We start from the raw sequence: 57,671 nt of genomic DNA, 5'->3' as shown, positions 1-57,671 counted from the left end.
GGTGATGATCGTGCGCGGCTTTTCGACGTGGAAATTGGTCTTGAGCGCTTCGAGACTCTCTAGCGACCCCCAGCCATCATCCGTTTCTTCGCGCGTCTCCTTCTCGAAACGGCCGCTGCGCTTCGATAACGCGCCCCGCCCGCGTCTGCGCTCGGCCTCGACGATCGCCCCCGCGTCGAGCCGCGCGCCTTTCATTTCCGTTACTGATTGAGCCGCATGTCCCATATCCGCAACCTCTGCCACAGCCGCGAGCGTCGCCGTCTCGACCGCCAGAACCTGTATGAGAACATATAGAGAACACTACTCCCGGGCAAGTGGATTGCCCGAAAAAAAGCGCGCCGACTTTCGACGGCGCGCTTTTTTATGTGACCTGAGGCGGCGCTCAGCGCACCAGAATATTCCTGAACTGCCAGGGATCGCTCTCGTCGATGTCTTCCGGGAACAGCCCCGGACGCCGTTCGAGCGGCGTCCAATCCGTATAAACCCCGACGACCGGCCCGAGATAAGGCAGCTGCACGTCGAGGCAGCGCTTGTAATCCACCTCGTCGGCCTCGACGATGCCGGCTTGCGGATTCTCCAGCGCCCAGACCATGCCCGCGAGCGCCGCCGAACTGACCTGAAGTCCGGTCGCGTTCTGATAAGGCGCAAGATCGCGCGTCTCCTCGATCGAGAGTTGCGAACCATACCAATAGGCGTTTTTCGCGTGCCCATAGAGCAGCACGCCGAGTTCGTCGATTCCGTCGACAATTTCATGCTCGTCGAGAATCTGCCAGCTCTCCTGCATCTTGCCCGCCGCGCCGAACATCTCGTGCAGTGAGAGCACGGCGTCATCGGCGGGATGATAGGCATAGTGACATGTCGGACGATAGATCGCCCGACCGGTCTCGTCGCGCAGCGTCAGAAAATCGGCGATCGAGATCGACTCATTATGGGTGACGAGAAAACCATATTGCGCGCCAGGCGTCGGACACCATGAGCGCACGCGCGTATTGGCGCCGGGCGACAGCAGATAGATCGCCGCGCCGCAGCCGGTGACGTGCGCGCGGCCGATGTCAGGTAAAGATTTTTCATGCGTGCCCCAGCCGAGTTCGGCGGGCTGCATGCCCTCGGAGACGAAGCCTTCAACCGACCAGGTATTGACGAAGACGCCCCGCGGCTTCGGATCGCGCGCGCGTTGCGTGTCGCGTTCGGCGATGTGGATGCCCTTGATGCCGAGCTTTTGCGCCAGCGCGCCCCATTCGGCGCGCGACGCGGGTTCCTTATCGAGCGCGCCAGTGTCGCGCGCGATATTGACGAGCGCCTGCTTGACGAACCAGGACACCATGCCCGGATTGGCGCCGACGCAGGAGACAGCCGTCGATCCGCCAGGATTCTTGCGACGCTCTTCGAGCACCGTTTCGCGCAGCGCGTAATTGGTGCGCGCTTCATTGCCCTTGCTCTTGTCGAAGTAGAAGCCCGGCCAAGGTTCGACGACAGTGTCGACGTAGAGCGCCTTCAATTCACGCGCGAGTTTCATGATTGCGAGAGAAGACACGTCGACGGAGAGATTGACGACAAATCCCTGGCCGCCGCCCTTGGTCAGCAGCGGCGTCAAGACCTCACGATAGTTGTCGGGCGTGAGATTCGTTTTCAAAAAGGCGATGCCGCGCTCATCGAGCAGCCGGCGATGCGTGTCGACGGGATCGATGACGGTGAAGCGCGATTTGTCGAAATCGAAATGGCGCTCGATCAGCGGCAAAATGCCCCGGCCAATAGAGCCGAAGCCGATCAGCACGATCGGACCGGTGATTTTGCCATAATGAGGCCAAGTCGACATGAGGCGTAGCTCCCGAGAAGAATATTGCGCCGCGATAAAGCAAGCGCGGATGTATTAATCAAGGGCTTGAGGGAAAGGTTCTGGCGCGCTTAATGTGGCGCCGCCCGCGCCGAACCCTATGTTTGCGTTAATTCTGCAGTAGAGCGTCTGTATGGAGCTATCAGAGCCCCCGAGTTCGCCTGTGCGCGACGACGTGCAGCCGGCGTCCAGCGCCGCCGACGCGTCGGCGGCGATCAAGGCGAAGCCGATCGAGCTCTCGCAAGACGACACGCTTGAGGACGCTGCAGCGGCCATCTTCTTCGCCTCGCTCGAACATTTTCTGGCCAATGTTCCGCTTCTTCCAACCTCGAGCGCGCCGGAAAGCGTGCATCAGATGCGCGTCGCCTTGCGTCGCCTGCGCGCGGCGATCGGCCTGTTCCGACCTACTCTCGGCGGGCCGGCGCTCGAAACGGCGCGCGATCGCGCCAAGACTCTCGCTTCCGTTCTCGGCGCCGCGCGCGATTGGGACGTCTTCGGCGTCGCGTTGAAGTCCGGCGTGCAGGACGCGATTGGCGACGACGCGAGCTTTCATGCGCTAACCGACACTCTCGAATCGTGCCGCGAAAAGGCTTATCGCGCGGCGCATGAAGCGGTGTCGTCTGATGACACGTCGCGGTTCGTCGGCGACTTGCAATTGGCGATCGAGCGGCATGACTGGGAAGTCGAGCCCGAGATGCGCACGCCAGGATCGGCATGCAGGTTTGCCGCTCATGCGTTGACGCGGCTTCACAAGCGGCTCTTGAAGAAGAGCAAGGGCCTTGCGACGCTTTCGGCCGAAGAACGACATCTTGTCCGCATTGCGCTCAAAAAGGCGCGCTACGGCGCGGAATTTTTCGAGAGCCTGTTTGCGGACGGCAAAGCCGTGCATGCTTATTTACGCACGCTTAGCGACATGCAAGATCAATTAGGCGTCTTCAATGACATGGAGGTCGCCAACGGGCTTCTCGACCGTATCGATGCGGAGAATCCAGAAGCGCTGCGAGCTTCGGGCTTCATACGCGGTTGGTTCGCCCATGCGGCGCAGCAAGGCGTCGCACACGCAAAAAAGAGCGAGAAGCGGCTGAAGAAGCTCGCGCCGTTTTGGACGTAAAAACGAGCGCCTTCACCTAACTCTTCGCATTACGAACATCGGCCCCTCGCCCTTCGAGACGGCCTCTTCGAGGCCTCCTCAGGATGAGGGGCCTTAGGTTCCGCAAAACGACATATCTGAAAAGCGCTACACGGTCCTCATCCTGAGGAGCGCGCGCAGCGCGCGTCTCGAAGGACGAGGACCGCAACGCCAACGGTGATTCTCTCATAGACGTTCAAACGAGATGCCCATTCAAACCGAGATCGCGGCGTTTCCATCTATGCGTCCGTGCAGACCGTTGGGCAGCCGCGGATTAGGTAGAATATAACGCCCACGCTCGCGCACCAACTTCGTCACTGCGGCGAAATCGACTTTGCCTGAACCAAGAAGCGGCACATGCTCAACGATCACGATCTCCGCCGGGATCATCAGATCGGATGCGCCTTTCGACTTGGCGTAGGTCTGGAAATTTGCGCGCGTGGCGTCCTTCTGCTGCGTCACGAGAACGATTCTCTCGCCCTTGCGCGGATCGATCTCCGTCGCCGCCGACGATAGCGCATCCGGCCAAAGTTCCGCCGCCAGTTGTTCGATGGCCGCCAGCGAAATCATCTCGCCGCCGATCTTGGCGAAACGCTTGGCGCGACCTTTGATCGTCACATAGCCTTGCGCATCGATCGTGACGATGTCGCCCGTATCGTGCCAGCCATTCTCCGGAGGCTGCACCACGCCGGGCTTATCGACTTTGAGATAACCCATCATGACGTTGGGTCCGCGCACCAACAGACGTCCGCCGTTCTCCACGCCAGGGACGGGTTCGAGCCTATGCTCAACGCCTGGCATCATCCGTCCGACTGTGCCGAACTTATTGAACATCGGCGTGTTGAGCGCGAGCACTGGAGCGGCTTCCGTCACGCCATAACCCTCGAGAATGCGCACGCCGAACTTCTCCAACCACGTATCGCGCGTCACTTGCTTCACGGGCTCTGCGCCGGCGACGACATAGCGAATAGATCGGAAATCATAAGAGTGCGCCGCGCGGGCGTAGCCCGCGAGAAACGTGTCAGTCCCGAAAAGAATCGTCGCGTTTGCGCCGTAAACGAGTTCGGGCACGATGCGATAGTGCAACGGCGACGGATAAAGATAGATCGGAACGCCCGAGATCAGCGGCAGCGTAAAGCCGACCGTCAGACCGAAGGAGTGGAACATCGGCAGGACATTGAAGACCTTGTCGGCCCGTCCGAAGTCGATGCGCGCCGCCGCCTGCGCCGCATTGGCGAGCATGTTTTTATGCGACAGCGCTACGCCCTTTGGCGCGCCCTCCGAACCTGAGGTGAAAAGAATAACCGCCACGTCGTCGGCCTTACGCGCGACAATGGGCTGTCGGAATCGTCGGAAGGCGTCGAGCTTATCGCCAAGCGAGACGCGCGCCCTTATGTCCTCAAGATAGACGATCGCCACTTTCTCTTCGAGAGCGGCGACGAGTTTTTCGAGGTTGGCTTTCTCAATAAAGCCGCGCGACGTTAGAAGCGTCCCCGCCTGCGCCGCCTCGCAGCCCGCGAGAATATTTGCGGCGCCGGCGGTGAAATTGATCATCGCCGGGATGCGACCGGCGGAAATGATCGCCAGGAAAGTCACTCCCGCGCCATTGGCGTTCGGCAACATCAGTCCGATTGCGTCGCCCGGCTTGCCGATATTCGCAATTTTGTTGGCGAGCGCGCGCGTTCCGATCAAAAGCCTGCGATAGCTCAACTTGCCGGCGACCGGATCTTCAAGCGCGACTAGCGAGAGCCCATGCGCGCGCGCCGCTTCGACAACGGCTTCAAAAAGAGTGCGATCGATATTCGTCGTGCGGAAGACGAGATCCGACATAACGTGATAGAGCGCCGCGCCTGCCGCAATCCGACGCGCCTTTCCCTTCAGCCCGTCGTCAACGGTCAGTCGGACGGGTTCGATTACGGTAAGCGTGACTTTTGGAAACCAGCGGCGGCGCGCCTGTTCACGCGTCAGCCGGGAGAACATCGTCGCCTCGGCGCCGTCAATGCGAACAGGCACGATCATCGCGCCGGATTTTTCCGCAACCAGTCCGGCTCCATCATAGACTTTCATCAGACTGCCTGTGACCGTAAGCCTGCCTTCTGGGAAGATGACGAGCGGATTTCCGTCCTTGACCGCATTGACAAGAGCGCGCACGCCGAACGGATTTGATGGATCAAGCGGGATGGCGCGCGCGAATTTGAGAAACAGCTTCGCCCACCATTTTTTCGCGATCGTGTGGTCGACGGCGAAAACCGGCTCCTTTGGCATGACGGCGAGAATCGCCGCCGCGTCGAGGAAACTCACATGATTGAGCGCGACGATGGGATTGGGCCCGGCCCGGTCGAAATTTTCCAGCCCCTTCACGTCGAGACGGTAGAAGGCGCGAAAGAAGATCGAGAGCAGATCCTGCAACGGCGAAGCGACGACCACATTAACCATCCAAATTGAAGCGGCGAGCGCAACGGCCGCCACGCCAAGTAGGATCGCCGCGAACGAGACGCCGAGGCTCTGCAGTCCCGCCACGCCGACGCCGCCGAGCGCCATGAAAGCGGCGTTCTGCACGCTGACCGCGGCGATGGTGCGGGCGCGTTCCTGCGGCGCGCTCCGCGCCTGAATGGCGGCGAAGGACGGCACGATCATCAGGCCGCCGGCGATCGCGAGCAATGAAAAATCGATCGCGGCGCGCCAGGCGAGCGGCTGAGCAAAATAGGCTTCCGGCAATAGCCCCGTCGCTGCGGCGGGCGCAGGCGAGAGTAGAAGCGCAACGCCGAGGTCCGCTGACCCCAAGGCGACGAGGGCCGCGCCGACGGCCGAGGGAAGCAGCACGATCTTGCCCTTGAGCAGAAAGGCGGCGAGGCCCGATCCTGCAGCGATGCCGACGGCAAACAGCGCGAGATGCACGCTCACGACGATCTCGGCGCCATGCAGCGTCTGGGTAATGAGCGAGGGCGCCAACGACATGGCGATGGAGCCGAACAGCCAAAAGAGGCTTGTGACGATTGCAAGCCGCCGCAACTCTGGCTGGGCGCGCAAGTGCCGCAAAAGTTTGAAGGTCGAGCGGAAGACATTCGCGTCGACGGCAAGATCGGGATCCGCGCGCCCCGTTGGCGGAATGAGCCACGCTGCGCCAAGAGCGAGAACCGCGACGCCCATGACCGCCCCGGCGAGGATCACCCCATCTCCCACATGGAGGGCGACGCCGCCGGCGATGGTGCCGGTCAATATCGCGAAGAAGGTCGCGCTCTCGACGAGCGCATTGCCGGCCGGAAGCTCCTCCTGGGTCAGATGGTCCGGCAGAATGCCGTATTTAATCGGGCCAAAGAGCGCGCCGATGACGCCAAAGAGAATGAGCGCGCCAAAGAGCGCCGGTATATTGGCGAAAAGAAAGCCCGCCGCCGACAGGACGGCGACGCCGAGTTCGGCGACGCTCAGCCAACGCACGACGCGCGCCTTGTCATATTTGTCGGCGAATTCGCCGCCGATCGCCGATAGGAAAAAGAACGGCGCGATGAAGGCTGCGCCGGCGAGAGTTACGAGAGTAGGCCCACTCTCGGCCGTATGGGCCAAGATCAAAAGCACCAAGGCGTTCTTCAGAAAATTATCGTTAAAGGCCGCGAGGAACTGACGCCAGAACAACGGCGCGAAGCGCCGCGAAGCGAGAAGCGAATGCGTCATGTCCAAAACATCCGGGAGGGGCGCGGAGACTTTCGTCGATTACCCTTAAGGATCGGTCAAGTCTGGCGCGTTACAATGGGCCTTAAGGCCAGCCTTTCGCCATGAACTGCGTTCATAATTGAGACTAAGCGCTTTCGCGCCGCCGTCAATAATAAATGAACTATGTTCAAGCTCGGGAGGAGGTCCCCGTTGAATCAGAAAACGATCGAGGCTGGAGCCGACCGCCGTTCTCAGTTGCGCGAGCGATTGATCGAAGTCGCCCGGGAAACAGTCGCCACACAAGGCCTCGCCGGTCTAAAGGCGCGAGATCTTGCCGCTGCGGCTGGCTGTGCGCTCGGCGCTATCTATACCGCTTTCGATGACCTCGACGAATTGATCCTGTGCGTCAACGAGCGAACGCTGGCGCGCCTCGAATCCGCGATCGATTTGGCGCTGGGAGACGCTGAGGCCACGCAAGCGCTCCAAGCAATGGCGCGGACCTATTTGCATTTTGCAAGAGCGGAACAGCCGAGTTGGCGCGCGCTTTTCGAACATCGCCTGCCGCCGGGCGTCGCGCCCCCGCAATGGTATGTCGACGCGCGCAATCGCCTGTTCAATCGGCTCGACGCGCCCCTATCCCAGCTGCTGCCGGGAACAAACCATTTGGCGCGCGCGGCTTTCGCCCGAACGCTATTCTCGGCCGTGCATGGCGTCGTATCGCTCGGACTTGAGGAGAAGATCGCCGACACGCCGCCCAAGCTCCTCGACGACCAGCTCGAGAAGCTCGTTCGCGTCGTGGCCGACGGGCTGATGATGGAGTCCGCCCGCTTGATTTGAATGGCGTGACCTGACATAGGCGCGCATGGCTTTCATTCTGCTGTTTGCCGTGGCGACTTGGGCGGGCGCGCAGAATGCGCTTGCCGGCGGCGGCTCGTTCCTCACGCTTCCCATGCTGATGTTTACGGGCATGGACGCGCTCGCCGCCAATGTCACGTCATGCGTGGCGCTGTTTCCGGCACAGGTCGCGACAGGTTGGACAGGCCGCAAACTCGCAACGGGCGCCAACGGGCTTTCGCTGCGCACGCTGTTCGTCATCAGCATCGTCGGCGGCGCCGTCGGCGCGGCGGTGCTGCTGGCGACGCCACGCGGTCTTTTCGCGCGTCTCGTGCCATGGCTGGTGCTCTTCGCGACTGGGGTCTTCGCTTGGGGCAGTTTCTTTCGCAAACCCAGCGAGACGCATACGCATCTCAGCGCGCCGGGCGCGGGGCTCGCGCAATTTCTGATTTCAATTTACGGCGGCTATTTCGGCGGCGGCATCGGCTTTCTGATGGTCGCCGCGCTCACCATGGCCGGACAGGGCGTGCGCATCGCCAGCGCCACCAAGAATGTTCTCGCGGGCGTCATGAACGCTTCCGCCGTCGTCATCTTCCTGTTTTCGCCGGATCTGCATTGGCCGCAGGCTCTGGTGACGAGCGCGGGGGCAACGATCGGCGGGATCGTGGGCGCGCGCCTGATTCACCACATCGATGAAAGGCTCCTGCGCATCTTCATCATCGTAATCGGCGCGGCGCTTACAGTGGGCCTCTTCCTCAGAGCGCCTTAACTCACACGCTCAGCGCGTCGCGGCGCCGCTGCCCGCCATCGCCTTCTCAATCTCGGGAATGAGCGTCGTCGCGACGGCGGAAGGCGTCAGCGGCCCGACGAATTTATAGGCGATGGTTCCGTCGCCCGTAATGACGAAGGTCTCCGGCACGCCATAGACGCCGAAGTCGATCGCCGTGCGGCCTAGGGGGTCGACGCCGACGCGCGCGAAAGGATTGCCGCCCTCCTCAAGAAAGCCCAACGCCTTCGCCCTCTCGTCCTTGTAGGAAAGCCCGTAGAGCGCGACGCCTTTCGCCTTGAGCGCTTCATCGCCGGCGATCGCCATAAGAACAGGATGCTCCTGTCGGCATGGCCCGCACCAACTCGCGAAAACATTGACGAGGCTGACGTGACCCTTGCGCAAATCCTCTGTCGAGAGACCCGGAACGCCGGCTAATCCTTCAAGCGCCGGCAGATCGAAGGCAGGCGCGGGCTTGCCAATGAGCGCCGAGGGAATGCGCGACGCGTCGCCGGAGAAGAGCCGCACAAGAAAGACGAGCGCCAGCAGCGCGAAGAGCGCCAGGGGTAGAAAACGCAGCGCTGAACGCGGCGCGACGGCGTCGCTCACGCGTCCTCTCCTTGATCGCGCGCGCCAGCCGCGCCGAAGCGCGCCAGCTCTGCGCGCAGACGCCGATAATCGAGGATGATGCGTAAGGTGACGACGCCGAGCGTCACGACCGTCACCCCATAGGCGGCGGCGATGTAAAGCCAGTGATCGCTCACTTCGCCGGCTCCATGCTTTCGTCGCCGGCAGGTTCACCGGCGCGGACCGCTTGCATGGAAAGCCGCGCCAAGCGGCGCCGCAGGATTTCATTGCGAATCGCCATCACATGCAACGTCAAAAATAGCAGCGTCCCAGCGAGCGTCATGATAATGAGCGGCCACAGCATCGATCCCGATATCGAAGGTCCGCCAATGCGAAACACCGAAGCCGGTTGATGCAGCGTATTCCACCAGTCGACCGAATATTTGATGATCGGAATGTCGATTGCGCCGACGAGCGTCATGATCGCCGCGATGCGCGCGCCGCGCGGCGTGTCGTCCATTGTCTGCCTTACGGCGATGAGGCCGAGATAAAGGAGAAAGAGAACCAGCATCGAGGTGAGGCGCGCGTCCCACACCCAGAATGTGCCCCACATCGGCTTGCCCCAAAGCGAGCCGGTGACGAGACAGATGAACGTGAAGGCGGCGCCGAGATTCGCCGCGGTTTTCTGCGCCGCGTCCGCCAGCGGATGACGCCACACGAGAACGCCGAGCGACGCCGAGGTCATCACGACATAAGCGAAGATCGCGATCCAGGCGGACGGAACATGGATGTACATGATCCGGACCGTTTCGCCCTGCTGATAATCGGGCGGCGCCGTGAAGGCGCCGTAGAGCCCGATTGCCAGCAGCAGCAGAGTGGCGCCTGAAAGCCACGGCAACGCGCCTTCTGCAAACCGCAGAAAGCGCGTTGGATTAGCGTAAGTGGAAAGAAAACTCATCGACGGCCGGAACTCCCGCCGACTGCCTAAGCCCCGCAGACTGCCCCGTCAATTCGCGGCTTTGGCCGGCGGTTTGGTGACGTCCTTGGCGACGTCCTTTGTCTGCTCGGCGAGGATTTGCGCCCTCGGCTTGCCGTGCAAAAGTTCGACCGCAGCGATGAGCTGCTTGTCCTTCGTCTCGTCCGGCGGGACATAGGCCTGCGAGCCGGTCTTCTCGTCCTCGCCATTCTTGAGATGGCCCTTGAGCGAGGCCTCGCCCTTGGTGTCGTCCTTGCCTTTAAGCTCGTCCGGCACCTCCTGCAGGATGACCATGTCCGGATCGATGCCTTTGGCTTGGATGGAGCGGCCCGATGGCGTGTAATAGCGCGCCGTCGTCAGCCGCAGCGCGCCGGCGCTGCCGCCGAGCGGAATAATGGTCTGCACGGAGCCCTTGCCGAAGGAGCGCGTTCCGATCAGCGTCGCGCGCTTGTGGTCTTGCAGCGCGCCGGCGACAATTTCGGACGCCGAAGCCGAACCGCCATTGATCAGCACGACAACCGGCTTGCCCTTCGACAAATCGCCCGAGCCACGAGCGTTATAGCGCTGGGTTTCATCGGCGTTGCGGCCGCGCGTAGAAACGATCTCGCCTTTGTCGATGAAGGTGTTGACGACCTGGATCGACTGATCGAGCAATCCGCCCGGATTGTTGCGCAGGTCGATGATGTAGCCCTTGAACTTGTCCGCAGGAATTTCCTGCACCGCCTTGGCCATGGCGTTGCGCAGGCCTTCCGCCGTCTCCTCATTGAACTGCGAGATGCGAATATAAGCGATGTCATCGCCCTGTTTGCGCGAACGCACGGATTTGATGTGAATCTCGGCCCGGACGAGTTTAACGTCGATCTTGTCTTTGTTCTTGCCGCGGAAAATCGTCAGCTTGACCGGCGTGTTGATCGCGCCGCGCATCTTGTCGACAGCCTGATTGAGCGTCATGCCCTGGACGGTCTCGTCGTCGATGGCGCCGATGAGGTCGCCCGAAAGGATCCCGGCCTTCGAGGCCGGCGTGTCGTCGATCGGCGCCACGACCTTAACGAGTCCGTCTTCCTGCGTGACCTCGATGCCCAGACCGCCGAACTTGCCTTCGGTCTGAGTCCGCATGTCCTTGAACGCTTTGGCGTCGAGGTAGCTGGAATGCGGATCGAGCGAGGTCAGCATGCCGTTGATGGCGTTTTCGACAAGCTTCTGCTCGTCGGGCTTTTCGACATAGTCGGCCCGCACCTTGTCGAACACGTCGCCGAAAAGGCTCAAGTTCTTATAGGTGTCGGCAGAAGCCGCCTGAGCCGGAGCGCCGATGACGGCGCGCGCCTGCTGACCCAGCGTGGCGCATCCCGCTCCAATAGCGATTCCCGTAGCGATAAGGACTGTTTTGCGAATCATCCGCCGACCTTCCGACTGTCTGACTTTGCCCACCATGGGCCCGAGTCGATTGACGCTCCGTCCTTGCGGAACTCAACATAAAGTATGGGTTGTTTCGCGCCGATTGCGATGGTCGCCGCGGTTTGCGCGGTCCCGTCACCCATGCTGGCTACCGGCTCACCCGCGAGAACAAACTGTCCCACGTTGACATTGGTGCGACTCATGCCGGCCAGGACCACATAATAGCCGCCGCCGACGTTGATGATCAAGAGTTGTCCATAACTTCGATAAGGCCCTGAAAAGGCTATCCATCCATCGCAAGGGGCGATAACGACGCCATTTTCCCGCGCCGCGATCGACAGCCCCCTCTCCTTGCCCCCAAAACCGTCCGGCGCCCCAAAACGGCGCACAATCGATCCTGAAGCGGGAGCCGGCAGCCGGCCTTTGAGATCGACGAAGGCGACCGCCGGCGCAAGCCGAGCCGGGTCTTTAAACGGCGCAGACAGCGCCTTGAGCCGTTCCTGCTCGGAAAGCTTGGCCTGAGCCGCCGCGCGCTCTTCGTCGGCCTTGCGCGCCGCCTCCGCCGCGCGCTGCGCCGCCACGCTTTCCGCCTCCATCCGCGCAATGAGGTCCTTAAGGCTCGTTGCGCGTTGCGCCAGCGACCGTGCGCGCTCTTGCTCCGCCTTCAATGCGCTTTGCGCGGTCGAGAGCGCCTCCTGGCGCTCGGCGATCATCGGCGCAAGCCTTTCGCGCTGCGCCTTGAGGCTTGCGCGCTGTTCGCCAAGAAGATTCTGTTCGCGCCGGACGCCGTCGCGCACCTGCTCCAATTCGGTCAGGTCGCGCTGAAGCTGCCGCGCCTCGGCGCGCATTTGCGGCAGCACCGCGCCGAGCGCAAGCGACGCGCGCACGGCTTCGAGAATCTCCTGCGGTCGCGCCATCAGCGCCGGCGGCGGCCGACGGCCCATGCGCTGCAGGACGGTGAGAATTTCCATAATCAACGCGCGCCGACTGTCGAGTGAGGACACAATCTTCCGCTCGTTCTCGGTGAGCGTCGAAAGCCGCTCCTCGATCTCGGCTGCGCGCGTTTCCGTCTCCTGCAGCCGCAGCGTCGCATCAATAAGCGCGCCGTTCAGTCTTTCGCGCGCCGCAGCGTGATCTATGAGCTGCTCTTCAAGCTTACGCGCCCGCTCCTGAGCGGCGCCCATGGTGTCTTCAAGGCCGCGCAATTCCTGCTGCTTTGACGAGACATCCGCGCTCTGTTGCTCGGCATGCGCCGGGAAGGCGAAAGGAATCGCAACGAGCGCCGCAGACATCAGCCTGCGCTTCGTGGCCTCGTTACGCGCCCTGCCCGAAACGCTCATGTCCATCCGCGGCATCAATTTCGCCAGACGCCGGATATGCCCCTGAAATAGCGTCCACATTGCGGCAAAGCCCGGCGAGGATCGCGCATGCGCGCGGCGAATCAAAAAGTTCATTGAGCAATCGGGGCAACCTTCGCCGCCAATTCGAGCGTTCCCGATCCGTGCCGGGCAGATTGATGGCGCTCGTCTCGCCCGCGAGATCGTCGAGCTGCGCCATTGCGAGCAAAGACGGCGTACGCGCGACGAACGCATGGAGCGCCTGCGCCAAGGCGTCGTCAAAGGGGCTCGAAGATTGATGAGCGTCGCCGATCAGCGCCTGAGCGCGAAGCGCTTCGAGGAGCGCGTGTTTTTCTGCGCGCCGCGCAGCACGGGAAGCTTCAGCCGCCTCCGGAGCAATGAGCCCCAACGTTTCCTTCTCGGCTATGTCGGCCGCCGCCCACCACCCTGCGATGGTCGGCAGATCATGCGTCGACACGCAGGCCATGGCGCTCTTCGGATAAAGTTTCGGCTGCATGAAGCTCTCGCCCGAGCGCTCGAACCATAGAACGCGATAGCTCAGCACGTCGGCCGGCGCGACGCGCTCCCGGAACCCTCGCGGCACAGTGCCGAGGTCTTCGCCGACGACGAGGCATTGCGCGCGCTGGCTTTCGAGCGCAAGTTGGCCAAGCAAGGCGTCAAACGGATAACTGACATAGGCGCCGGCCGCGGGCCTTTCGCCGTCCGGAACGAGGAAAAGCCGCGCGAGGCCCATGACGTGATCGATGCGCAGCGCGCCGGCATGGCGCATGTTGGCGCGCAACAGCTCCGCGAAATCGGCGCCGCCATCTTTTTCCATTTCGATTGGATTGGGCGGCGGGAGGCCCCAGCTCTGGCCCTCCGGATTGAATGGGTCAGGCGGCGCGCCAATCGAAAAGCCGTCAATGAAACATCCCGCGCGGCTCCAATGCTCCGCGCCGTCTGGCGCCGCGCCGATGGCGAGGTCGCGGCAGAAGCCGAGCGACAGACCGGCGGCGCGCGCATCCTGCGCCGCTTGCGCAAACTGCGCCTCGGAGAGCCATTGCAGAAACTGGTGAAAGCGAATGCGCGACTCATGTTCGCTCGCGAAAGCAAATAACGCCGCAGCGCTCGCCTCGCGAAGCTCGGGCGGCCACATCCGCCAGCCCTGGCCACCGCGCGTCTCGCTGATCGCCTCGAACAGGCAGAAGCGCGCGAGCGTCGCCCCGCCTTGGGCGATGAAGCGCGAGAACGACGCAGCGGGCGTCGCATCAGGCTGGCGGCGCATGAGATCGAGGAAACCTTCGAAAGCGCGCTCGAGCGCCGCCATCTTCAACGTATGAACGCCAGGATAGTCGACCTCTGGAACGGCGCGGAGCGCGACCGCAGAACTCTCATCGAAATCGATTGCAGCGCCAAGCGTGCGCGCCAAGTTAGCGACGTCGATATAAAGGGGATCAAGGAAGCGCCGGTCGGAAGGATAATACGGGCTGGCGTGTGAGCGATCTTGCGCAAACAGAGCGTGCAACGGATTGATCGCAATGAGCGCAGCGCCGGCATTCGCGCCAACGCACGCAAGTTCCACGAGCGTCGAAAAGTCGCCGATTCCCTGATCGCCGTCGCGACGCACGGAATAAAGCTGCGCGGAAATGCCGAACTCGCGTCGCGCATCCTCCGGCAAATGGCAGCGCATCGTCGCGACAGTGAGCGCACAAATCTCGCCGCTCTCGAGCGACAAGCGATGACGACCCGCCGGAAGTGGTGGAAGCCGCGCCTCGACCCCTTCACAGCGTCTTCCGTCAAGTCCCTGCCATGTGGTCGGCGTGGCGTTTTCTGCGCGTAGCGCAATGCGCGACTTGCTTCCGTCTTCGTGCGTGGCGATGATCCAGCCCGGGATGCGGCCGTCGCGCGCGGCGAGCCGAAGGGTGAAAGACTCGCCCTCCTTCGCCGAGCAACTCTCCGGCAGGGCGCGCCTATCGCGAAAATCGGAAAGCCGCGCGAGACTGTCGCGGACGTCGTTGAGCGTGCCCGCCGGAAAGCCGAGTTGCGCCAGCAACGCTGAGACCGTTTCGCGGGGAACGTCATGCAGGGCCCCTTCTACGCTCCGCCACTGTCTTTGAACGCCTGCGGCCTCGGCAAGACGCGACAGCATTTCTTCCGGAACAGGCCCTGAGGATCGGCGCAACACGCGCCTCTCTTCGACGAGAAACGTCACCGAGCTCGGTGCGACGAAGAGGCTTCCTTCAACATCTTCGTCCGCGCCGTCCATTGCTGAACTGAACGCCAATTTCCAGCCGTGATTTTCTCGGGCAGGCGAGGGTCGCATGACGATCTTCTGCGAACCGCGATGCAGAACGACGATGACGCGGTCGTCTTCGGCATAAAGCGCCGCCACAAGCGTTTGTGCGTCGCCGTCGCGCCAATCATCTTCGCGCATCGGCGCGCCGTCAGGGCGCAGCCATTCGACGTCGGGGATGAGCGCAGCGTCATGCGATTCGCCATCAAGAAAGCGATCATCGCGCAATGCTGTATGCCGCTTGCGAAGCGCGATGAGCTTCGCCGTTGTTTCGATCAGCTGCTCGTCGGCTTGCGCCCAATCGATCCATGAGAGGGCGTTATCCTGCGCATAGGCATTATTGTTGCCGGACTGCGCCTTGCCAAGTTCCGAGCCCATGAGGAGCATCGGCGTCCCGCGCGAGAAAAGCAGCGTCGCGAGCAGATTGCGCGCGTCTCGCGCGCGCGCCGCATTGATCGCTGCGTCTTCGCTCTCGCCTTCGACGCCACTGTTCCAGGAGAGATTGTGGTCAGCGCCGTCGCGGTTCTCTTCGCCGTTCGCTTCATTATGCTTATGCGCATAGGAGACGAGATCGCGCAGCGTAAAGCCGTCATGCGCCACGATGAAATTGACGCTGCGCGAAGGACGTCTGCGCAAAAAGACATCCTGCGAGCCGGCGAAGCGCGTCGCGAGCTCGGCGACGCCGCAGGAATCGCCGCGCCAGAATCGCCGCGCGCTATCCTTGTAGCGATCGTTCCATTCGGCGAAAGGCTCGGGAAACTTGCCGAGCTGATAGCCGCCGGGGCCGAGGTCCCAGGGCTCGGCGATAAGCTTCAAATCCCGCAATATGGGATCTTGCAGCAGCGCTGAAAGAAACGGCGCGTCGCGATTAAACCACGAAGAACCACGCGCGAGCGTCGGCGCCAGATCGAAACGGAAGCCATCGACGCCGCCATACAGCGCCCATGCGCGCAGCGCATCCATGATGAGGCGAACGACAGGCGCGCGCGCGCAGTCGAGAACATTGCCGCAGGCCGAGTCATTAGCATAACGCGCGCGATCTTCTGCGAGCCGGTAGTAGCTGGCGTTGTCGAGTCCGCGGAAAGAGACCGTCGGACCGAATTCGTCGCTCTCGCCCGTATGGTTGAACACGACGTCGAGGATGACTTCGAATCCGGAGTCATGGAGCCTCGCGACGGCTCCCCGAACTTCGCGCCAGCCGCCCGGCGCCAGACGCGGATCGGGCGCCATCATCGCGATCGGGTTGTAGCCCCAGTAATCAGAGAGGCCGAGCGGCGGCAGATGACGTTCGTCGATCCATGCGGCGCAAGGCAGTAGCTCCAGCGTCGTCACGCCGAGGCGCTTTAAATGCGCGATCGCCGCGTCATGCGCGAGACCGGCGAAGGTCCCGCGCAGATGCGGCGGAATGTCAGGATGAAGCGCGGTGAAGCCTTTGACGTGAAGCTCGTAGATGATCGTATCGGCCCACGGATGTCTGAGCCGCGCCGAATCCGCGTAGACCGGCTTCGTGATGATCGCCTTCGGCAGATGCACGGCGCTATCGGCGCCCGCCGCCTCGCCATAAGCGAACAACGAAGGATGCAGCGTGAAGGCGCGGTCGAGCGCGAGCGCGTAAGGATCGACGAGAAGTTTCGCTGGATTGAAGCGATGGCCGTCGTGGGGCGCATCGGGTCCATAAGCGCGAAAGCCGTAGCGCTGGCCTTCTCTCAAACCTTCGATATATCCATGAAAAACGTCGCCGCTGCGCGCCGGCAATTTTATGCGCGCAATTTCTTCGTCAGCTTCATTAAAAAGACAAAGCTCGATCGATTTAGCGTGCGCAGAAAAGATAGCGACATTCGCGCCGCTCTCATCTGGCGTGACGCCAAGCGGCTCCGGCGCGCCATCTGTGAGGAGGCCAATCATTTGGATCTCCCCGATTCGTCATGCCCATGCTTGTCGCGGGCATCCCCACAGCCTAATTGGGCGAGTATGAATAGAGGCATTCCGCATACTTGCATCGTTGCGCCGAATTAAAGCGTGGATGGCCGGCACAAGGCCGGCCATGACAGTGGATTTGCGAGGCGTCACCCAACTTTCGCGATGACCGCGTCGCGAAACAGCGTGGCGTAGCGGCGCGCCGGATTGCGCCAGGACACGTCTGTCCTCATGCCGCTGACCTGAATCTTGCGCCATGTCTCGGCGTCGCCGAACAGCCGTTCGGCTTCGCGCAGCGCCATGGCGAGCGCTTCCGCAGTCGTCGGCGAAAATTGCAGCCCTGTCGCGACTTCAGCTTGCAACGCCATTTCATTGGCGTCGATGATCGTGTCTTTCAATCCGCCAACGCGCGAGACGATCGGCACGGCGCCGTAACGCAGCGCATAAAGCTGCGTCAGCCCGCAAGGCTCGAAGCGCGAGGGGACAAGAAAGGCGTCGGCGCCGGCCTGAATCATATGCGCAAGCTCTTCACTGTAGCCGATATGAACGCCGACACGGCCCTTATGCGCCGACTCTGCGGCCGCGAATTCTTCTTCAAGCGCCTCGTCGCCGGCGCCGAGCAGCGCGAGTTGCGCACGCCCGCTCATGAGCTGCGGCAAAACTTCGAGCAGCAGGTCGAGCCCCTTTTGCCAGGTCAGGCGGCTGACGACGCCGACGAGAAAAGCATCGGGCTCGACGCGCAGCCCCAGGCGCTTCTGCAAAGCGGCTTTGTTCTTGGCGCGTGACGCCAGACTCCAATGATCATAGAGCGTTTCAATATGCGTATCGGTCGCCGGGTTCCACGCCTCCTCGTCGACGCCGTTCAAAATGCCGCTTACGTGGCCCGCCCGCGCCCGCAAGAGTCCCTCGAGGCCCATGCCGAATTCTGGCGTTTCAATCTCGCGCGCATAGCTTGGCGACACCGTGGTAATGCGGTCTGCGAGTTGCAGGCCGGCCTTCAAGAAGCCGATCCCGCCGTAATATTCGACGCCATCGATCGAAAAAGCGCGCTGCGGCAGGCGCAGCGGTTCGAGCAGCGCCTTTGGGAATTTACCCTGAAAGGCGATGTTGTGAATGCTGACGATCGTGGCCGGCCGCGGATGATCAGCATAATGCATATAGGCTGGCGCAAGCGCCGCTTGCCAGTCATGCGCATGCACCACGTCAGGCGCAAATCCATCCGCGCCAAGCCCGATCTGCGCGCCCGCCCAAGCCAGCGCGGCGAAGCGAAAGGCGTTGTCGGGATAATCGACGCCATCGCACCCTGTATAAAGTCCGCCTTCGCGCGCATAAAGATGTGGCGCAATGAGCGTGTAGATCACGACGCCATGATGGCGGGCGGCATGAACCCATGCGGGACCGCCAAAGAGATCATCGAACTCAAGAACCGTGTCGCCTGCTCGTAGCGTCGCGAGAACGTCGGGATAGCCCGGAATAAGCGTGCGCAATTCGATGTTTTCGTCGGCGAGCGCATGCGGTAGCGCGCCGACGACATCCGCCAGTCCGCCAGTCTTGACGAAGGGCGCCATTTCCGAAGCGATGGCGAGCGCGCGTAGCGAACTCATGCGCTCAGCCTGTCGATCATCGGCTGCGTAATGAGGCAAACGCCGCCTTCGGTGCGTCGGAAGCGCGCGGCGTCGAACTGCGGATCCTCCCCAACAACGAGGCCCTGCGGAATCTGCACGCCACGATCGACGACAACATTGGCGAGCCGCGCCGAACGGCCGACGTCGACATAAGGCAGGACGACGGCGTTCTCGACTGTGGCGTAGGAATTCACGCGCACGCCGGTAAAGAGCAGCGTTCGGCGCAGCGTCGCGCCGGACACGATGCAGCCTCCTGCGACGAGCGAGGACAGCGCCTGTCCGCGCCGCCCGACCTGATCGTGCACGAATTTCGCCGGCGGCGTGATTTCGGCATATGTCCAGATCGGCCAGTTGCGATCATAAAGATCGAGTTGCGGCGTGAAATCGGTGAGATCGATGTTCGCCGCCCAATAGGCGTCGACAGTTCCGACGTCGCGCCAATAGGCGTTCTGTTCGCTCGCCGAGCGCACGCAGGAGCGCTCGAAATGATGCGCGACTGCTTTGCCATGCGAAACGATATAGGGAATCACGTCCTTGCCGAAGTCATGTGTCGAGAGCGCATCGGCGGCGTCGCGGCGCAATTCTTCATAGAGAAACTTCGCCTCGAACACATAGATGCCCATGCTGACGAGCGCGCGGTCGGGGTGTCCAGGCATCGCCGGCGGATCTCTCGGTTTTTCGATAAAGGAAAGGATTCGGTCGTTTTCGTCGACATGCATGACGCCGAATCCGGAAGCCTCGACGCGCGGCGCCTCCAGACAACCGATCGTCACATCGGCGCCCGAGTCCACATGCTGTTGCAGCATGGGCTCGTAATCCATCTTGTAAACGTGATCGCCCGCGAGCAGCACGATATATTTGGGATCATAGCTCTCGACGATGTCGAGGTTCTGATAGACGGCGTCCGCCGTGCCGAGATACCAATGGTCTTCGGAGACGCGCTGGCTCGCCGGAAGAATGTCGAAGCTCTCGTTGCGTTCGGTGCGAAAGAAGCTCCAGCCACGTTGCAAATGGCGAATAAGGCTGTGCGCCTTGTACTGGGTCGCGACGCAAATGCGTCTGATGCCCGAGTTGAGCGCATTGGAAAGCGCGAAGTCGATGATGCGCGACTTGCCGCCAAAATAGACGGCGGGCTTGGCGCGCCTGTCGGTCAATTCCATCAACCGCGCGCCGCGTCCGCCGGCGAGCACATAGGCCATGGCGTGGCGCGCGAGCGGCGGATTTTCAAAGGCGGACATCGCCGCTTCCCATCGGATTGACGAGCCTGTGATCGTGTGAGCGGCTAAACCTCGCCCTCATGCTGAGGAGCCTGCGAAGCAGGCGTCTCGAAGCGCGAGGGCGAGGTTTATCGTGTCCCAAGGTTTCCTCGTCCTTCGAGACGGCCCTTTCGGGCCTTTTCAGGATGAGGAAACCCCCGCCCGAGTTGCTTGAAGCGGACATCTTCATCGCCCCTCAATTCTATATTCATTTTAGTTCATCAGTTTCGAATGCGAAGAAGAGAGTCGACAGCGGCGGCAGAAGAATGTCGGCGCTCGCCGGAAACTCGCGGAACGCTTCACCGCGCGCATGAATCGCGCCGAGATTTCCGAGCCCCGAACCGCCATAGATCGCGGCGTCGGAATTGACCAGCTCGCGCCAGCGTCCCGCACGCGGGAAGCCGAGTCTATAAGCATTGCGCGTCACCGGCGTAAAATTCGAGACGACGACGATGGGGTGCGAACGGTCGGCGCCGAAACGCGCGAAGGCAAATACCGAACTCTCTGCGTCGTCGACGACGATCCATTGAAAGCCCTCGGCCTCGCAATCGCGCGCATAGAGCGCCTCATGGTCGCGATAGATGCGGTTGAGATCGCGGATAAAGGCCTGAAGTCCGTGATGCGGCGGAAAATCAAGCAACCACCAATCGAGGCTCGATGCATAATTCCATTCATTGGTCTGGCCGAATTCCTGGCCCATGAACAGAAGCTTCTTGCCCGGATGTCCCCACATGAATCCATAATAGGCGCGCGCGGACGCGAAACGGCGCCATTCATCCCCGGGAATTTTGCTAACGATCGATCCCTTGCCGTGCACGACCTCGTCATGAGAGATGGGCAGCACGAAATTCTCGGTGAAGGCGTAGAGCAGGCCGAACGTAAACTCGTTGTGGCGCCATCTGCGATGCACGGGGTCGGACGAGAGATAGCGCAGCGTATCGTTCATCCACCCCATGTTCCATTTGAAGCCGAAGCCGAGCCCATCCGCATAGGTCGGCCGCGTCACGCCGCCCCATGCGGTCGATTCTTCGGCGATCGTCACGACGCCGGGATAAAGCGCGTAGACGAGTTCGTTGAAGCTTTGAAGAAAGGCGACGGCGTCGCGATTGTCGTTGGAGCCGTCGGGATTAGGGGACCATTCGCCGGGCTCGCGCGAATAATCGAGATAGAGCATGGAGGCGACGGCGTCGACGCGCAGCCCGTCGATATGGAACCGATCGAGCCAATAGAGCGCGCTCGCGATCAAAAAATTCGCCACTTCGCGGCGGCCGTAGTCGTAGATCGCCGTATTCCAGTCGGGATGAAAGCCGCGCCTTGGATCTGGATGCTCATAGAGCGGTCCGCCGTCGAATTGCGACAGGCCATGTTCGTCGGTCGGAAAATGCGCCGGAACCCAGTCGAGGATGACGCTCAAGCCCGCCTGATGGGCGCGGTCGACAAAGCGGCGAAAACCATCGGAGTCGCCGTGCCGGCGCGTCGGCGCGAAAAGCCCGATCGGCTGATAGCCCCAGGAGGCGTCCAGCGGGTGCTCATTGATCGGCATCAGCTCGATATGGGTGAAGCCGAGATCGGCGACGTAAGGCACGAGCTGATCGGCAAGCTCATCATAGGCGAGAAAGCGCCCGTTTTCGCCGCGCCGCCACGACGGCAGATGAACTTCATAGATCGACATAGGCGAACGTCGCGGGTCATATTTGACGCGCTCGCGCATGTGTATCTCGTCGCCCCAATGGTAAGGGGCGTTCGAAGCGACGACGGAGGCGGTCGAGGGCCGCAGCTCCGCCTCAACACCAAGCGGATCTGCTTTAAGCGGCAAGAGTTCGCCATGCCGCCCGATGATTTCATATTTGTAATTGGCGCCGCCGCCGACGCCGGGAATGAAAATCTCCCACACGCCGCTGTCGATGCGCTTCCGCATCTGCGCGCGGCGCCCGTCCCATTGATTGAAGTCGCCGACGACGGAAACGCGCCTCGCGTTCGGCGCCCAGACGGCGAAATGCGTCCCTTCAACGCCTTCATGCGTCAGCACATGCGCGCCAAGCTTCTCGTAGAGCTTCTGATGGGCGCCTTCGACGAGAAGATAATCGTCGGTGGCGCCGAGCACGGGCGAAAAGGCGTAAGGATCGGCGAATTCCCATTGCGTCGCCTCGTTAGAGGCGCGCAGGCGATAAGGCGCGCGCGCTTTCAGCGTCGTCAGCCCTTCAAAGAACCCATCACCGTGCACGCGATCAAGCGGCGTGATCACGCGGCCGTCAGGCGTAACGGCCTCCACTCTCGTCGCGCCGGGAACGAAAGCGCGCATCACAAAGCCCGCAGGCGTTTCATGCACGCCGAGCACGGCGAACGGATCGCCATGGCGCGCGGCGAGGATTGCTTCAATATCTTCCGCGGAGACGCGCCAGTCGGTCACTCTATCGTCCTTGAGCCGCATTCGTCATTGCGAGGAGTGGAGCGACGAAGCAATCTAAACGCTGTGGGGAGGAACCCTTGGATTGCTTCGCTTCGCTCGCAATGACGCAACTTAGCATCAGGGCTCGCCTCACACCGCGACATTCCAGATCTCTTGTGCATATTCGCGGATTGTGCGGTCGGAGGAGAACCAGCCGACCCGCGCCGTATTGAGAATGCTCGAACGCCGCCACGCTTTCTGATCGCGCCAGCGCGCGTCGACACGTCGCTGCGCCTCCCAATAGGCGTCGAAATCTTTCGCCACGAGGAAGTGATCGTAATAGGTGAGCGTATCGACAAGCTGCGCGTAGCGGTGCGGATCGTCCGGCGAAAAGACGCCCGTTGCAATCGCGCGCAGCGCTTCGGAAAGACGCGGACTGGCAGCGATCGTCTCGCGCGCGTCGATGCCTCGCGCGCGGCTTTTCTCCACTTCCTGCGCTGTCAGGCCGAAGATGAAGATATTGTCGTCGCCGACGCGCTCTTTGATTTCGACATTGGCGCCGTCGAGCGTGCCGATGGTCAGCGCGCCGTTCAGCGCGAATTTCATATTGCCGGTGCCGGACGCCTCCATGCCGGCGGTAGAAATCTGCTCAGAGAGATCGGCCGCCGGAATGATCGTCTCGGCGAGGCTGACATTGTAGTTCGGCAGGAAAACGATCTTTAAGAGACCGCGCGTTGCAGGATCGGCGTTCACCACCTTGGCGACGTCATTCGCGAGCTTGATGATGAGCTTTGCCTGATGATAGCTCGCGGCCGCCTTGCCGGCGAAGATTTTGACCCGCGGCGCAAATTCGCGCGCGGGCTGCGCAATGATGTCCTGATAAAGCGCGACGGCCTCGAGGACGTTCAAGAGCTGGCGCTTATATTCATGAATGCGCTTGATCTGTGTGTCAAAGAGCGCTGCAGGATCGACCCTGACGCCGACGCTTTCGAACACTGTCGCCGCGAGGCGCGCCTTGTTCTCGCGCTTCGCGGCCGCGAAGCGATTCTGGAACTCGATGTCGTCAGCAAACTTCTCCAGCTCAATCAGTCGCTCCGCGTGATCGAAGACGCCTGCCCCGATCGTTTCGACGAGCAGTCGCGACAGCGCCGGATTGGCTTCGAGCAGCCATCGACGAAAGGTGACGCCATTCGTCTTATTGACGATGCGGTCGGGATAGAGCCGATGGAAATCCTTGAACACCGTTTCCTTGACCAGTTCGCTATGCAGCGCCGAAACGCCGTTCACCTTATGCGAGCCGAGGAACGCCAGATGGCCCATGCGCACATGCCGGGCGTTGTGCTCGTCGATGAGCGATACTGAGGACAGCGTCGCGGGGTCGATCGCGCCCTTGGCGCGCAATGAGTCGAGGTGCATGGCGTTGATGAGATAGATGATCTGCATGTGTCGCGGCAGCAGCCGCTCCATCAGATGCACCGGCCAGGTCTCGAGCGCCTCGGGCAAGAGCGTGTGATTGGTGTAGGAGAAGGTCGCCTGCGTGATGCGCCAGGCCTCCTTCCACTCTACGCCGTGAACATCGACAAGAAGACGCATCAGCTCGGCGACGCCGATCGCCGGATGCGTGTCATTGAGTTGGATCGCCACCTTGTCGGCGAGCCTGTGGATGTCGCCGGTCTGCCGCATGTGACGGCGGATCAAATCCTGCAGCGAGGCCGAGGCGAAGAAATATTCCTGCCGCAGCCGCAGTTCCTGTCCGGCAGGCGTCGCATCGCCCGGATAAAGAACTTTGGAGATCGCTTCGGCGCGCGCTTGCTCCGATTGCGCGCCGACATGGTCGCCCTGATTAAAGGCGTCGAGGCGCAGCGCGTCAGGCGCCCGGGCGGACCAGAGCCGCAGCGTGTTGACATGCTCGCCGCGCCAACCGACGGCGGGCGTGTCATAGGCGACGGCGACGATGGTTTCACCCGGCCGCCAGACATAGGCCAACATGCCATCGGCGAGGCGCGAACTTTCGACATGGCCGAAGAAGCCAACGTCATAGGTGATTTCCGGCCGCGGGAATTGCCAGGCATTGCCGAAGGAGAGCCAGTCTTCGGGATATTCGTGCTGCCAACCGTCCTTGATCGTTTGCCGAAACAGGCCGTGATCATAGCGGATGCCGTAACCCATGGCGGCGATTCCGAGCGTCGCCATGCTGTCCATGAAACAAGCGGCGAGACGACCGAGACCGCCATTGCCGAGCGCCGCGTCCGGCTCCACCGCGCGCAGCGTATCGAGATCGACGCCAAATTCGGCAAGCGCTTCGCGCATCGCCTCGGTCAGGCCGAGATTGGTCAGCGCGTCGATGAGCAGCCGGCCGATGAGAAATTCGAGCGAGAGATAATAAACACGCCGCCGGTCTTCCTGATAATTGCGCTTGGTTGAAGCGAGCCAAGCAGGAACGAGGCGGTCGCGCGTCGCAAGCGCGGTCGCGACGAACCAGTCGCGCGGACTTGCATCGGCGTTGTCCTTGCCGATCGTAAAAGTGAGGCGCCGCTGCACGTCGTCGCGCAGCGCCGCGACGACGGCTCTATGAGCGATCTCGGGAGAATCATATGCGTTCAAGTCGATCCTTTCGCGACGGATGCGATTGTCGTCGCAGACTGTCTCTTAAGGCCGTTGTTTTAAGTAGAATTCGATTTTGGCGCCACCGCGCCGCTGGCGCCTGAAGTTGAGGCGTCGGCGCCGTGTCAGCGAACCTCGAAAGTGATGGCCTGGCTTTCCAATTGCTGCGGCTCTCCGCGAGACGCGACGAGCCGACGCCCGTTCACGCCCTGACGTTCGAGATAGCCGATCGCCGCCTGCGCGCGTCGTTGCGCAAGCGCGTCATTGTGAGCTTTCGGAGCGGAACCCCGGACATGGCCAATAATCTCGATCGTCGCATTTTGCGGACAGCGGCGAATGATCGCAGCCGCTTTGTCGAGCGCGTGCGCCGCCGACAATGTTATTTGCGCGTCGCCTTTGCGAAAGACGAGGTCGCTCGAAGTCGAAGATTCTTCGAGCGCAGCTTGGCAATCTACGAGCGTCATGCCGCCGGACATAGGCTCTGCTGGCCCGCTTGGCTTTGCATCCGCGGGCAGCGTGGCGGCCGAGACGGTCGGCGCTTCGACGGGGGGCGCGGCAGCCGCAATCGGCGAGTCCACACCCGCGCCTTCGATCGGCTGGGCGTAGCGGCGGCCCATCTCAGCGCCATAGTCCGAACGCTCGATCAGCATGGCGCCCACCCAGACGAGCGCCGCGGCGATCAGCCCAACGGCCCAGCCCTCATGCGCCGACATCGATCCGTGCCGGAGCAATGCGCCAAGCGCCGCGCCGACAATGAAGATGGCATAGGCCGCCAGCGCGCCTTTGATGAACGTCGCCGCGTCGGCGAGCGCGCCGAGATGGACGACAAGCGCGCCGACGCCAAAGGCGAGCGCGGTCCAAATCAGCCAGCGCGCGATGACGCCATTTTCAGGCGTACGGCGGCTGACTGCTCCGGCGCCGGCGCCGATCGCGAAACAGGCGAGAAGCCAAGGCCACAGACTGGAGATTTCGGCAAGCACGAGCCGAGCCTAACCGGCTGAAGGCTCCGCTCCAAGACTAAACCCAGACTAAACGCGCATCGGCATCAAAACATAAAGCGCAGTGGCGCCGTCGCGGTCCTGCACCAGCGTCGGAGAGCCTGGGTCCGCGAGCTTGAAGAGCGCCGTATCGCTATCAAGTTGCTGGGTAATATCCAGCAAATAACGGGCGTTGAAGCCAATATCGAGCGGCGGCCCGTCGTAATCTGCTTCAAGCTCCTCGACCGCCGATCCCTGGTCGGGGTTGGTGACCGACAGCACGAGCCTACCCTCGGCAAGCGAGAGTTTGACGGCGCGGCCGCGCTCCGAGGAAATCGTCGAAACGCGGTCGACGGCCTTGGCGAAGGCGTCGCGCTCGACGGTGAGCCGCTTGTCATTGCCGGAAGGAATAACGCGCGCGTAATCGGGGAATGTGCCGTCGATCAGTTTCGTCGTCAGCAGCGCATCGCCGAATGTGAAGCGCATCTTGTTGATCGAAAGCTCGACCGAAACGTCGCCCTGCGCATCTTCGATAAGCCGCTGCACTTCGGTGACAGCCTTGCGCGGCAGGATGATGCCCGGCATGCCGGCGCTGCCTTCCGGCGCGGGCAGCTCCAGTCGCGCCAGACGATGGCCGTCCGTCGCCACGGCGCGAAGCATCGGTCGGCCTTCGACCTCGAGCGTGTGCAGATAGATGCCGTTGAGATAGTAGCGCGTCTCTTCCTGAGAGATGGCGAACTGCGTCTTTTCAATGAGCCGCTTGAGATCTGCGGGCGCCAGCGTGAACTTATGGCTGAAATCGCCGGAGGTGACGTCGGGAAAATCGCTCTCGGGAAGGCTCGATAGATTGAATCGCGAACGTCCTGAGCGCAGCGTGAGCTGTCCGGCGTCGCCTGTCGCCTCCAGAGAGACCTGCGCGCCTTCCGGCAATTTGCGCACGATGTCGTAGAGCGTGTGCGCCGGCAGCGTCGTCGCCCCCGGCTGCGAGACCTCGGCGACGGTCTTCTCGGTGATTTCGAGATCGAGGTCGGTGGCCTTGAGCGTCAGCGCGCCGTCCTTGGCGGAGAGCAGCACATTGGCCAGGATCGGGATCGTCGTGCGCCGCTCCACGACACGGTGAACATGGCCGAGCGCTCGCAATAGCGCCGCTCTCTCGATCGTGACCTTCATCGCCGGGAAATCCGTCCGAAATATTATTTCGGCGCGGCAGGCCGCCGCGCCGGGGGCGAAGACTTTGGCGCGGCAGCGCCGGGAGCGCAAGGGCATGCCGATATTAGAGGTCAGCGATTGTGCATAAGTTTCCACAACCGTCGCCGACGTAAGAGTTGGAAGAATTTCAAAGGAGGAAACGATGAAAATTTTTCGAATTCTTTTGGGGTTCGTGTTTTGTGCGGAGTTCGCTCACGCGGAGATCATCAAGGTCGAACGCTCTGCCGTGCTGGGCGCCCACGGAATGTATGTGAAAAGCCAAAGCGAGATCTGGCTCGCCGATACGTACAATAGACTGAACGCCGGAAGCCAAGTCTATGACTCGAGTGGAAACGTCGTGAAGCATGCAGCCCGCGGCAATAGCATCGCGGGTATCGCAAAACACCCTCGCCAAGACCTCTATTCCTTCTGCGATATCGCGGGCTCGCAGGTGTATTGGCTCGACTCAGATGGCAACAAGGTTCGCACTCTAACGATTCCGCAACCGTGGAACGCAAGATGGACGCCCTCCGGCGATGCAATGTTCATCGTGACCTTTGGGGGTTCCGTTTTGCGCGTTTCGGGCGAAAGCCGAAGCGATGAAATCATTCGCGGGTTGGACGCGCCTTTCGATATTGCTCCCGTAGGGGAGACTTCACTTTGGGTCAGCGAACAAGGGACGCCCGGCAAGGGGCGCGTCTGTTTTTATGACAAGGCCTCTTCCGCCGAGGCTTACGAAAAGATTATTTGCAATCAGGGTGTTGAGCTGGACAACCCGGAGGGGCTCTGGCCCTTAAGCGATGGATCTGTCGTCGCCGTCGATACGTCAAGCGGAACTCTCGTAAAGATAAGCAAGGACGGCTCTACGATCGTCCTGGCTGAAGACCTCGGCGTTCCGATTCTTGTCCAGCTTATGGACGAAGGCCAGTGGGCGGTTTTCACCACTCGATCGAAATTTGGCCCCGCCGTAATCTTTGGACGATCGAAAGAACTGCTTTAGAAAACTCTGATGAAGGTTGACGGAAGCCTGGGCCGAAAAGCTCAGGCTTCGTGTTTTTCGACTTTCAGATCGAAAGCCGCCCTTAACCGGCCCTTAAACGGCCTTCGTTACGCTTCATCAAGCATTTCGGCCCCTGCGGCGGCGACAGGCGAGCAATCCGATGGCGCGCAGCGACAATCGTCGCGAACCGCGGTTCGATGACGACGAAGAGGACGAACTGCGCGCCGAACGCCGTCCTCCGCCTCGCGCGCGCGCGCGCAAGAAGTCACGCCGCTCGCGCTCTCTTCTCGGTTCGCTAGTCTATTGGAGCGTCACGCTCGCGCTCTGGGGCGCAATCGCCGGCGGCGGACTTGCCGTCTACTACGGCGCGCGTCTGCCGCCAATCGATCAGCTCGCGGTGCCGACGCGCCCCCCGAATATCGCCATCCTCGACGTCAATGGCGAACTACTCGCCAATCGTGGCGACACCGGCGGCGCGGCGATCCGGCTCGGAGACCTCCCGCCTTATGTGCCCAAGGCGTTCATCGCCATCGAGGACCGCCGCTTCTACGCGCATTGGGGCGTCGATCCGATCGGCATCGGCCGCGCGATCGTGCGCAACGTCACCGGCCGCGGCGGCATGCAGGGCGGCTCGACCTTAACGCAGCAACTCGCCAAAAACCTGTTCCTGACTCAGGAACGCACCATTTCGCGCAAGATTCAGGAGGCGATTCTGGCGCTCTGGCTCGAGCGCAAATATTCGAAGGACCAGATCCTCGAACTTTATCTCAACCGCGTTTACTTCGGTTCCGGCGCGTACGGCGTCGAAGCCGCCGCTGAGCGTTATTTCGGCCATGGCGCGAAGACCATCACGCTATCTGAAGCCGCCATTCTCGCCGGATTGATGAAGGCGCCGAGCAAGCTCGCGCCGGATCGTAATCCCGAAGGGGCCGCCGAGCGCGCCGCGCAGGTGATCGCCGCCATGGCGCAAGAAGGCCATATCAGCGAGGCGATGGCGAAGGCGGCGTTGGGGCATCCGGCGCGCGCGCGGCAGGACATAGGCGCGGGGTCGATCAATTACGCCGCCGATTATGTCATGGACATGCTCGACGATACGGTCGGCGCGATCGACCAGGACATCGTCGTGACGACAACCATCGACGCCCGCATGCAAATGGCGGCGGAAGGCGCGCTGAAACAAGAACTCGACGAAAAGGGCGCGAAATTCGGCGTCGCTCAGGGCGCGCTGATCGCCATGGATCCGAATGGCGCGATCCGCGCGCTCGTCGGCGGACGGGACTACTCGGAAAGTCAGTTCAACCGCGCCGTGTCGGCGAAACGTCAGCCCGGCTCCGCCTTCAAGCCCTTCGTCTATCTCACCGGGCTTGAACAAGGTCTTACCCCTGAGTCCGTTCGCGAGGACGGTCCGCTCGACGTCAAAGGTTGGCGACCAGAAAATTACAGCCGCCAATATCTGGGGCCTGTCACGCTCACCAAGGCGCTGTCGCTGTCACTCAATACTGTGGCGGTGCGCGTCGGACTGGAAGTCGGCCCGAAGACCGTGGCGAAAACGGCGCATCGTCTGGGCATTCAGTCCGAGCTGCAGCCCAACGCCTCCATCGCGCTTGGCACATCGGAGGTGACGCCGCTCGAACTCGTCGCCGCCTATGCGCCATTCGCCAATGGCGGCATCGCCGTTCAGCCGCATGTCATCCTCAAAGTGAAGACCGCCGCCGGCAAAGCGCTCTATCAGCGCAAGGGCGCTTCGCTCGGCCGCGTGATCGCGCCGCAATATGTGGCGATGATGAATGACATGATGCGCGAAACGCTGCTCACCGGAACCGCGCGCAAGGCCGAACTTCCTGGTTGGGAAGCGGCGGGCAAGACCGGCACCAGCCAGGATTTCCGCGACGCCTGGTTTGTCGGCTACACGGGCCGGCTGATCACGGGCGTTTGGCTCGGCAACGACGACAATTCGCCGACCAAAAAAGCCTCGGGCGGCACGCTCCCGGTTGAAATCTGGAGCCGGTTCATGGGCGTCGCCTTGAAAGGCCAGCAGGTCGCCGGACTGCCGTCGGGCGCCTGGCGATCGGAGAACGCCGCGATCCCCGAGGAGATCGCCAAGCCGATCGACGATCTCATTGGGCTCTTCACCGGAGAGCCCAAGCCAGCGCCGCGGCCGCAACCGGCGAGAACCGCGCCGGCCCCACGTCCTCCGGCGGCTATCCCCGGCGGATCGCCGCAAGAGGCGCCGCCGCCCGTCGCGGAGGCGCGGCCAGATTTACCCCTGCCGCGCGCTGCTGCGCCGGCCCCGCGAGAAATCGACGATCTTCTGCCGCCGGAAGACATCCCGACGGTCGGCTCGATCGAACGTCCGCGGCAAAGGCGGGGCGCATCGGAAAGAAGCGTTTTCGAGCAGCTCTTTGGGGGCGGATGAGTGCCTCGCGCGCCGAATGGCCAGGCGCTATTCCGCCGGCGCGCCCACGGCGCCCGCGTGCGACCGCGAGGCGAAGAACTTCGTCGCAGCGATAATGGCGGCAAGAGTCGCGAGATAGACGGCGACCTGCATGTCTGAGGGCTGGTCGGCGTAGCCGATCAGCGTATGCAGCACCCGGCCGACGATGCTCTTATCCGACAAGAGCCACGACGTATCCCAGGCAGTGTCGGAAAGCGTCGTGACAAGTCCGGCCTGCTGAAGAAAAGCCACGCATTGCGCCGCAAGTCCGGCGGCGAGCAGCGTGATGAGCCAGGTCGTCACGGCGAAAAGGCGTTTCGCTGGAATGGCGACGAGGCCATAGAAGGTCGCGACGCTCGTCGCCGCGCCGAGCGCCAGCCCGCCAACTCCCCCAGCAAGGACGTCCCAGCCGGACTCGCCCGAGGCGAGAATGCCGTAAAGAAACAGCGCCACCTCGGCGCCTTCGCGCAGCACCGCCAGTCCGACGACGGCGGTAAGGGCGAAGAGCGTCTCGTCGCCGCGCGCCACCGCCCGGCCGACCTCGGAAAGGTTCTGCGCCAGCTCGCGCCCGTGCTGCGCCATCCAGATGTTGTGCCAAACGAGCATCACGACGGCGAGCGCGAGGATCGCGGCGTTGAAAAGCTCCTGGCCACTGCCGGCGAAGGCCTGCGACAGACGGTCGGCGAAGGCGGCGACGATGATCGCGCCGAGCGCGCCTATTCCGACGCCGGCCGTAACGAAGCCGCGCGAACCGGAAACGCCACGAGTGACGGCGAGGACGATGCCGACGATGAGCCCGGCTTCGATGGCTTCGCGAAAGACGATGATGAGCGCGCCGAGCATGGTCTATTCCGCGATGACCTCGCCCTTGGCGTCGTCCTCATGGAATTCGCCGACGAATTTGTAGCGGCCGGCTTTCAGCGGCCGAAGCGTGAAGGTCGCTTCGCTGCTGCCTGGAATCACCTTCTCGATGCGCAGGGGTTTGCTTTCAAACTCTTCCGGCGTCGGGTCAAGGTTCTTCACGGTCAGCGTCGCCGCCTGATTGGCGGGCACGCGGAGTTCGGCAGGCTCGAAATGGTGATCCTTGATTGTGAGCGTGAAGGCGTTTTCAGCCGCAGCGGCGCTGGAAAGACCCAAAGCCGAAGCCGCGAGGATCGCATACAGACAATAGCGCTTCAAAAACCGCATCTCCTTCAGTTCGCCGCGCCGCCGTCCGCCGCGTTGGGGCCAACGTAAGAACGCCAAAACATGGGGTCAATCAATCTAATCTGGATCGCTTCCAAGCTGATGTCGCAGGGGGCGCAGGCCAGCGCGCCGCTCACCCTGGATAACCATGACGCGATTTCGATGCGCGCAGCAGCGACAGCGCTCTGCCCTCCTGGCCGCCGGAGCAGGCCGAAGCCGCCTCGCCGATTTCGCTCGAGATCTGCGCGTGAACGCTCTTATTGACATGGCCCATCGCCAGATCATTGTCGACGACGGAGCGATAGCGCGCGACGGCGCCGGCGCAGCCAGGCGCTTCTGCAGTCGACGCCGGGGGCGGAACTGCCGGTCCAGGCGGCGCGGCTTGCGGCGGACGGGCGGCGTTGCAACCGGCGCTCATAGCCGCCATCAACACGGCGGGGAGAATTAAGCGGGCGCGCATCTTCTTCTCCAATGCTTGGCTGAAGTTCCGCTTCTCATAGAGGGGAACGCTCCTCTCGCGCAAATTTATCGCCTTCGCTTGCGGAGGCCGTCAAAGCGCGCCACCATCCAAAAAGCCGCTCTGTCGTAATTGCTTAGACGCGCACGCTGTTGGAGGAAAAATGATTCGCAACATTGTCCTGCTCGACGGCACATGGAATACGCCTCGCGATTTCACCAACATCTGCAAGAAGTCGTGGGAAGAGAAAGTCGCCGAAAGGCTCATTCCCCCGCGAGGCGCGGGCGGCGTCGAACAGAATGTCCGCTACTTCTCCGGCGTCGGCGCCGAAGGATTTAAGATCGTCGGCGGCGCCATCGGCTTCGGCCTGCGCACCATCGTTCAGGACGCCTACGATTGGGTCGTCGACAATTATCGAGACGATCAAGAGCTGTACATCTACGGATTTTCACGCGGCGCCTATGCGGCCCGCGCGTTGGCGGGCCTTATCGGCGACTGCGGCATCAGAAAGACCAAGGACAAGAGCATCTTCGACATTTCGCGCGCCAACCGGAGCGCGCGGCAGGGCTCGCGCAAGGGAGCGCCGCCGAGCGGGCCCGATATTCAGGCGAATAACCGCATCAAGCTGCTCGGCGTGTTCGATACGGTCGGCTCCTATGGCGTGCCGGCGGGATTCAGCGGGCTTGCGCCGCTCGGCCGCTATATCACTCTGGCGGTCTTCGGCGGCTTCGAGGATACGCAGCTCGGCGCGCATGTCGATCACGCGCTGCACGCGATCGGCGTCGACGAGCGGCGCCGTCCCTTTACGCCAACCTTCTGGACGGTGAAGAAGGGGGACCCGCATCCTCAGAATATCGAACAGAATTGGTTTCCGGGCGTCCATTGCAATGTGGGCGGCGGCTACGAGGATTCACGCCTCTCCGATATCGCGCTGATCTGGATGATCGCGCGCACGCAGGCGCTCACGGGACTCACATTCGACAATGACGCGATCAGGCGGACGCTAAAGCCGAACATCGACGGAAACATCCCGGACTCGGCCGAAAAATATCCGATCGACAGGAATTTTCCGCGCAGTCGCGAGATGTTTCCCGCCGGCGCGCCGGCCAATGGCCTCCTTTGGGGCGGAAACCCTGACGAGGAACAGGTCAACGAGAAGGTCCATTGGAGCGTGCTGGCAAAGCTCAGCCGCAACTGCGACATCTATGGCGCGAACACGCGATATGATCCTCCAAACTTGAAAGAGGCGATGACGCGCCTCGGCCCCGACCTCGCGGGCCGGATCGCGTTCATCACGCCTGAAGAGGCCCGACTGCTGCCGCCCGATCTCGTGGGGCTGGCGGAGGCGCGCGCCGTCCTTCAGTCCGCCGCCGCATTGTCGTGACTGTCTCGCGAGGGGCCTCCGCGCTGTGCTCCTTCGGAAGCGCGTTTTTCCGCTTGGCGGCGCGGCGCTAAGGGGCTATAACCACTCGAATTCGTGGCGCGTGGCCGACAGGTCCCGCGCCGCGATCGTTTTGCGGCGCGCGCATTAAGGGTCTTTCGCGCGCCCTCGCACAGCCCGGTAGTCGAATGGTCAATCCGTTTCAATTCCTGCAGGAAGTCCGCGCCGAGGGGAACAAGGTCACCTGGCCTACGCGCCGCGAGACGCTGATCACGACCGGCCTCGTCATCCTTATGGTCTTATTCGCGAGCCTGTTTTTCGTCGTCGTCGACTCGGCGCTGCGATTCGGCGTCGGTCTGATGATTGGCATCGGGCACTAGATAATTGGAGCTGATGGCGCCGCTATGAGCATGCGCTGGTATATCGTCCACGCCTATTCGAACTTCGAAAAGAAGGTCGCTGACGCCATTCGCGAAGGCGCGGCGCAGCGCGGTCTCTCCGACCAGTTCGAAGAGATTCTGGTGCCGACCGAGCAGGTCGTGGAAGTGCGGCGCGGCCGCAAGGTCTCAGCCGAGCGCAAATTCTTCCCCGGCTATGTGCTGGTGAAATGCGACCTCACCGACCAGGTCTTCTCGCTCATCAAGAATACGCCGAAGGTCACGGGCTTTCTCGGCGCCGACAACAAGCCGATGCCGATCAGCGAGGAAGAGGCGCTGCGCATCAAGGGCCAAGTCGCCGAGGGCGTCGAGCGGCCAAAGCCGACGATCATGTTCGAGGTCGGCGAGACGGTGCGCGTCGCCGACGGGCCTTTCGCCTCCTTCAACGGCCTTGTCGAGGAGATCGACGAGGCGCGCTCGCGCCTCAAGGTCGCCGTGTCGATCTTCGGACGGCCGACGCCGGTCGAACTGGAGTTCGGCCAGGTCGAGAAGGTTTGAGTTTTCACCCTCCCCTTGAGGGGAGGGCGCTATCCCTCCCCTCAATGGGGAGGGTTAAACGTGGAAGACATGCCCGGCCGCCATCGGGAGTCCATGTCGCACCACGAACTGCAACCGGCGCCGACGCGTGAGAAAGCGCGGCGGGCGCTAAACGTTGGAGAGAAGCAATGGCGAAGAAAATCGCCGGCTATATTAAACTGCAAGTGCCGGCCGGCGCGGCCAATCCGTCGCCGCCGATCGGACCCGCGCTCGGCCAGCGCGGCCTCAACATCATGGAGTTCTGCAAGGCGTTCAACGCCAAGACGGGACAGATGGAGAAGGGGATGCCGATCCCCGTCGTCATCACCGCCTATCAGGACCGCTCCTTCACCTTCGAGATGAAGCAGCCGCCGGTCTCCTTCTTCCTGAAGAAGGCCGTGGGCCTCAAGATCGGCAAAAAGCCGGCTTCCGGCTCGAAGACCCCCGGCCGCAACGTCGTCGGCAAGGTCACCAAGGCGCAGATTCGCGAGATCGCGGAAAAGAAAATGCCCGATCTCAACTGCGCCACGATCGAATCCGCAATGTCGATGATCGAAGGCTCCGCCCGCGCGATGGGCCTCCAGGTGGTGGAGTAAGACCATGGCGCATATCGGAAAACGCATTGCGAAATCCCGCGAGGGCGTTGAGCGCACGAAGCTCTATGCGATCGACGAGGCGGTGAAGCTCGTGCGCGAGCGCGCCAAGGCCAAATTCGACGAATCCGTCGAAATCGCCATGAATCTCGGCGTCGATCCCAAACACGCCGACCAAATGGTGCGCGGCGTCGTCAATCTGCCGAACGGCACCGGCCGCACGCTGCGCGTCGCCGTCTTCGCGCGCGGCGCCAAGGCGGACGAGGCCAAGGCGGCGGGCGCCGACGTCGTCGGCGCCGAGGATCTGGTCAACACGGTGCAGGGCGGAACGATCGACTTCGACCGCTGCATCGCAACGCCTGATCTCATGCCGCTCGTCGGCCGGCTCGGCAAGGTGCTCGGCCCCCGCGGGCTCATGCCGAATCCGAAGGTCGGCACGGTGACAATGGACGTCGCCGGGGCGGTGAAGGCCTCGAAGGGCGGCGCGGTCGAGTTCCGCGTCGAAAAGGCCGGCATCGTGCAAGGCACGGTCGGCAAGGCCTCGTTCGACGACGGCAAGCTCGTCGAGAACATCAAGGCCTTCGTCGACGCCGTGGCCAAGGCGAAGCCGCAGGGCGCCAAGGGCACTTATATCCAGCGCGTCGCCATCTGCTCGACCCAGGGTCCGGGCGTGAAGGTCGACGTGTCGAGCCTCGGCGCCGCCCCACACTGAGCGGCGACGCATTTTCAAGAATCAAAAACCGGCGGGCGACCGCCGGTTTTTTTATTTTGGTTCATCCAACGTAAAGGTGGCTGCGCCACAATAGAGAATGTCCTGAGGGCGATTCGCGGCGGCCTGTCGCAGGGGTCTTTGCCGCCTTGTGCGGCTGAGCTTTTGTCAATAGGTTCCGCGCCGGCGACGACGGGGAGGCGGCTCTTAAGTTTTCGCTTCATCCAAAAAGGCGCGCGCGCCGTTTCGCTTGCTCCAGGATTTGCGCTTCATGTCCGTGCTGATCGACAAGAACACCAAAGTCATCACTCAAGGCTTCACCGGCAAGACCGCCACTTTCCACTCGGTTCAGGCCCTCGATTACGGCACCAAAATGGTTGGCGGCGTCTCGCCTGGCAAAGGCGGCTCGGTTCATCTCGATCTTCCGGTTTTCGACACGGTCGCCGAGGCGCGCGAAAAGACCGGCGCCGACGCCTCGGTCGTCTATGTGCCGCCGCCCGGCGCGGCGGACGCCATCTGCGAGGCCATCGACGCCGAAATCCCGCTCATCGTTTGCATCACCGAGGGCGTTCCGGTTCAGGACATGATCCGCGTCAAGCGCGCCCTCTGCGGCTCCAAGTCACGCCTTATCGGCCCGAACTGCCCGGGCGTCGTCACCGCTGGCGAGAGCAAGATCGGCATCATGCCCGGGAATATTTTCTCGCCGGGCTCGGTCGGCGTCGTGTCGCGTTCCGGCACGCTCACCTATGAGGCGGTGTTCCAGACGACGCGCGAAGGCTTAGGTCAGACGACGGCGGTCGGCATTGGCGGCGACCCGGTGAAAGGCACGGATTTTATCGAAGTGCTGGAGTTGTTTCTCGCCGACGACGCAACTAAGTCCATCATCATGATTGGCGAAATCGGCGGGTCGGCGGAGGAGGACGCGGCCCAATTCTTGAAAGACGAGGCCAAGCGCGGCCGCAAGAAGCCGATGGTCGGATTTATCGCCGGTCGCACCGCGCCTCCTGGCCGCCGAATGGGCCATGCCGGCGCGATCGTTTCGGGCGGCAAGGGCGACGCGGAAAGTAAGATCGCAGCCATGGAGTCGGCGGGCATCAAAGTGTCGCCGTCGCCTGCGAGGCTTGGAAAGACATTGGTCGAGGCGCTGAAGGGCTAACGCCAAAGTCCGCTCAACGCTTCGAAAGTCGTCGGCGCCCTTGAGCGCCGGCGCTTTTGGGAAAGATTGAGATGGCGCGTTTTGAAACCAATGGCGGCGCCGGACCAGCGCCGGCGGGCGCTCGCTCGCCGCAAAATGATTTTCTGGCGTCGACATCCTTTTTACAGGGCGCGAACGCCGCCTATCTCGAAGGCCTGCTTGCGGCCTATGAGGCCGATCCATCCTCGGTCAGCCCCGATTGGCGCAATTTCTTCGCCGAGATGGGCATCCGACCGGGGGAGAAGCTCGCCGTAGGGCCGAGCTGGGCGCGGCGTGATTGGCCGCAGCCCGCAAATGGCGAATGGGTCAAGGCGTTCACCCGCGAGGCGCCGGCGCCTGTTAAAGCGCCAGCCGCTCCTGCCGCGGCGCCCGCTCCCATCGGCGAGGACGTGTTGCGCGCAACGCGCGACTCGGTGCGCGCATTGATGATGATCCGCGCCTATCGCATGCGCGGCCATCTACACGCCAATCTCGATCCGCTTGGACTGGAACAGCGCCACGATCACGGCGAGCTCAATCCGCAGACCTATGGTTTCACCGACGAGGACTACGAGCGCAAAATCTTCCTCGATGGCGTGTTGGGCATGCGCTACGCCACGCTCTTTGAAATGGTCACGATCCTGCGACGCACCTATTGCGGCACGATCGGCTTCGAATTCATGCATATCACCAATCCGGAGGAGAAAGCCTGGCTGCAGGCGCGCATCGAAGGGCCGAAGAAGGAGATTGTCTTCACCCAGGAAGGCAAGCGCGCAATTCTCAACAAGCTCATCGAGGCGGAAGGCTTCGAAAAGTTCCTCGACGTCAAATACACGGGCACCAAGCGCTTTGGCCTGGACGGCGCCGAAGCCATCGTTCCGGCTTTGGAGCAGATCGTCAAGCGCGGGGGCGCGCTCGGCGTGAAGGAAATCGTGCTGGGCATGGCGCATCGCGGCCGCCTCAATGTGCTGTCGCAAGTGATGGCGAAGCCGCACCGCGCTCTATTTCACGAATTCAAGGGCGGCTCCTTCCTGCCGGACGAAGTCGAAGGCTCCGGCGACGTCAAATATCACCTCGGGGCGTCGTCGGACCGCGTGTTCGACGACAATAAGGTGCATCTCTCGCTCACCGCCAATCCATCGCATCTCGAAATCGTCGATCCGGTCGTGCTCGGCAAAGTCCGCGCGAAGCAAGATCAGCATCATTGCACGGATGGCGATCGCCGCTCGGTCATGCCGCTGCTGATCCACGGCGACGCGGCCTTCGCCGGTCAGGGCGTGGTCGCCGAATGCTTCGGCCTTTCCGGATTGAAGGGGCATCGCACCGGCGGCTCTGTTCACTTCATCATTAACAATCAGATCGGCTTTACGACCTATCCGCGTTACTCGCGATCGTCGCCCTACCCCTCCGACGTCGCCAAGATGGTCGAGGCGCCGATTCTTCACGTGAACGGCGACGATCCCGAGGCGGTCGTCTTCGCCGCGCGCGTCGCCGCAGAATTTCGTCAGCAGTTCCAAAAACCCGTCGTCATCGACATGTGGTGCTATCGCCGCTTCGGCCATAACGAAGGCGACGAGCCAGGCTTCACCCAGCCGCTGATGTATAAAAAGATTCGGGCGCACCGCACGACGCTCGATATCTATGCGGACCGTCTGATCGCCGAAGGCGTGATTTCGCGCGATGACGTCGACCGCATGAAAGAAGAGTGGCGCACACGGCTCAACCAGGAGTTCGAATCCGGCCAGGGCTACAAGCCCAATAAGGCGGATTGGCTCGACGGCCGCTGGGCCGGCAAAAAGCCTGGCTCGCAAATCTCCGAGAACGAGCGCCGGGGACAAACCGGAGTCGCGCTCGAGACGCTGCAGCATATCGGCGAAAAAATCACGTCGACGCCGCCGGACTTCCACGTGCATCGCACGATCCAACGCTTTCTGGATAATCGCAAAACAACGATCGAACACGGCGGACCGATCGATTGGGCGACCGCCGAAGCGCTGGCGATCAGTTCGCTGCTTTATGAGGGCTATAACGTGCGGCTCTCGGGGCAGGACAGCGAGCGCGGCACCTTTTCGCAACGCCACAGCGTGCTGATCGATCAGGAGAATGAGGCCCGCTACCTGCCCTTCAATCACATTGCGGATGGCCAGGGCCGCTACGAGGTCGTCAACTCGATGCTCTCGGAAGAAGCCGTGCTCGGCTTCGAATATGGCTATTCTCTCGCTGAACCCGACGCCTTGGTGTTGTGGGAAGCGCAGTTCGGCGATTTCGCCAATGGCGCGCAGGTCGTCTTCGACCAGTTCATTTCCTCGGCCGAGCGCAAGTGGCTGCGCATGTCCGGCCTCGTCTGCCTGCTGCCGCATGGCTACGAAGGCCAGGGTCCGGAACATTCCTCCGCGCGCCTCGAGCGCTATCTGCAGCTTTGCGCCGAAGACAATATGCAGGTCGCCAATTGCACGACGCCTGCGAATTACTTTCACATCCTTCGCCGGCAGTTGCACAGAAGCTTCCGCAAGCCTCTCGTGCTCATGACGCCGAAATCGCTGCTGCGACACAAACGGGCCGTTTCGCGTCTCGGCGAGATGGGCATGGCTTCGAGCTTCCAACGACTTCTACTCGATGACGCCGAAACCGCGCCAAACGAGACATTCGTTCTCAAAGCCGACGAAAATATTCGTCGCGTCATTTTGTGTTCGGGCAAGGTCTATTACGATCTCATAGAGGAGCGCGAGAAACGCGGCGTCGATGACGTGTATCTGCTGCGGGTCGAGCAGCTCTATCCCTTCCCGCTCAAGAGTCTCGTCACCGCGCTCGGACGCTTCAAAAGCGCCGATGTCGTGTGGTGCCAGGAGGAGCCCAAGAACATGGGCGCCTGGTCGTTCGTCGAATCTTATCTTGAATGGGTGCTAACTCAGATCGGCGGCACGTCGAAGCGCGCCCGCTACGTCGGGCGCTCCGCTTCGGCTTCGACCGCCGCAGGCACCATGTCCCGTCACCTTGCGCAGCTGAAATTGTTCTTGGACGAAGCGTTCGCGGCGTGACGCCCGACGCCAGCAAAGAGAGAGCCGATGGCTGAAATTCGCGTGCCGACCCTAGGCGAATCGGTGACTGAAGCGACCATCGGCCGCTGGTTCAAGAAAGCCGGCGACGCGGTGCGCGCCGACGAGGCTCTCGCCGAACTCGAAACCGACAAAGTCACGCTCGAAGTCAACGCGCCCGCGGCGGGCGTGCTCGCCGAGATCGTCGCCAAGGAGGGCGAAACCGTCAGCCCCGGCGCGTTGCTCGGGCAGATCGCCGAAGGCGCGACGGCGCCGGCGAAGGGCGGCGAGGCGGCCGCCAAACCAGGCGCGCCAAAGCCAGCCGCAACGCAAGCCGCGCCAGCGCTAGCTGCGCCTGGAGCGACGGCGATGCCTCCTTCGCCTTCCGCCGCCAAAATCGCGGTCGAACAGGGAATCGACATTGCTCAGGTTCCCGGCAGCGGAAAGCGCGGACAAGCGCTGAAATCCGACGTGGTCCAATTCGCCGCCCGACAATCGGCGGTCCCCCAGTCTGCGCAAGAAACGCGCGTGCAGGAGCTTCCCGCGCAGGAGGCGCGAGTGGAAGCCCCGCCGCCGCGCGCGCCCGTTCGGCAGGAAGACGCCCGCCGCGAAGAGCGGGTGAAGATGACGCGCCTGCGCCAGACGATCGCGCGACGGCTGAAAGAAGCGCAAAACACCGCGGCCATGCTGACGACGTTCAACGAAGTCGACATGTCGGCGCTCATCGACTTGCGTAAACGCTACAAGGAGTCCTTCGAGAAGCGATACGGCGTGAAGCTTGGCTTCATGGGTTTTTTCGTGAAGGCCTGCTGCCAAGCGCTTGAAGAGATCCCAGCCGTCAATGCGGAGATCGACGGAACCGACATCATCTATAAGCGCTTCTGCCACATCGGCGTCGCCGTCGGCACCGACAAGGGCCTCGTGGTGCCGGTGGTGCGCGACGCCGACCGTCTGTCGCTTGCGGAGATCGAAACAGCGATCGCCGATCTCGGCCGCAAAGCGCGAGACGGCGCCCTCGACATCGCCGATTTACAAGGCGGCACCTTCACGATTTCGAACGGCGGCGTCTATGGTTCGCTGATGTCCACGCCTATTTTGAACGCGCCGCAAGCGGGCATTCTCGGCATGCACAAGATTGAGGAGCGGCCCGTGGTCCTCGACGGCAAAATCGAAGCGCGGCCAATGATGTATCTGGCGCTTTCTTACGATCACCGGCTGGTCGACGGGAAAGAAGCGGTGACTTTCCTCGTTCGAGTCAAGGAGTTGCTGGAAGACCCCGCAAGGCTTGCGCTCGGCCTGTAGCCGCGCGCGCCTCTTCAAAATCTCCAAAGCATACACATCTACTTTCTGACGGCGCGCCGCTTACTGGGCGTCGTCGGCGGGGGCGAAAGGACCGCCATGGAGGTGAAGATGGACATGAAAGCCGCGACCGAAACGAGAGAGTCTTTGCTGACGGCCGAGCAGTTCGCACAATTGGGCGATGGCCTCATCGCTTATGTGCGGCCGATGCGCTCAGAGGACGTCAACCGGCTGTACCCGCAGGCGCCTCATATTGCGCCAGGGCTGACGATCTTCGCGCTCTTCGGCGCGGATGGCGCGCCGATTGTGCTTGCGGATTCGGAAGAAGGCTGCATCGGCAACGCCCGTGAAAACCATCTTCAGATGGTCAGCCTGCATTAAAGCCCCCCGACATGGCGCGCCAGCGGCGCGCCAAGCTGGGCCAAGGCCAAGCCCGGCGAAAACCTCTTTCCACTGCCTATATGCCTTAGCGTTTCCGCAGTCGCGGGAGCGCTCGCGGTTCCAGCGCTTTGACGCGACGCTGATTGACGCTGGGTTCAGAGCGCGGAATTGAGAAGATCAGCTCCCCAGTTGAAATGGTAATTGAGGCCGGCGCGAACGATGACGCCGTCGAACACGACCTTGGTCACAGGGCTATTGGCCCAGAGAAGGCCTCCCGGCGCGATGCGGTTCGCGCTCGACGCGCCTCTGGCGCAGGCGCCGCCTGAGGTGTTTGTCGCCTGACTCGAGCACGTCGTCACAAGCGGAGACGATATGAGATCGACGCTGCCGAGATTGTAATAGAGGCCTTCGGCCTTGGCGCTCCAATTGTCGGCGAACATCCACTCGACGCCGCCGCCCGCAGTCCAGCCGGCCTTGAGTCCTGAATAGGCGGCTCCGCCCAGCGCGGCAGGATTCATGTAGCTCCACGCCGTCACGCCCAAAGTGTTTTGGCGTTGGATGCTTGAGGCGTTGAAGTGCACTGCCGACGCCTGGACGTCGCCGTAAGCGAGACCGCCCGTCCCATAAGCCAGAAGCGTGTCCGAGACCGCGTAGCCGAGCCTTCCGCGGAAGGTGCCCATCCAGTGCGTCGACGCCGAAACCGCGCCGCCGCCGAAGGATTGACGTGTCAACACAAGGCTCTCGAGGTCGCCGTCCTCTTCCTTATCGATATATCCCGCATTTTCGACAAGGACGCCGCTATAGGAACCCTTGCCGCGGAAAAGCGTCCCCTGAAAATCGGCTTCGAGACCGAGCACGACGTCAGATTCGTCCTGATAGTTCCATCCGATCTGGCCGCCGCCAACGAAGCCGTCGCGGTTCACTTTGGCGTATCCAGTGTTCGCCCCCGCGGCCGCGCCGGGCAGGAACAAGCTCCACCAGGCTGCATTGCCTTCAACCGGATCCTCGGCGACGATCTTCTCGTTCCAGAGTCCGGCGAAGTTGTCGGCGAAACCGTTGGGCCCTACGCGAACGCCCGTCTTTGAGCCCCAGCCGTAGCCCGCGTTGAGGCCGGCATAGACGCCCGCCCATTTGCGCGGGACAGTCGCGTTGGCTGTTTCGCGCGCGGCTTCGTTCGGCGCCAAAGCCATCCAGCCGGTCGGCTCCCCGCCGAAATTCCATTTCATGCCGGCATAGAACGCCGTCGGCGGGCCGACCGAGACCATCTTCGGATTATAGAAATTCGCAAAGTTGATCGCGTTCGTCTCGAAGAATGTGCCGAAACTGCGCGCCCGCGTGTTCGTCACATTCTCGATCAACGCATAGAGCTGCAGATAGGGCGTTATGTCATAGGACGTGCGCAGGTTCAGAATGCCGTAGGGCGACAGCGTCCCGAACTGATTGGCCCAGTCGCCCGCGAGATAGGGACCGGTCGCATAGACGAAATCGCCGCCGACCTTCCATTTTGGCGTCATTGCATAATCGACGCCGGTCTTGAAACGATGGCGCGCAATCGACGGAAGCGTGGCGCCTGGATTGACCAGAACGCCCGTCGACCCAACCGCAAGGACCGCGGGGTTGTTCGGCGAGCCGAGGATGTTCTGCGAATTGAAATAGGCGTCGGTCAGCGTGTAATTCACATAGGCCGACATGCGCTCGTCGGCGTAGCGCATGGACAATTCTGCGCCTTGACGCACGGTGTTGCCGGCGTTGGTGAAATAGCCGCGGCCGACGATCTGGCTCGGAATGCTGAGAATGTCGTCGAAGACATTGGTTCTGAATATTCCCGCCGACCACTGAAGCGTTCCGGGGAAGCGAGCGAGCATGTCGGGCAGAGCTTCGGCGGGTCTGAAGCCGCCGCGCAGGCCCATGTCGATCGTGTTGGACGTCACCTGCTTCAGCGGCGGATCGGCCACCAGGAAGGCGTCGATCACGCAGGGGCGGTTCGGGTCCGAGCAGCCGAGTTCGAGCGGCGTCGGCGCCCGGTTTGCGATCGAATAGCTGGCGAAGGCGGCGATCTGCGGCGTGATTTTGTACGTCAGGCCGCCCATCGGATTTATGTGATCGAAAATATGGGTCGAGTTCAGCGCCGTGCCCATATTGTCATACATCTGGACGCTGGCGCGGTTGTAGCGCAAGCCGCCGGTGACAGTGAGTTGGTCGGCCAGATCGAGCGCGTCCAGCGCATAGGCGCCCAAATAGTAATTCGAGACGTTGAGATTGACCGGCGCGATGCCGGCGGCCGGCTCATTGGTGAAGTAGTTGAAGCCGGTGACCGTGAAGTCGGCGTTGACGATTCCAAGCTCCTGGTTCGCCTTGAAGCCGGTATATCCGTGTTCAAGGTTGACGCCGACGGTGAACCTGTTCGGAAAGCCGAAAATCTTATCTGTGTTATTGAGCTGCCCGGTGAAGCCGATCGTATTGATCTTCGTCCAGGTGCGGTCGATCGCGCCAAGCGCTGGACCTTGGATGAGTTCGTTTCCCGTATTGAAAAAATTCGGCACGCTTGTGGGCTGACCGTCGCCCGTGGCGCAAAAGGCCTGCCCGCCCTCGCATTCGAACTCGGTGGTATTGCCGTCGACGCGGGCCTGATTGTAGCCGCGATAATGAATGTCGCCGAGCAGTCTTGTCGTCGGGCTGACGTCGACCACGCCGTTGAGGTCAAACATCATGACCTGATTTTTGTATGTCTGCGGCGTCGTGTAGGTCGAACTCTTGTCTCCCGCCACCAGCTCCACCGGCGCTGGCCCAGAGGCGCCAAAATGGTTCGATCCGAGCGTGGCGTTGGCGTGAATCTCGACGCTTTCGGCGCGATAGCCGATGTCGCCGTAAAAGCGCTTGATCTGCGAGCCGGAGAAATAGCGGTAGCCGGAATCGCCCGACGCCTCGCCAGCGGCATAAAGGGCGAAATCTGCGATCTTACGCCCATATTGAAATACGCCCTGACGGCGATTGAAGGAGCCGCCGCGAATATCAAGCTCTGAGCCCTGCCAGGTGAAGCCGCTCTTCATGTCGAGAACGATGGCGCCGCCGATGGCGTTCAAACCATAGAGAGGGTTGCCCGTCTCGATCGCGACTCGGTCGATGGCGACGCTCGGAATCAAGTCCCAATTGACGGTGTCGCCCCACATCTCATTGATGCGAACGCCATTCTGGAACACGGCGAGACCTTGCGGCACGCCAGCGAAAGGCGAAGCGACGAAGCCGCGATAATCAACCTCGGGGAAAGAGGGATTGCCGCCGACATCGTTGATCGCCACTCCGGGCGCTGTGCGTTGCAGCGCCTCGCCGAGGTTAAACTTGCGGCTATTGGCGATTTCCTGGCTGTCGACGACGTGAACGGACGCCGGAACCTGATAGGTCACGAGCGGCGAAATATAGGGAGCGGGGGCCGGCGCGGGCGTAGCCCCCGCCGGATGCATGGCGGGGGCAGCGGCGACAGTTGGCGAAGGACGAGAGGTAGAGCGTAGAGGCGTTGCGCCGACTTCAATGGTTGGGAGCGCTTGCTGGGCATGCGCCGCCCCAGACGCCAGCGATGCGGCAAGCGCAATCAGAGAAGCTTGTTTTTTGGAACCGATCATTTCTGCCCCATGGCGTTAGCCTGGGCGTTATACCGCTGGAAACAACTTTCCGTCCCTCGTCAGCTTGGCTGCAGAGCTAATATTTCCAAGGTGTGACATGCTATCTACACTACTGAAAAATAACGACTTTATTGGGATGTGATCCTGTGTTTTTCGGGAATTCTTCCCGAGCGTCAAGACGTATCATTAGAGAGCGCGGAAGACTTCTGACCGGACGTCCTCATGGCGCTTTCGACAGCCGGACAACTGCATCAAACCAACGCTAGGCAGAGCAGGAATCTGAGTCAGCGCTACTGACTCTCTGCGGGCACTTTCGAGGCAAGCACCTTGTCGACGCGGCGGCCGTCGAGATCGACGACCTCGAAGCGCCAACCGAGCTTCTCGACCGTTTCGCCAAGCGTCGGGAAGCGGATAAGCCCATCGAGCACGAGGCCGGCGACGGTCTCATAACTTCTGCTCTCGGGCAGCGAGACGCGCAGCAGCTCGGCCATTTCGTCGACCGGCATCCAGCCGGCGAGCAGCCAGCTGCCGTCGTCGCGCCGGATCGCCTCGGGCTCCTCATCGCCCTCGTTGGACCTGAAGGCGCCGGCGATCGCGTCGAGAATGTCGGCCGGCGTCACCACGCCTTCGAAATGGCCATATTCGTCGTGAACCAGCGCCATCGGCGTCTCGGCTTCGCGCAGGACGTTCAGCGCGTCGAGCGCGTCGATCGAATCGGGCACGACCGGCGCCGGCCGCACATGGGCTTCGATATTGAGCGGCTCGCCACGCAGCGCCGGCCCCAGCAATTCGCGAATGAGCAATACGCCGATCATGTCGTCCATGTCGCCGCGGCTGACCGGCAGGCGCGCGTGCGTCGCTTCGACGAGCTTTTGGCGCAGAACGTCCTCTGGTTCGCTGAGATCGAGCCAATCCACTTCGGCGCGCGGCGTCATCAGCGCGCGCGCGGCGCGGTCGCCCAGACGCAGCACGCCCGCGATCATCTGCTGTTCGTCGGCTTCGATCGAGCCCGCCGAATGCGCCTCGGCGACGAGGGTCTTGATTTCCTCGTCAGTCACCGCGGACTGCAGTTCGCTTGACTGGCCGACGAGCAACAAAATGAGCCTCGTCGACGCATCGAGCAGCCAGACGACGGGCGCGCCGAGCGCGGAAAGAAAGGCCATCGGCGCCGCCATGCGGCAGGCGATGGTTTCCGCGTGACGCAGGGCGATGTTCTTGGGCAGCAATTCGCCGATCACCACCGAGAGATAAGTGATGAAGCCGATGACCCCGCCATAGCCGATCCAGTCCGCGGCCGGGCCCGACAGGCCTTGCGCGCGCAGCTCCTGCGCAAGCCGCTGGCCCAGCGCCGCGCCGGAAAAAGCGCCCGCGAGGACGCCGACAAGCGTGATCCCGATTTGCACGGTGGAGAGGAAACGTCCCGGATTATCGGCCAGCGCCAGAGCGGCGGCGGCGCCGCGGCGCCCTTCCGCGGCCAAAGTCTTCAGCCGAACCTTGCGGGATGAAACGATAGCGAGTTCGGACAACGAGAAAATCCCGTTGATCACGATCAATATTAGCGCGACGGCAAGCTCGAACATGGCTCCTGATAGAGCGCTTCTCAATCGCGCGCTACGATTTCTATTTTTTTAATCACGCGCTCGGGCTCGGGCCGCGCCAGATCGATGGAGAGCAGCCCGTTGACGAGATCGGCGCCGAGCACCTGCATCCCTTCGGCGAGAAGAAAGGCGCGCTGAAACTGCCGCGCGGCGATGCCGCGATGAAGGAAATGGCGTTCCCGCTCCTCGGTCTGTCGACCGCGGATGACGAGCTGGTTTTCTTCGAGCGAGACGTCGAGCTGATCGCGGGTGAAGCCGGCGACGGCGAGCGTGATGCGAAGCAGCTCCGGCGCACTGTCGCTGCGCGGGATGCGTTCGATGTTGTAAGGCGGATAGCCATCCGACGCGGTGCGGGCGACGCGGTCGAGCGCCCGTTCGATTTCATCGAATCCGAGCAGGAACGGCGAATTGAGCGGCGGACGCGACATGTGAATGAAGCCCTGTTGGCGCCTCTTCGGCCAGAACCCTAAAGCGCTCCGGCTATAGCTATATGGCCGAGGCCGTCCGGGCGTTCAAGCGCGGGCGGTCGAGCTGAGGCCAGCGCGAGGCCGCGCCGACGCCATTGACGCGCAAGCCACGAGCGCCCATTTGCGATCAAACTTCTCCATTAAAGTGGCGGCGCATGAGCCAATCACGGCGTGTTTTACTGGCCATTGGCGTTGTCGTCGTCTTTCGAGCGCCGGCGTTCGCTGAGACGCCGCCGCCGATCGTGGCGCCGGAAGGCGAACGCTTCACGCTGACGCCGGCAGAAGGCGGCTATGTGCGGCTGAATAAGGAAACAGGCGCGCTCTCTTATTGTTCGGTGAAGGACGGCGTCACGATATGCCGGCTTGGCGCCGAAGAGCGCGCCGGACTCGAAGCGGAGATCGACCGGCTGCGCAAGGAGAACGCCGCGCTCAAAGCGCGCGCCGAGGCCGCGCCAAATCCGCCTGCGGCAAGGCCGAACGATGCGCCAAATAATGTGCCAAATGAAGAGCAGTTTGAGCGCGCGCTCTCCTTTACCGAGCGGTTTCTGCGCCGCATAATGCGCATCTTCCGCGAAGAGGCGTCGCCCGGAGGCTCTTTGTGAGCCCTAGGACGCGTCCGCAGGAGCGCCCCGATGGCTGATCAGGGACCCTTCGCCAATTGGCCGCATCTCGACAAGCCGCGTCAGCTGGCGCAGCGCGAGGTCCGGCGCGATCTGCTGATGCTACCCGGCTCCGACGAACTTGCACAGGAAACCAGAGAGATGGCGTCGAACAATACGCTTGAAAATTTCCTTGGCGGCTCGCCGCTCAACACTTTCGTGCGGTTGTTTTTTATCTCGCTCGTCGTCGGCGCGCTGCTGATGTGGCTCGAACTGCGGCCGATCGATATTTTCCGCGGCGTACAAGCCTTCTTCGACCGCATCTATCAACTGGGCTTCGGCGCGGTGAGGGAGCTTGTCAGCTATGTGCTCGCAGGCGCCGTTTTCGTCATCCCGGCCTGGCTCATTCTGCGGCTCGTGAATATGGGCGCGGGCAAGCGCTGACGCAGACCGGCGATCGGAGAATACTATAGCCTCCTGCGCCGGCTGATGCTCGAAGTCTGTTCCGTCTCTTCGATGAACTGACCGATCTCGTCGCGCCGCGGCGGCAGCGGCGGAGGCGGAGGCGGGGCATAGGCCTCAGGTCCTGCGACAGGTCCAAAGCCGTCACGTCCGCCCTCGAAGGCGGCGAGCGGCGGCTTGCCGGTCGTGTCATTGTCGGTCTCGTCGTCTTGAGCCGGCGGCGGCGTGCGGCTTTGTGCAATGAGCGGCGACGGATCGGGCGGCGGCAAAGTCTCCTGCGGCTCGGGCTTGCAAATGCTGCGGCCTGAGCGGCCATGTAACGCCAGATCGACGTGAATATGGTTGTAGTGGAAGGCGTTCGAACCCGGCGACAGCACCGTCGAAAAATGGCCGCATGAGCCGCGATGCACGTCCATCAGAAAGGCGCGGGTCTGTTCGTCCCCCCGCCACCAATCGCGCATGAGCGTGATCTCGCGGCCGTCGGCGAGCACAAAGCCGCCGATATCGAGCGCGTTGCCGAAGGAATGTTCCGAAAGCTGCGCCCACCGCTGATTGTTCATGCCGCGGCAGGCATAAGAGCCCATAGAATTGATCTGAACGACCTGCTGTCCGAAACGCGCCTTCGCGGCGGGCTGCACCGTATCGGCGAGCCATGCGTCGAGCTCGGCGACCATCGAGCAGTCGAGCGTGGCGGTGGCGTTAAAGGAGACGGCACCCTCCTGGAGGGCCGTCACTTTGAACGGTCTGGTGAGGCCGCAGATGCCGGGACCGTCGACTTCCTGCGCGAGCGCGATGAATTCGGAAGGATTGACGCGCTTTTCGGCAAGACAGGCGTTTTCAGCCTGGGTGCGCCAAGCCGGCCGCTGAGGCTTCTGCCCGATGGAGCAAGAAGAAAGCGCCGCCGCTGCGAGCGCCAGAAGCGGTAGCAATGGATTGGCGCGGCGGACCATGCCGCGAGGATTGCCGTCGGCGCGTTAATTCAGGGTCGAAAAGTGTAGTTAACGGGCAGATATTTGGGAGGTGTGGCCTGATGGCGACTGCCTGCGGCGGCGGGCGTTGTCGCGCTCCGCCTATCTCGGAAATTTTGTGTAAATCCCCCTCTAGAAAAGCTTTAGGCCTGTCCCAACTGAAAAACAGTCAAGCGCCGCGGTTTGTCTTCTTCTCGTCTCCAGAACAATGAACGAGTCGGAGCATTGCTGAGAGACCGTCAAAGCGGCGTAGTAGAAATCTCCGTCCGCTCGCCCGATATATCTGTGCAACGCAGGAAGACAAAAGTTGTTGTTGTTAATATAGGAGAATTCGTCATGCGAAACATGCTCGCTGCAGCGACGGTCGGCCTTGTCGCTTTTCTTGTCCAGGACATCGCCCAGGCGGCCACCGCCCAAAGTCCGGCCACGCTACGCGCTGGACCGGGAATGTCGTGGCGCAGAATCGGTGAGATCCCGGCCGGAACTGACGTGCAAGTGTTGAGCTGCAACCCGGGCTGGCGTCATAGCTGGTGCCAGGTCCGCTACGGTTCGAAGACGGGATGGGTGAACGCGCCTGCGCTCGGGACGTCCGGATCACAGGTCGTCGTCGCGCCAGTCGTGACGACGAACGCAGCCAGTCTAAAACGGCGCGCGAGCATGTTTTCACGGGTCATCGAAACGATTCCCGGCGGCGAAAAAGTCGACGTTCTTCGCTGTAAAAGCGGGCTCGGCAGGGGCTGGTGCCACGTCTCTTACAACGGCAAGATCGGATTCGTCAGAGGGGGCCTTCTGACGCGGAAAGGGTCCGTCATTCCTCGTTAAGAAAGTCGCGTGCGAGGCGAACCTCTAGCCGCGAGCCGTCGCTGAATCATAGATGCCGCTCGCACAGCGGCGCAGGATTTTTATGTTGTTCTGCTGGCCGGCCGCAAAAAGGTAGAGGCGCAAATCGGACATTCGCCGATTTGCGCCTCTTCTTGTGCAGGTCAGCGCGCCGCGGCCTAAGCGGCTTTACGCGCCTTTGCTCTCGCCGTTCTTGCGGCCGCGCATGAAAGACTCGAATTCCTCGCGGTCGCGGGCGCGGCGCAGCTGCTCAATGTGCTCGGCGAAATCGCGCTCCGCTTCAGCGAGCTTGCGGCGCTCTTCCTCGAGCCGAGCGAGTTCGCCTTCGCGCCATTCGTCGAAAGCGACATTGCCGGTCGAGCGCATGAAGGACGGACCGCCCCAACCCGCCGAAGTCTCGCGGGCGACGCCGCTCACCGCTTCCTTGACGCGCGCGCCCTGCTCCTGGGCGAAGGCGAATAGATCGCCTTCATAGCCCTGGCTCTTCTGCCAAAGCTTCCAGAACAGGATCGCGACGCCGAGCGGCCAGAAGATGAAAAAGCCGAGGATCACCGCCGCGATCTCATAGGGCCTCCAGGGCATCCGCCCGCAATGGCCCCAGGGCGATCCGCGCTCTCCAGACGACGACATGCGGGAATAACGATGGCAGCTCATGATGGGCTCCAGTTTTGTCAACGGCCGCCCGCCGCGAAGCGGGGCCGACACCAATGTAATATGCATTAACATTGGCGCAAAGGGGCGCCTGACCGAAAATCGACTCGCGCCGTAAAAGGTTGTTGAGATCAATGCGCTAGGCGCAACACTCAGCGCGGCGCCTGCGCATTCTCAGGGTCGTCGAAGAGTTGGAAGCTCTCGGGCTGGGAAAACTCAGGCCGCTTTGCCGCTCACATCCTCTTCGAACGCGACATCGCCTTCGAGCGTGGCCTCCGACTCGATCTCGATGTCGATTTCGAGCAGCGAGACATCGTCCTTGCGATGCATCTTCACCATGACCTTATCGGGGTCGACGGCTATGTGCTTGGAGATCGCGGCGAGAACTTCCTTATGCAGAACGCCGATCAGATCGGAATCGCGCGCCGATTTGCGTTCATGCGCGAGAAGAATCTGCAGGCGCTCACGCGCGACCGGCGCGGTGGCGCTGCGGCGCCCGAACAATCCAAAAATATTCATGCCGCCCTCCGACCAAAGAGCCGAACGAACAAACCCTTCTTCTCTGAGGGAATGGTGACCGGCGTTCTTTCGCCGCATAGTCTCTGCGCCGCTTCCGAATAAGCGCGCGCCGCGGCGCTCATCGCATTGTGTAGGATGATCGGCGCGCCGACGTTCGAGGCGCGCAGAACCTCTTCGCTCTCGGGCACGATGCCGATGAGCGGAATGGAGAGAATCTCCAGCACATCGTCGACGCTCAGCATTTCGCCGCGCGCGGCGCGCCCTGCGTCGTAACGGGTGAGAAGTAGATATTTGTCGACCTTCTCGCCTTTTTCGGCGCGTTCGGTCTTGGCGTCGAGCAGGCCGATGATGCGGTCTGAGTCGCGCACCGAGGAGACCTCGGGATTGGCGATGACGACGGCGAGATCGGCGAAGCGCATCGCGAGAGTCGCGCCGCGTTCAATTCCGGCCGGGCTGTCGCAAACGATCCAGTCAAACTTCTCGCGCAATTCGCCGATGACCTTTTGCACGCCCTCTTCCGTCAGCGCGTCCTTGTCGCGCGTTTGCGAAGCGGGCAGCAGATAGAGGTTGTCAAGCCGCTTGTCGCGAATGAGCGCCTGATGCAGCTTGGCGTCGCCCTGCGCGACATTGATGAGGTCGTAGACCACGCGCCGCTCGGCGCCCATCACAAGGTCGAGATTGCGCAGGCCGACGTCGAAATCGACGACTGCGACCTTATGGCCTTGCTGCGCCAGCGCGGCGCCGAGCGCTGCGGTCGACGTTGTCTTTCCCACGCCTCCTTTTCCGGAGGTGACCACCAAAGTTTTGGACATTGTCCCGTCCTCTTTTAATCGAGCCGTGCGATCTTGACCGTCTCGTTGTCGAGCCAGGCCTGAATGGGTTGGCTCTGCATGTTCGCCGAGATTTCTTCGGCGGTGAGATAGACGCCGCAAACCGAGAGCAACTCGGCTTCAAGCCTGCGACAGAAAATTCGCGCGCGCTTCTCGCCATAAGCGCCGGCCATCGCGCGGCCGCGCAGCGTTCCGTAGACATGGACCGAGCCGCCCGCCATGATTTCCGCGCCCGACGCGACGGAGCCGATGACGGTCACGTCGCCCTCAGGGTGATAAATCGACTGGCCGGAGCGCACCGGCTCCAGAAGGATGAGCGGCGCGGCGCTTGGCGCCGGCGCGGCTGACTTGACGCCGGTCGCGCCATCTGAACCGAGAGACTTCGCAATGTCCTTGAAGGCCGCTTCTTCGCTTGAGGTCAGCGACCCGGGACCTGCATCCTTAACGGAATCCGCTTCCGCCGGCGGTTGAGGGGTGGCGCGACCGCCGGCCAGAATCGGCGGCAGTTCGTCCGACGCCCATGAAGGGTCCACGCCGGACAGGCCCATGACGCGGATGCCGCGCCGGCTCAAGTTTTCGAGAAGTTCGCTAAGTTGCGATGGCTCCAGCGTCAGTTTCGCGAGGTCGATGACGATCGACTTCTTGGCGAAGAAGGCAGGAGACTGCGCAAGCAATCCGTCCAATTGCTCGAACCAGTCTTCGATGGGCAGCTCCGGTTCGAGCGTTAGAACGGGAAAGGACCGGCCCCTGAAGCGAATGTGTCTCGAAGACGCTTGCGGCACGACAGCCTCACGCAATTAGGATTTGCTTCATTTGAGGGCGTTAACGTTAATGAAGGATTAAAGACGGCGCGTAATTCGGCGATTGCGCTTTATAAGAGATTAAACCGCCGTGGATTTGGCGCGCGCCGCCACGCTTTCCATCACGCCTTGCGCGGCGCTTTCGAGCACGAGCGCAGGATCTGCGCTTTTCACCGGATCGAAATGACCGGAGATGGTCAACATCGCGACGCCATGCGCGAGCGACCAAATTTGCAGCGCCGCGTAACGCGCGCCTTGCGCGGGCGCGCCCGCTTGCTGCAACCAGGCGACGACGGCGCGCCAAAGAATTTCGAGCGCATGATCGGCGGCGCCGCCCGCTCCGGGATCGGCGAGCGTCTGCGCCCGCCCGAACATTGCCGCGTAGAGTCCGGGCTCGTCCCGCGCGAACTTCAGATAGGCGCCGCACATCGCGCGTAGCGCGCTTTTCGCGTCAGGCCGGCCTTCGTCCCACGCCGCCTCGATTCGCGCGCCAAACGTCTCGAAGCCGCGACGCGCCAATTCACTGATCAGCGCGTCGCGTCCGGTGAAATGGCGGTAAGGCGCGGCGGATGAAACGCCGGCGCGGCGCGCCGCTTCGGTGAGCGTCAGCGCCGCCGGCCCGCCTTCGGCGAGGATTTCCAGAGCGGCGTCAATGAGCGCCTGCTTGAGCGACCCGTGGTGATAGCCCCGCTTGTTGTGCATCTCTCACCCGGAGCGCGCTTGGCGTTATCGCACGGAGCTATCCGGCGAGCTTGGCGACGAGCGCGTCCGAGACCTCGAAATTGGCGTAGACGTTCTGAACGTCGTCATTGTCCTCGAGCGAGCCGACGAGCTTCAAGATCTTCTCGCCCGAATCGTCGTCGACCTTGATCGTGTTCTGCGGGCGCCAGACGAGCGCCGCCTTGCGCGGCTCTCCGAATTTCTCTTCGAGAGCCCTGGCGACGTCGCGCAGCGATTCGAGGGAAGTGATCACTTCATGAGTCTCGTCTGTCGTCGAGACGTCTTCGGCGCCAGCGTCGATCGCCGCCTCCATCATGGCGTCTTCCGTAGCGGCTTTCTTGTCGAATTCAATAAGGCCGACCCGATCGAACATGAAGGAGACGGCGCCGGTCTCGGCGAGCGAACCCCCGGCCTTGGTGAAATAGGACCTCACTTCGCCGGCCGTCCGGTTGCGATTGTCGGTTAACGCCTCGACGATCACGGCGACGCCGCCGGGCGCATAGCCTTCGTAGCGCACCTCATCATAGTTTTCCGCGTCGGCCCCGGAGGCCTTCTTGATCGCCCGCTCAATATTGTCCTTGGGCATGTTCTCCGCCCTGGCGGCGAGAACGGCGGCGCGAAGGCGTGCGTTCATGTTGGGGTCGGGCAGGCCCATCTTGGCGGCGACGGTTATTTCGCGGGCGAGCTTGGAAAAGAGCTTGGAGCGGATCGCGTCCTGCTTGCCCTTCTTGTGCATGATATTCTTGAATTGACTATGCCCGGCCATGCGTGCTCGCCCTGCTCCTTGATAAATCTTCGCCCTCCGGCGTCCGGCGGGTCATATACGCCGGGCAGACACGGAAATAAAGAAAAGCGCCAGGGAGTGCACGGTTGAGCGCAAGCGATGAAGAGGGAAATCCTCGGCCCGAACCCGATGAAGGCGCGCCGTCCCGGCTGCCCGCGCCCCATATCCCTGATCGCGCCGCGGCCGAGCGGCTGCAGGCGATCCTCTCGAGTCCCTCCTACCGCAAGGCCGACGAGGACTTCGAATTTCTGAGCTCGGCCGCAGCGCGCGGTCCGCGCCTCGAACTCGAATACCTCAAGGCCGAATTGCTCCTGCGCCGTCACGGCGTCACCGACACGATCGTCGTCTTCGGTTCGACACGCATCGTCGAACCCGCTCTGGCGGAAAGCCGGCTCGCTGAAGCGCAGGCGCTCGCAAATTCAAATCCCGGCGATGCGACGCTTTCCGCTCGGCTCGCGGTCGCGAAACGCATTTGCGTCAATTCGCGCTACTATGAAATAGCGCGCGAATTTGGCGCGCTCGTCGGCGCGGCGCGAGAGAGCGGGGATCAGCCGCGCCTCGCCATTGTCACCGGCGGCGGTCCTGGGATTATGGAGGCGGCGAACCGCGGCGCTTTCGAGGTCGGCGCCGAGACGGTAGGGCTCAACATCACCCTGCCACACGAGCAGCTTCCCAATAGCTATGTCACTCCGTCGCTTTGCTTGCGTTTTCGCTATTTCGCGCTGCGCAAAATGCATTTCATGCTGCGCGCGCGGGCGCTGGTCGCTTTCCCGGGAGGCTTCGGCACCTTCGATGAGCTGTTCGAGACGCTTACCCTTGTTCAGACCGGCAAGGTCAAGCCGATGCCGATCATTCTCGTGGGCGAGAACTATTGGCGGCGGGCCTTCGACGTCGACTTCCTTCTCGAAGAGGGCGTCATCGAGCCACATGACCGCCTTCTCTTCCGCTACGCCGAAACCGCTCATGACATCTGGCAGGAGATCAGGCGCTGGGGAGAGAGGAACGCAAATCTTCTCTTTGAAGAGTAGTAAGGGCGACGACCTATTCGCTCGCCATTGTAACGCCAACGCCCGCCCCTATCTGACTAGCGGGCGCAGAGGGAACGTTTTTAAGAGAGGAGAATGCCTATGAGCTGGCTGAAAGCGATCGCTGGCGGCGTGATCGGCGCTGAAGCCCTGAGCCTTGTTAAGGATTATGTAGAGAAGCAGGGCGGCATCGACGGCGTCGTCCAGAATTTCGAAACCTCCGGACTAGGCAAGCAGGTCCATTCCTGGATCGGCCTCGGCCCGAACGAAAAAATCAGCGAAATGGATATTAGCAAGGTGATCAACGCCGACAAGCTAAAGGAAATGGCCAAGAACGCGGGCGTCGATCTCGAAAGAGCGAAAGCGCTTCTCGCCCAATATCTTCCCGAGGCTATCGACAAAGCCACGCCGGAAGGCAAGCTGCCGCCGCCCGATCAAAAGTCGTAAGAGGCCGCGGCGTCGTTTTCCGCCGTCTTCGGCGGGGCGCCCTGTTTTGCCCCACGCTCTTGCTTCGGGCGCCCCGATTTTGTAATTCCCATCGCGCGCGCCCTCGTGCAGCCGTCGAAACGGCCTGGGCAAAGGATGCCCTGCGGAGGCTTCGCCTTCGCAATAGGCTTCGGCCATTTTTGAATAGGACCATTGATGAGCAAGCGCGCGATAGTGACGGGCGTTACAGGACAAGACGGCGCTTATCTTTCTCAATTACTGCTCGACAAAGGCTATGAGGTCCATGGCGTCGTGCGTCGCTCGTCGCACCGGGGCGTCGAAGATCATCGCCTGCGCTGGCTCGGCATCAGCGGCAAACTGCATTTGCACGACGCCGATCTGGCGGATCTTTCAAGCCTGCTCCGCACCGTTGAAGAGGTCCGGCCCGACGAAATCTACAATCTTGCGGCGCAATCCTACGTCGCCTCTTCTTGGCGCCAACCCATCCTTACCGCGAACGTCACCGCCGTCGGCGTGACCAATGTGCTTGAGGCGATGCGGCTGGCCGCGCCGAAGGCGCGATTCTATCAGGCGTCGTCGTCGGAAATGTACGGGCTCATCCAGGAGCCGATGCAAAGCGAGAAAACGCCATTCTATCCCCGCAGCCCTTACGCCGTGGCGAAGCTCTATGGCCATTGGATCACGGTGAATTATCGGGAAAGCTTCGGCCTGCACGCTTCCTCGGGCATTCTCTTCAATCATGAGAGCCCGCTGCGTGGCGTAGAGTTCGTGACCCGCAAAGTGACAACTGGCGTTGCCGCAATCAAACTCGGCTACGCTAAGGAATTGCGTCTCGGAAACATTGACGCCAAGCGCGACTGGGGCCACGCCAAAGACTATGTGCGCGCCATGTGGCTGATGCTCCAGCAGGAGAAGGCCGACGATTATGTCGTCGCCACAGGGGTCACCACCACGGTTCGCGACATGTGCCGCATCGCTTTCGACCACGCCGGCCTCGATATGGAGAAATTTGTCGTCATCGACCCGGCCTTCTATCGTCCGGCGGAAGTGGATATCCTGCTCGGCGATTCCAGCAAGGCGCGACGGGCGCTCGGCTGGAAGCCAGAAATTGATCTCCGCCAGATGATCTGCGAGATGGTCGACGCCGACCTCGAGCGGTTGCGGCGCGAGGCCGCCTAATCTGAAAAGAGCGCACACGATGGCCGCCTTCGAGCGCATCTTGGTCACAGGCGGCGCCGGTTTCGTCGGCGGCCACCTCTGCGCGGCCTTGGCCAAAGCCTATCCTCAAGCCGCGCGCGCACTGCTGCTGCGTCCCGGCGAGCGCGGCGGCCATGAAGGCTTCGAAGCCGCCGCTGCCGACCTCGTGGATGAAGCGGCGATCGACGCGCTGATCGCCAAGTTGCGACCAGACCTCATTGTCCATCTGGCGGGACAATCTTCTATCAACCGTGCGCTCCACGCAGGCGAGACAACTTGGCGGGTGAATTTTCACGGCACCTTCGCTCTGGGCGCGGCGACCGCCCGTCACTGCCCCGCGGCGGTTTTTCTCTTCGCCTCCTCGGCGTCGGTCTATGGCGAAAGCTTTCGCGACGGCGTCTTGAGCGAAGAAGCGCCGGTTCGGCCGGTCGACGCCTACAGTCGTTCGAAGGTCGCCGCGGAACACGCGCTCGCCGATCTTCGCGCGCCCGAAGGGCGACTGATCGTCGCGCGGCCCGTCAATCATTCGGGACCGGGCCAGCGCAATCGCAATTTTGCGCTCGCCTGGTTTGCAGCGCAGATCGCCGCCATCGAAGCAGGACGCGTCGAGCCTCTCATCAAAGTCGGCGATCTCTCCAAGGCGCGCGATTTTCTTGACGTGCGCGACGTCGTCGACGCTTATATGCGGCTAATCGAAAAAGCGTGCGATCTGCCACAGCCCGAGTCGATCTTCAACATCGCTTCAGGAAAAGCGCATCGGATGGCGTCGCTGCTTGAGCGGATGCGCGCGCGCTCCGATGCGCAG

Annotated in this window: 49 protein-coding genes (2 of these 49 running past the window's edge); 21 read left to right on the top strand and 28 right to left on the bottom strand. The window is 62.2% G+C overall.

Annotation, left to right across the window (positions count from 1 at the left end):
• Positions 1-225, bottom strand: the beginning of a protein-coding gene (locus FEV16_RS09735; RefSeq protein WP_138167472.1) for a PA0069 family radical SAM protein. It extends 900 nt beyond the left edge of the window; 225 of the gene's 1,125 nt are visible here — the first part of the coding sequence; its start codon is at positions 223-225; the stop codon falls past the left edge of the window.
• A gap of 157 nt (positions 226-382) precedes the next feature.
• On the bottom strand, positions 383-1,816 hold the full coding sequence (locus FEV16_RS09730; RefSeq protein WP_138167425.1) for a homospermidine synthase: 1,434 nt from the start codon (positions 1,814-1,816) through the stop codon (positions 383-385).
• Between the two features lie 181 nt (positions 1,817-1,997).
• On the opposite strand from FEV16_RS09730, the gene FEV16_RS09725 reads away from it, so the two are divergent.
• Positions 1,998-2,945, top strand: a complete 948-nt coding sequence (locus FEV16_RS09725) for a CHAD domain-containing protein (protein ID WP_246657254.1) — start codon at positions 1,998-2,000, stop codon at positions 2,943-2,945.
• Between the two features lie 231 nt (positions 2,946-3,176).
• Here the strand turns inward: FEV16_RS09725 and FEV16_RS09720 are convergent, their stop codons facing one another.
• Entirely contained in the window at positions 3,177-6,635 is a 3,459-nt protein-coding gene (locus FEV16_RS09720) for an acyl-[ACP]--phospholipid O-acyltransferase (protein ID WP_138167423.1), read from the bottom strand.
• A gap of 189 nt (positions 6,636-6,824) precedes the next feature.
• On the opposite strand from FEV16_RS09720, the gene FEV16_RS09715 reads away from it, so the two are divergent.
• Both FEV16_RS09715 and FEV16_RS09710 read left to right on the top strand, forming a co-directional pair.
• Positions 6,825-7,451: a TetR/AcrR family transcriptional regulator gene (locus FEV16_RS09715; protein ID WP_246657253.1), complete on the top strand. Its 627-nt coding sequence runs from the start codon at positions 6,825-6,827 to the stop codon at positions 7,449-7,451.
• Positions 7,452-7,476: 25 nt separating this feature from the next.
• Positions 7,477-8,217 carry a sulfite exporter TauE/SafE family protein gene (locus FEV16_RS09710; protein ID WP_138167421.1) on the top strand — a complete coding sequence of 247 codons (741 nt, stop codon included), beginning with the start codon at positions 7,477-7,479 and terminating at the stop codon, positions 8,215-8,217.
• Positions 8,218-8,226: 9 nt separating this feature from the next.
• Here the strand turns inward: FEV16_RS09710 and FEV16_RS09705 are convergent, their stop codons facing one another.
• The 12 genes from FEV16_RS09705 to dnaN form a co-directional block, all read right to left on the bottom strand.
• On the bottom strand, positions 8,227-8,823 hold the full coding sequence (locus tag FEV16_RS09705; RefSeq protein WP_138167420.1) for a DsbE family thiol:disulfide interchange protein: 597 nt from the start codon (positions 8,821-8,823) through the stop codon (positions 8,227-8,229).
• Positions 8,820-8,978 (bottom strand): heme exporter protein CcmD, encoded by a 159-nt coding sequence (ccmD, locus tag FEV16_RS09700; protein WP_138167419.1) that lies wholly within the window; start codon positions 8,976-8,978, stop codon positions 8,820-8,822. The genes FEV16_RS09705 and ccmD overlap by 4 nt, the downstream gene beginning before the upstream one ends.
• The gene (locus tag FEV16_RS09695; RefSeq protein WP_138167418.1) at positions 8,975-9,739 is read right to left on the bottom strand and encodes a heme ABC transporter permease; all 765 of its coding nucleotides are present in this window, start codon (positions 9,737-9,739) and stop codon (positions 8,975-8,977) included. Before FEV16_RS09695 ends, ccmD begins: the two co-directional genes overlap by 4 nt.
• 48 nt (positions 9,740-9,787) lie before the next feature.
• A complete protein-coding gene (locus FEV16_RS09690) occupies positions 9,788-11,152 on the bottom strand; it encodes a S41 family peptidase (protein WP_138167417.1) in 1,365 nt (454 codons plus the stop codon).
• Positions 11,149-12,507, bottom strand: coding sequence for a peptidoglycan DD-metalloendopeptidase family protein (locus FEV16_RS09685; RefSeq protein WP_138167416.1), 1,359 nt, complete (start codon positions 12,505-12,507; stop codon positions 11,149-11,151). Before FEV16_RS09685 ends, FEV16_RS09690 begins: the two co-directional genes overlap by 4 nt.
• The gene (glgX, locus tag FEV16_RS09680; RefSeq protein WP_138167415.1) at positions 12,467-16,687 is read right to left on the bottom strand and encodes a glycogen debranching protein GlgX; all 4,221 of its coding nucleotides are present in this window, start codon (positions 16,685-16,687) and stop codon (positions 12,467-12,469) included. Before glgX ends, FEV16_RS09685 begins: the two co-directional genes overlap by 41 nt.
• Positions 16,688-16,848: 161 nt before the next feature.
• Positions 16,849-18,303, bottom strand: a complete 1,455-nt coding sequence (glgA, locus tag FEV16_RS09675) for a glycogen synthase GlgA (RefSeq protein ID WP_138167414.1) — start codon at positions 18,301-18,303, stop codon at positions 16,849-16,851.
• Entirely contained in the window at positions 18,300-19,562 is a 1,263-nt protein-coding gene (gene glgC, locus FEV16_RS09670) for a glucose-1-phosphate adenylyltransferase (protein WP_138167413.1), read from the bottom strand. The genes glgA and glgC overlap by 4 nt, the downstream gene beginning before the upstream one ends.
• 226 nt (positions 19,563-19,788) lie before the next feature.
• On the bottom strand, positions 19,789-22,011 hold the full coding sequence (glgB, locus tag FEV16_RS09660; RefSeq protein ID WP_138167411.1) for a 1,4-alpha-glucan branching protein GlgB: 2,223 nt from the start codon (positions 22,009-22,011) through the stop codon (positions 19,789-19,791).
• Between the two features lie 108 nt (positions 22,012-22,119).
• Positions 22,120-24,549 carry a glycogen/starch/alpha-glucan phosphorylase gene (locus tag FEV16_RS09655; RefSeq protein WP_246657261.1) on the bottom strand — a complete coding sequence of 810 codons (2,430 nt, stop codon included), beginning with the start codon at positions 24,547-24,549 and terminating at the stop codon, positions 22,120-22,122.
• A gap of 149 nt (positions 24,550-24,698) precedes the next feature.
• On the bottom strand, positions 24,699-25,553 hold the full coding sequence (locus FEV16_RS09650) for an OmpA family protein (RefSeq protein ID WP_138167410.1): 855 nt from the start codon (positions 25,551-25,553) through the stop codon (positions 24,699-24,701).
• 48 nt (positions 25,554-25,601) lie between these two features.
• Positions 25,602-26,720 carry a DNA polymerase III subunit beta gene (gene dnaN / locus FEV16_RS09645; protein ID WP_138167470.1) on the bottom strand — a complete coding sequence of 373 codons (1,119 nt, stop codon included), beginning with the start codon at positions 26,718-26,720 and terminating at the stop codon, positions 25,602-25,604.
• Positions 26,721-26,901: 181 nt separating this feature from the next.
• Here dnaN and FEV16_RS09640 point away from each other — a divergent pair, with 181 nt between their 5' ends.
• Together FEV16_RS09640 and FEV16_RS09635 are read left to right on the top strand one after the other, a co-directional pair.
• On the top strand, positions 26,902-27,738 hold the full coding sequence (locus FEV16_RS09640) for a hypothetical protein (RefSeq protein ID WP_138167409.1): 837 nt from the start codon (positions 26,902-26,904) through the stop codon (positions 27,736-27,738).
• A 160-nt stretch (positions 27,739-27,898) separates the two neighbouring features.
• Positions 27,899-30,154 (top strand): penicillin-binding protein 1A, encoded by a 2,256-nt coding sequence (locus FEV16_RS09635; protein WP_138167408.1) that lies wholly within the window; start codon positions 27,899-27,901, stop codon positions 30,152-30,154.
• A 27-nt stretch (positions 30,155-30,181) separates the two neighbouring features.
• Here the strand turns inward: FEV16_RS09635 and FEV16_RS09630 are convergent, their stop codons facing one another.
• The 3 genes from FEV16_RS09630 to FEV16_RS09620 all read right to left on the bottom strand — a co-directional run bounded on the left by FEV16_RS09630 (position 30,182) and on the right by FEV16_RS09620 (position 31,817).
• A complete protein-coding gene (locus FEV16_RS09630) occupies positions 30,182-31,015 on the bottom strand; it encodes an FTR1 family protein (protein ID WP_138167407.1) in 834 nt (277 codons plus the stop codon).
• Between the two features lie 3 nt (positions 31,016-31,018).
• Entirely contained in the window at positions 31,019-31,360 is a 342-nt protein-coding gene (locus FEV16_RS09625; protein ID WP_138167406.1) for a cupredoxin domain-containing protein, read from the bottom strand.
• 130 nt (positions 31,361-31,490) lie between these two features.
• Entirely contained in the window at positions 31,491-31,817 is a 327-nt protein-coding gene (locus FEV16_RS09620) for a hypothetical protein (RefSeq protein ID WP_138167405.1), read from the bottom strand.
• Positions 31,818-31,977: 160 nt separating this feature from the next.
• On the opposite strand from FEV16_RS09620, the gene FEV16_RS09615 reads away from it, so the two are divergent.
• The 9 genes from FEV16_RS09615 to FEV16_RS09575 all read left to right on the top strand — a co-directional run bounded on the left by FEV16_RS09615 (position 31,978) and on the right by FEV16_RS09575 (position 41,339).
• Positions 31,978-33,198 carry a DUF2235 domain-containing protein gene (locus FEV16_RS09615; RefSeq protein ID WP_138167404.1) on the top strand — a complete coding sequence of 407 codons (1,221 nt, stop codon included), beginning with the start codon at positions 31,978-31,980 and terminating at the stop codon, positions 33,196-33,198.
• A gap of 185 nt (positions 33,199-33,383) precedes the next feature.
• On the top strand, positions 33,384-33,575 hold the full coding sequence (gene secE, locus FEV16_RS09610; RefSeq protein WP_138167403.1) for a preprotein translocase subunit SecE: 192 nt from the start codon (positions 33,384-33,386) through the stop codon (positions 33,573-33,575).
• A 24-nt stretch (positions 33,576-33,599) separates the two neighbouring features.
• Complete coding sequence (gene nusG, locus FEV16_RS09605) at positions 33,600-34,130, top strand: transcription termination/antitermination protein NusG (protein WP_138167402.1); 531 nt, start codon at positions 33,600-33,602, stop codon at positions 34,128-34,130.
• Positions 34,131-34,297: 167 nt separating this feature from the next.
• Positions 34,298-34,744, top strand: coding sequence for a 50S ribosomal protein L11 (rplK, locus tag FEV16_RS09600; RefSeq protein ID WP_138167401.1), 447 nt, complete (start codon positions 34,298-34,300; stop codon positions 34,742-34,744).
• Between the two features lie 4 nt (positions 34,745-34,748).
• Complete coding sequence (rplA, locus tag FEV16_RS09595) at positions 34,749-35,453, top strand: 50S ribosomal protein L1 (RefSeq protein WP_138167400.1); 705 nt, start codon at positions 34,749-34,751, stop codon at positions 35,451-35,453.
• Positions 35,454-35,721: 268 nt separating this feature from the next.
• On the top strand, positions 35,722-36,606 hold the full coding sequence (sucD, locus tag FEV16_RS09590) for a succinate--CoA ligase subunit alpha (protein ID WP_138167399.1): 885 nt from the start codon (positions 35,722-35,724) through the stop codon (positions 36,604-36,606).
• Between the two features lie 71 nt (positions 36,607-36,677).
• On the top strand, positions 36,678-39,662 hold the full coding sequence (locus tag FEV16_RS09585; RefSeq protein ID WP_138167398.1) for a 2-oxoglutarate dehydrogenase E1 component: 2,985 nt from the start codon (positions 36,678-36,680) through the stop codon (positions 39,660-39,662).
• 27 nt (positions 39,663-39,689) lie between these two features.
• Positions 39,690-40,961, top strand: a complete 1,272-nt coding sequence (gene odhB / locus FEV16_RS09580; protein ID WP_138167397.1) for a 2-oxoglutarate dehydrogenase complex dihydrolipoyllysine-residue succinyltransferase — start codon at positions 39,690-39,692, stop codon at positions 40,959-40,961.
• A 108-nt stretch (positions 40,962-41,069) separates the two neighbouring features.
• Complete coding sequence (locus tag FEV16_RS09575) at positions 41,070-41,339, top strand: DUF1150 domain-containing protein (protein WP_138167396.1); 270 nt, start codon at positions 41,070-41,072, stop codon at positions 41,337-41,339.
• A 155-nt stretch (positions 41,340-41,494) separates the two neighbouring features.
• Here FEV16_RS09575 and FEV16_RS09570 read toward each other — a convergent pair whose 3' ends face one another.
• The 3 genes from FEV16_RS09570 to FEV16_RS09560 form a co-directional block, all read right to left on the bottom strand.
• The gene (locus tag FEV16_RS09570) at positions 41,495-44,959 is read right to left on the bottom strand and encodes a TonB-dependent receptor (protein WP_246657252.1); all 3,465 of its coding nucleotides are present in this window, start codon (positions 44,957-44,959) and stop codon (positions 41,495-41,497) included.
• Positions 44,960-45,249: 290 nt separating this feature from the next.
• Positions 45,250-46,539, bottom strand: coding sequence for a hemolysin family protein (locus FEV16_RS09565; protein ID WP_138167395.1), 1,290 nt, complete (start codon positions 46,537-46,539; stop codon positions 45,250-45,252).
• Positions 46,540-46,559: 20 nt separating this feature from the next.
• Positions 46,560-46,985 carry an Hsp20 family protein gene (locus FEV16_RS09560; protein ID WP_138167394.1) on the bottom strand — a complete coding sequence of 142 codons (426 nt, stop codon included), beginning with the start codon at positions 46,983-46,985 and terminating at the stop codon, positions 46,560-46,562.
• Between the two features lie 194 nt (positions 46,986-47,179).
• Here FEV16_RS09560 and FEV16_RS09555 point away from each other — a divergent pair, with 194 nt between their 5' ends.
• Positions 47,180-47,626, top strand: a complete 447-nt coding sequence (locus FEV16_RS09555; RefSeq protein WP_138167393.1) for a hypothetical protein — start codon at positions 47,180-47,182, stop codon at positions 47,624-47,626.
• A 30-nt stretch (positions 47,627-47,656) separates the two neighbouring features.
• Positions 47,657-48,067 carry a DUF6460 domain-containing protein gene (locus FEV16_RS09550; protein WP_138167392.1) on the top strand — a complete coding sequence of 137 codons (411 nt, stop codon included), beginning with the start codon at positions 47,657-47,659 and terminating at the stop codon, positions 48,065-48,067.
• A 23-nt stretch (positions 48,068-48,090) separates the two neighbouring features.
• Here the strand turns inward: FEV16_RS09550 and FEV16_RS09545 are convergent, their stop codons facing one another.
• A complete protein-coding gene (locus FEV16_RS09545; protein WP_138167391.1) occupies positions 48,091-49,035 on the bottom strand; it encodes an extensin family protein in 945 nt (314 codons plus the stop codon).
• Between the two features lie 354 nt (positions 49,036-49,389).
• Here FEV16_RS09545 and FEV16_RS09540 point away from each other — a divergent pair, with 354 nt between their 5' ends.
• Positions 49,390-49,875, top strand: a complete 486-nt coding sequence (locus FEV16_RS09540; RefSeq protein WP_138167390.1) for an SH3 domain-containing protein — start codon at positions 49,390-49,392, stop codon at positions 49,873-49,875.
• 186 nt (positions 49,876-50,061) lie between these two features.
• Here FEV16_RS09540 and FEV16_RS09535 read toward each other — a convergent pair whose 3' ends face one another.
• The 6 genes from FEV16_RS09535 to FEV16_RS09510 all read right to left on the bottom strand — a co-directional run bounded on the left by FEV16_RS09535 (position 50,062) and on the right by FEV16_RS09510 (position 54,179).
• Positions 50,062-50,547, bottom strand: a complete 486-nt coding sequence (locus FEV16_RS09535; protein WP_138167389.1) for a DUF2852 domain-containing protein — start codon at positions 50,545-50,547, stop codon at positions 50,062-50,064.
• A gap of 213 nt (positions 50,548-50,760) precedes the next feature.
• Positions 50,761-51,063: a cell division topological specificity factor MinE gene (minE, locus tag FEV16_RS09530; RefSeq protein ID WP_138167388.1), complete on the bottom strand. Its 303-nt coding sequence runs from the start codon at positions 51,061-51,063 to the stop codon at positions 50,761-50,763.
• The gene (gene minD / locus FEV16_RS09525; protein WP_138167387.1) at positions 51,060-51,875 is read right to left on the bottom strand and encodes a septum site-determining protein MinD; all 816 of its coding nucleotides are present in this window, start codon (positions 51,873-51,875) and stop codon (positions 51,060-51,062) included. Before minD ends, minE begins: the two co-directional genes overlap by 4 nt.
• Before the next feature lie 14 nt (positions 51,876-51,889).
• Positions 51,890-52,675 carry a septum site-determining protein MinC gene (minC, locus tag FEV16_RS09520; RefSeq protein WP_138167386.1) on the bottom strand — a complete coding sequence of 262 codons (786 nt, stop codon included), beginning with the start codon at positions 52,673-52,675 and terminating at the stop codon, positions 51,890-51,892.
• Positions 52,676-52,774: 99 nt separating this feature from the next.
• The gene (locus FEV16_RS09515) at positions 52,775-53,395 is read right to left on the bottom strand and encodes a TetR/AcrR family transcriptional regulator (RefSeq protein ID WP_138167385.1); all 621 of its coding nucleotides are present in this window, start codon (positions 53,393-53,395) and stop codon (positions 52,775-52,777) included.
• A gap of 37 nt (positions 53,396-53,432) precedes the next feature.
• The gene (locus FEV16_RS09510) at positions 53,433-54,179 is read right to left on the bottom strand and encodes a YebC/PmpR family DNA-binding transcriptional regulator (RefSeq protein WP_138167384.1); all 747 of its coding nucleotides are present in this window, start codon (positions 54,177-54,179) and stop codon (positions 53,433-53,435) included.
• Between the two features lie 104 nt (positions 54,180-54,283).
• Here FEV16_RS09510 and FEV16_RS09505 point away from each other — a divergent pair, with 104 nt between their 5' ends.
• From FEV16_RS09505 to FEV16_RS09490, 4 genes are all read left to right on the top strand, one after another.
• Positions 54,284-55,225, top strand: coding sequence for a TIGR00730 family Rossman fold protein (locus tag FEV16_RS09505; RefSeq protein ID WP_138167383.1), 942 nt, complete (start codon positions 54,284-54,286; stop codon positions 55,223-55,225).
• A gap of 99 nt (positions 55,226-55,324) precedes the next feature.
• Positions 55,325-55,669: a YidB family protein gene (locus tag FEV16_RS09500; protein ID WP_138167382.1), complete on the top strand. Its 345-nt coding sequence runs from the start codon at positions 55,325-55,327 to the stop codon at positions 55,667-55,669.
• Positions 55,670-55,864: 195 nt separating this feature from the next.
• Complete coding sequence (gmd, locus tag FEV16_RS09495) at positions 55,865-56,848, top strand: GDP-mannose 4,6-dehydratase (protein WP_138167381.1); 984 nt, start codon at positions 55,865-55,867, stop codon at positions 56,846-56,848.
• Positions 56,849-56,867: 19 nt separating this feature from the next.
• Positions 56,868-57,671: the 5' portion of a GDP-mannose 4,6-dehydratase gene (locus FEV16_RS09490; RefSeq protein WP_138167380.1), read on the top strand. The gene runs 186 nt beyond the window's last position; 804 of the gene's 990 nt are visible here — the first part of the coding sequence; the start codon lies at positions 56,868-56,870; its stop codon lies off the right edge, out of view.

The organism is Methylocystis sp. B8 (assembly GCF_005771425.1).
GTDB lineage: Bacteria > Pseudomonadota > Alphaproteobacteria > Rhizobiales > Beijerinckiaceae > Methylocystis.
Note: the sequence above shows the minus strand (reverse complement) of the source record. Positions and strands in the feature narration are given on the sequence as shown.

Coding starts and splice junctions, on each gene's coding strand:
- dnaN (WP_138167470.1), bottom strand. CDS start 26,720: ATGAAGGTCACGATCGAGAGAGCGGCGCTATTGCGAGCGCTCGGCCAT.
- FEV16_RS09640 (WP_138167409.1), top strand. CDS start 26,902: ATGAAAATTTTTCGAATTCTTTTGGGGTTCGTGTTTTGTGCGGAGTTC.
- FEV16_RS09625 (WP_138167406.1), bottom strand. CDS start 31,360: ATGCGGTTTTTGAAGCGCTATTGTCTGTATGCGATCCTCGCGGCTTCG.
- FEV16_RS09555 (WP_138167393.1), top strand. CDS start 47,180: ATGAGCCAATCACGGCGTGTTTTACTGGCCATTGGCGTTGTCGTCGTC.
- minD (WP_138167387.1), bottom strand. CDS start 51,875: ATGTCCAAAACTTTGGTGGTCACCTCCGGAAAAGGAGGCGTGGGAAAG.
- FEV16_RS09620 (WP_138167405.1), bottom strand. CDS start 31,817: ATGCGCGCCCGCTTAATTCTCCCCGCCGTGTTGATGGCGGCTATGAGC.
- FEV16_RS09730 (WP_138167425.1), bottom strand. CDS start 1,816: ATGTCGACTTGGCCTCATTATGGCAAAATCACCGGTCCGATCGTGCTG.
- FEV16_RS09695 (WP_138167418.1), bottom strand. CDS start 9,739: ATGAGTTTTCTTTCCACTTACGCTAATCCAACGCGCTTTCTGCGGTTT.
- FEV16_RS09575 (WP_138167396.1), top strand. CDS start 41,070: ATGGACATGAAAGCCGCGACCGAAACGAGAGAGTCTTTGCTGACGGCC.
- glgX (WP_138167415.1), bottom strand. CDS start 16,687: ATGATTGGCCTCCTCACAGATGGCGCGCCGGAGCCGCTTGGCGTCACG.
- FEV16_RS09615 (WP_138167404.1), top strand. CDS start 31,978: ATGATTCGCAACATTGTCCTGCTCGACGGCACATGGAATACGCCTCGC.
- odhB (WP_138167397.1), top strand. CDS start 39,690: ATGGCTGAAATTCGCGTGCCGACCCTAGGCGAATCGGTGACTGAAGCG.
- FEV16_RS09685 (WP_138167416.1), bottom strand. CDS start 12,507: ATGCCGCGGATGGACATGAGCGTTTCGGGCAGGGCGCGTAACGAGGCC.
- sucD (WP_138167399.1), top strand. CDS start 35,722: ATGTCCGTGCTGATCGACAAGAACACCAAAGTCATCACTCAAGGCTTC.
- FEV16_RS09585 (WP_138167398.1), top strand. CDS start 36,678: ATGGCGCGTTTTGAAACCAATGGCGGCGCCGGACCAGCGCCGGCGGGC.
- FEV16_RS09560 (WP_138167394.1), bottom strand. CDS start 46,985: ATGTCGCGTCCGCCGCTCAATTCGCCGTTCCTGCTCGGATTCGATGAA.
- glgC (WP_138167413.1), bottom strand. CDS start 19,562: ATGTCCGCCTTTGAAAATCCGCCGCTCGCGCGCCACGCCATGGCCTAT.
- rplA (WP_138167400.1), top strand. CDS start 34,749: ATGGCGCATATCGGAAAACGCATTGCGAAATCCCGCGAGGGCGTTGAG.
- nusG (WP_138167402.1), top strand. CDS start 33,600: ATGAGCATGCGCTGGTATATCGTCCACGCCTATTCGAACTTCGAAAAG.
- FEV16_RS09510 (WP_138167384.1), bottom strand. CDS start 54,179: ATGGCCGGGCATAGTCAATTCAAGAATATCATGCACAAGAAGGGCAAG.
- FEV16_RS09515 (WP_138167385.1), bottom strand. CDS start 53,395: ATGCACAACAAGCGGGGCTATCACCACGGGTCGCTCAAGCAGGCGCTC.
- gmd (WP_138167381.1), top strand. CDS start 55,865: ATGAGCAAGCGCGCGATAGTGACGGGCGTTACAGGACAAGACGGCGCT.
- FEV16_RS09720 (WP_138167423.1), bottom strand. CDS start 6,635: ATGACGCATTCGCTTCTCGCTTCGCGGCGCTTCGCGCCGTTGTTCTGG.
- FEV16_RS09535 (WP_138167389.1), bottom strand. CDS start 50,547: ATGAGCTGCCATCGTTATTCCCGCATGTCGTCGTCTGGAGAGCGCGGA.
- rplK (WP_138167401.1), top strand. CDS start 34,298: ATGGCGAAGAAAATCGCCGGCTATATTAAACTGCAAGTGCCGGCCGGC.
- FEV16_RS09545 (WP_138167391.1), bottom strand. CDS start 49,035: ATGGTCCGCCGCGCCAATCCATTGCTACCGCTTCTGGCGCTCGCAGCG.
- FEV16_RS09500 (WP_138167382.1), top strand. CDS start 55,325: ATGAGCTGGCTGAAAGCGATCGCTGGCGGCGTGATCGGCGCTGAAGCC.
- FEV16_RS09565 (WP_138167395.1), bottom strand. CDS start 46,539: ATGTTCGAGCTTGCCGTCGCGCTAATATTGATCGTGATCAACGGGATT.
- FEV16_RS09630 (WP_138167407.1), bottom strand. CDS start 31,015: ATGCTCGGCGCGCTCATCATCGTCTTTCGCGAAGCCATCGAAGCCGGG.
- FEV16_RS09570 (WP_246657252.1), bottom strand. CDS start 44,959: ATGATCGGTTCCAAAAAACAAGCTTCTCTGATTGCGCTTGCCGCATCG.
- secE (WP_138167403.1), top strand. CDS start 33,384: ATGGTCAATCCGTTTCAATTCCTGCAGGAAGTCCGCGCCGAGGGGAAC.
- FEV16_RS09540 (WP_138167390.1), top strand. CDS start 49,390: ATGCGAAACATGCTCGCTGCAGCGACGGTCGGCCTTGTCGCTTTTCTT.
- FEV16_RS09635 (WP_138167408.1), top strand. CDS start 27,899: ATGGCGCGCAGCGACAATCGTCGCGAACCGCGGTTCGATGACGACGAA.
- glgA (WP_138167414.1), bottom strand. CDS start 18,303: ATGAGTTCGCTACGCGCGCTCGCCATCGCTTCGGAAATGGCGCCCTTC.
- FEV16_RS09710 (WP_138167421.1), top strand. CDS start 7,477: ATGGCTTTCATTCTGCTGTTTGCCGTGGCGACTTGGGCGGGCGCGCAG.
- minE (WP_138167388.1), bottom strand. CDS start 51,063: ATGAATATTTTTGGATTGTTCGGGCGCCGCAGCGCCACCGCGCCGGTC.
- glgB (WP_138167411.1), bottom strand. CDS start 22,011: ATGCGGCTCAAGGACGATAGAGTGACCGACTGGCGCGTCTCCGCGGAA.
- FEV16_RS09550 (WP_138167392.1), top strand. CDS start 47,657: ATGGCTGATCAGGGACCCTTCGCCAATTGGCCGCATCTCGACAAGCCG.
- FEV16_RS09690 (WP_138167417.1), bottom strand. CDS start 11,152: ATGATTCGCAAAACAGTCCTTATCGCTACGGGAATCGCTATTGGAGCG.